The sequence below is a fragment of the Adlercreutzia sp. ZJ473 genome, assembly GCF_013185065.1.
Taxonomy (GTDB): Bacteria; Actinomycetota; Coriobacteriia; order Coriobacteriales; family Eggerthellaceae; genus CAAEEV01.
In genome coordinates, this window is record NZ_JAAVTO010000003.1 from 1 (window position 1) to 56692 (window position 56692).

Genomic DNA, 56692 nt, shown 5'->3' on the forward strand with positions numbered 1-56692 from the left:
CGCTCCACCTGCTCGCGGCGCATCGACCTTCTTTCCTGCGGCGTCATCGTCACTTCCTTCCATCAGGTTGCAACGATTGTGGCATCTATCGGCTAGAAGCTGAAGACGCAGGAATTTAGACGCTTACGATACGAGGCGACCTCGAGGACCTCGAAATCAGAGTGTTTCTGGACAACACGCTCAAGACCACCAAATCCCGAAGAAAGACGAAACGCCTCATGAATGGGCGCATCTTGATGCAAGCTGATACCGTTAAGGACAAGCTTCTTCCTCAACGCACGACGACCCTCCTGGTGGAGGGTCGTCGATTAATTGGTTGGCTTGCTCGCTGGCCGTTAACTGGCAGCTTGCGCTGTCCCCCGCGCCTCTAGGCTGCTTGGGGGATGGTGGCGAGGATGCGGGAGAGCTCCTCGGGGGTGTCGAAGGAGCGCGCCTTGTCGGAGCCGACCACCACTACCTCGCCCGTCCACTTGGAGGGACGAGGGTCGGAGCGCTCGGCGGGCTCGAACTCGTCGGTGCGGATGAAGTAGCGCACCTTGAGGTCCTCGGGCTTCGGGAAGTCCTCGCGGGTGAAGTCGTACTCGAGCTCCTCGAGCACAGCGGCCACGGAGTCCTGCACGGGCGCCGCCGGATCGAGCGGCGTCACGCCGCGCTCGCTGTTGAAGGTGGCGGCGTCACCCACGTACACGGTGCGCACGCGGCGCCGACGCGTCTTCTCAAGGCGCGCGATCACCACGATCGCAGCCGCGACAACAACCCACCAGATGATGGACAGCACCAGGTCGAGCGGGTTGTCCACGCGGTTGAAGCCGAGGAAGTACCACAGCCACAGCAGGAAGGCCGAGATCACCACCAGAACGGCGAAGATGATGACGTTGCTCTTCTTCATGTCTCCAGTCCTTTCCTACTTGCTCAGGCCGCTCATGGCAACTGCCGTCGCGCCAGCGGGCGCGGCCGCCTCAGGCGACCAGCTCACGCCCCGACGGGCGGGCGACCCCGAGGGGGAGTCGCCGCCAGTGAGGTCGTCCTCGTACTCCTTCAGGCGGCGCGAGAACAGCGCGCGGCGGGTGGCGACGCACGCGGCGTAAACCAGCGTTACCACGATGCCAAGGATAATGTAGAAGTGCACCCAGCAGCCCACATGGCGCTCAGCCAGCGGGGTGGCATCGTCGCCGATGTCGGCAAGCGGCGTCTGGCCGTCGCCGATGACAGCCTCGGCCGCGCCCTCAAGCGCGTCCACCAGAGGCGTGATCACGGGGGCCAGCGGGCCAGCGGGCACCGTGCCCGGAACCGGCGCCGGCGTCACAGGCGTCGGAGCGGGAGTCGGACCACCAGGGGTGACAGGACCCGGGGTGGGCGTCGGCGCAGGCGTGGGAACCGGATCAACCGGGATAGGATCAGTCTGCGCGGTGTCCGTAATGTCCTCCGTGCCCGGAGTACCCGGATTATCCGGATTGCTCGGGTCGCCAGGCTCGCCCGGACCACCCGGCTCACCAGGACCACCAGGCTTACCCGGGTTGTCAGCCACGGCCGTCACGCTGTTGTACAGGTTGGTGGCGCCCAGGTCAGCCGCCTGCACGACGTACGCGTACTGAAGCGTAGCCGAAGCGTTCGGCGCAAGGCTGCCGATGGAAGCAACACCGCCGTTGACGAGCATCGCCTGACCAGCCGCGTTCTGCATCTGGTCGTCAAGCACGATGTTCTCGAGCGTCACGTTGCCGTTGTTGGTGACCGTCACGTCGAACGTGATGACCTCGCCCGGCGCATAGCTCGCGCCATTTGCCGGCGTGCTGGTCACGGTCTTGGCCACGAACATGCTCGGCTGCGGCGTGACCACCGGATCCTCCGTTTCGTCCGGAGTCACCTCAGGCTCGCCGCCCTCGGGGGCAGCGCCCGTGGCGGTCGCGCTGTTCACAACCTCGCCAGCAAGGACGTCATCCTCGGTAACCACATACTGAGCCGCAACGACGACCTCAGAACCAGGAGCCAGGCTGGCGATCGTGGCAGTCTGCCCGTTGACCTCATACCCATCACCGGCGACAATCTCGACGCCCTCGAGCTCGTCGGTCATGACGACGTCCGTGAGCGTGACGTTGCCGTTGTTGGCGACTGTGATGCGGTACTCGATGGCCTCGTCCAGGGCATAGGCCGCCCCGTTGGCAGGCGTACTCACGGTAGTCTTGCTCACCGCGATGCTCGGCTGCGGCTCATCCAGATCAACCTCATCGGTGTTCTCGAACGTCTTGTCGCTGTCCGAGAAGCTTGCAGTAATAGTATTAACGAACGTACCAGCCAGAATGTCAGCCTCGGTGATCGTGTAAGTCGCCTTCGTGCTCACCGTCACACCAGGCGCCACGTTCTCAAACTCGCTCTGCTCCAAGGTGACGCCTTCGATCTCAGAAAGCGTGATCTTCTTAAGCTCGTCGTAGATGTTGGTCGCATTGACGGTGAATTCAACCGTATCGCCAAGCCCGTACGCGCCAGCTGCATGTGTCTTGGTCACAACCTTGTTCGGATCGACAGGATCACCCGAGTCACCACCCGAACCACCATCCGTCACGGTCAGCGTGCCGATAACCGCGCTGACGGTGTAGTTGGCCGCCTTGGCAGTGTAGTCGTTGCCGTCGCCGGCCCACGTGATCTCAAAGGTGTTCGGGGCGTTGCCGACAAGGGTCTGGGTGCCAGTGGTGTCGAAGGACGCCGTCTCGCCGTTGACGAAGCCGGAGATCTCGCCGTCAGCCGTCAGCTCGGTGCCGTCGTAGGTCTTGCTGGCGTCGGGCGTGGTCACCGTCAGGGTCGCGGGGGTAATGACGACAGAAACGTCTTCGATTCTATGAACTTCTCGCCCATCACGCGATATAGCAACATCCACCTTTTGATTTACGACATCCGTAAACTCATTTTCGATCGTCTCGGAGCCAACATAGAATTCAACTGTTTCGCTATCCAAAACACCCACAACGGATATAACCCTCGTCGTACCGTCGTATTCCTCATTTACTGGCAAAGCTTGAATAGCGTGATAATCACGCGCGAAGTGGGCGTAGTAGGTGGCGGCCACGTTGAGGCCGCCGGCCTTGGCGGGGACGAAGGTCTGGCTAGTGGAGACCTCGTTGCCATCGGCGTCGGTCCAGTTCACGAAGTGGTAGCCGGCGTTGGCGGCCGCGGTGGAGCCGGACGCGGTGCCGGTGGCGGGCCTCAGCGTCTCGGAGCCCGGGTTGACCGAGCCCATGTCCTTGGAGTCGTCGCCGACCTGGTAATTGATGGTGACGTTGTCGTCCTCCGCGAAGTGGGCGTAGTAGGTGGCGGCCACGTTGAGGCCGCCGGCCTTGGCGGGGACGAAGGTCTGGCTAGTGGAGACCTCGTTGCCATCGGCGTCGGTCCAGTTCACGAAGTGGTAGCCGGCGTTGGCGGCCGCGGTGGAGCCGGACGCGGTGCCGGTGGCGGGCCTCAGCGTCTCGGAGCCCGGGTTGACCGAGCCCATGTCCTTGGAGTCGTCGCCGACCTGGTAATTGATGGTGACGTCGGCAATATCGCAATTAGCCGACACAGGGCTCATTATGTTCGCGGTCGTTCTTACATCACTAGTGCTCGTATTTAAATTATAGCTATATGCTGTTAACGCATCAGCGGTCAGAACGACTGCGCCCTTCTTACAATCCTCGGCTGTCACAGTATATTTCACTGTGCCAATATAGTATCCATTCTCGTCCTTCGTTAGCCCTGATATGCTAGCTTCTTTGCCGTTAATTTTCACATTGCTTAACGTGGGGATTCCTGGATTCAATTGTATGCCGTCGTGCTCTGTTTCAGGCTTAATCTTAACCGTAAACGTCACGTCATTGTCAGCGGAGACATTTTCTTTGTTGCATTTTGCCTCAACTTCCAGTTTGGGCTGATATCCCGTAACCGTCACGGAAGCATTAACATTTTCTTGGTCAGTGCGCGAATAGCCAAAAAGCGCCACATATCCCTTTGCTTTGGCACGCGCCACAGCTTCACTAAGTCCAGGATAACCATTGACCGTTCCATAGCCACCGTCAATCGGATAGAGATACGCATTCCCATAGCCTTTTATTTGCAGCACAGTGAGAAGATGATTATTCGCGGGTTTAACGAATATCAAAATATAGCCCGGATGGATACGGCCAAGAGCGTCTTGATAGGCAAAGTCCTCTATATTCACCGTACCGCTGAACGGTTCGAATCGATTATAACTGGCGTCTTGTTCGTCTCTGAAAAAGAGGTACTCAGCTGTGGCATTCTCGATTTTCGTCTCAAGGTTCAGTTCCGAGTCCCAACCATTCGATGCATATTTTGCGATTGAAGAGTTTGCTGCATAGATCGTGAAGTGGTCTACATCAAAGCTTTGCACGTTGGCATCGGCTTGGCGAGCACTAATTATTTCTACCTTGGATGCGTCATCGGAGACACGGCAGACGTTCACTTCCCCACCTTCAAGATTGGCATCAAAGAAGCAGACGTTCACGGCGCCTTCTGGCTGAATGGCGTTGCCGTCCTTGTCGAGCAGCGTCACGTCGATGGCCACGACGTCCTGGAGCTCCTTGCCCTGCGCCTCAACCTTGGCGCTCACGGCGTCGATCACGTCCTGGCGCTCAACGCGGCTCGCCTGCACAGTGGTGCCCTCGGGGAGGATGCCCTCGCCGGCGGTCACCTTGACGATCACGTCGTCCACATAGGCCCAGTCCTCGAAGACGGGGCTGCTCACGTCAGCATGGACGGTGACGACCTCTTCGTCAGACGCGGCTGTGTCGGCAGTTGCTTCCGCATCAGCGGGTTCAGCTGCTTCGGATTCTTCGCTCTCAGGGGTTTCGGTGCCAGAAGCTTCAGGTGCAGGCTGTTCGGATTTGGAGGTTTCGTCAGACTCAGCAGCTTCATCGGCCACAGCAGCTTCGTTAGCTTCTACAGCCTCATCAGTTGTGGGCTTGACGGTATCTGCAGCCTCGTCAGCGGCGGCACTTTTGTCAGTCGCAGCGGCTTTGCTAACCTCTGTGCCTTCTTCGGTTACAGCGGGCTGGTTGGCCGGATCAGGCTCAGTCGCAGCAGGCTTGGTGGTATCGGGCTCAGTTGCTTCGGCAGTCGCTTCCGCATCGGCGGATTCGGTCGCTTCGGCCTCTTCGGTCGTGAGCTCAGTTGCGTCGGTACCGTCAGCCTGAGCCTTCGTGGAATATTCGGAGTCGCCAAGGGGCTTAGGCGCGAGAGCGGACTCAGCCGGCTCGACAGCCTTGTCGGCTTCGGTCTTCACGGTGATTTCGAGCTTGTTGCTGACGTACTCGGCAGCGATGGTGTACGTGCCGTCCTGGGTGGTGACGGGCACGTTCGCAGCTGCGGAGTTCTTCGCCGTGACGCCGACGACCTTATAGCCCTTCTCGGCGATCGCCTTGAACACAAGGTCGGCGGAATCAGACACCTTGAGCGTGACGGTGTCGGGGCCAGTCAGCTTCTGACCGCGCACTTCGACATAAGCGTTCGGCAAGTTGAAGGTGACCTTCGCTTCACCGATTCTCACGCCGTCGCCATCCACGGCGGACTGTCCCATCTGGGGCACGTCCTTAGCGCCGCCGTTCGTACCAGCCTCGGCGAACGCAAACACGTTCGTCATGCTGAGGACGAGCACAACCGACAGGAACACCGAGAGGACTTTGCCTTCGAAGGTTCCCTTTGCGTCTATGAGTCTCTCTAACATCTCTACCACCCAGCTTCGTCTTCGCGGCCTGCCGCCTGACGTGCGGGTTGCGACCGCGCGCCTTGCGGCTTCCATTACGCGCCTGCGCTCGTGACCAGGGGGACTCAAGCTGCTAGCCCCTGCATGATCTTCACGAACTCTGAGCATGCGCGTATACGGGTGTTTTCACCCACACAACAGATTATTACAGGGGGGTGACAAAATCAAATCGTTCGATACGAGATTTTAGGAGTTAGCACAAAGAGTTGAGGTGCGCGGGACGAGAGGCACAACGGAAGAGTTTTGCGTATGGGCGCAGAAGTTTTCAATAGCTTGATACGATAGCGCAACGAACGCCTTTAACGGCGTCCGCAAAGTGTCGTGGCTCCTAGAGCTCTTCTACGCCAAAATCATAGGGACCCATAAAGCGTTCCCCATCCAGGTGAATGACATGGTCTGGATCGGAGGCACACCATGCCTCAGTCTCCCAAGCTAAATCAGTCAGATACTGGCGCATCACCGAGCGATCGGGGAAGCACGGCACGAATACGATCTTGCTTTTCTGCGGCGCAAACAGCTCTATCAGCTCGCGCTTGCGGATAACGTCTATCGGTCCGTGCGTCGAGCAAGCCTCCATAAGGAAGAGCCACTGCCTGTCCTCCATCCAAACAACGAGATCAGGGGCTTTCCCATGCTCAGGTATCTCTATGCCCGCAGAAGCCATCAAAGCCTCTTGGTCAACCTTATGCGTATGATCGGTGTCGTCTATGTAGAGCACCTGACCGCCTGGGGCATATCTCGGGCAGAACTCCTCCACCATGTCCTTGATAAGCGCGTTCTGCCCACCAGCAGACAGCATCACCCCCGTGCCGTCCGGCAGCTCAACGGGCACCTTGTTCATGGCGCGAATCTTGGCTTGCTGCTGCCGCCATGTCTCAACACCGTCCAAGAACTCTCTCAAGCGCTCCTCGTAGACCTCGGTCCCCACCGCATGGAGAACTGGCAGCAAATTGGGATTCAGGCGGTAGTTCCATTTCGGAGAGTTAATCGGCCTGTCAGGCTGGTCGGCATTCTGCTCGATTAGCGCCCCCGCGCTGAACTGATGCAGCGTGAACCGCCTGATTGCTTCGCGCGTGTTGGCAGCGTAATCTTGCCCCAGATGATCGCGCATCCAATCCATGAGCATGCGTGTCGTGTACATGTCGTTCGTCGCATCAGACCAGCTGCTGTTCGCGTCCAAATGGGCCAATGCGAGAAGCGTCATCGAGCTTCGCTCGTTGAGGCGTTCCTTGTCCATTTCCAAATCGGCAAGAACGTCCCTCGCTTGCTCTATGAGCTCGTTCAGCCTCAAATGAACGTCTTGCATATCTCGTCGATCTCCCCCTGCTCCATGCCGATTCGCCATCTTGGGCCGATCCTCTCCAGGTCATTCAACTGCGGGCACGGCATAGCCTTTATGTCCCTGGCGTTTACCTGCGTTGACCCGCTTACGCCTCTGAACCACCTGTCCAGATAAGTGGAGTTGAGCCATAGGGAAATGCCTTGCGCAAGCTCCACCGATCGCAGAGGCACAACACCTCTGGGCGTTCCCGCGTGGATGAAGTTCAGGTGATTCTCTATCGCAGCTTCCGTGCAAAGTACCAGCGGACGCGCAACGACGCGCCGCTTCTCCTCCTTCGCCGAAAATCGCTTGACCACTACATACGGACCTGGCTTTATCAGCTGCTTGAGCGCTTTGACATTTCCGGCCTCCGCCTTGTACCACTGAGGCTTTCCCATGCGCAGCGGATGCTCGAGCACGCCTTTCGGAAAATTGCCCGCATAGATCATCGGATAGACGTCATTGCCCTCGGGCTTCTCCTCGAATATTCGCTCCCTGTTCCTAAAGTCAACGACCTTGCCGGTGGAGGGACAGAGCCCGAGCGAGCATACCGTCTCCTCAAGCTTGCTTCCGTCTTGCGGCGTAATGCGCACCACGAGGCCGAAGGGGTCTATCAGATCTTGTGAGGAATAGCGCGTCCGCGTAACCCCATCGCTCTTGCCCATGGACTGAGACACCTCTATCTCCTCGACCTGCTTGCGCTTGGAGAATTTCACGAGCATCGTCTCTTGAAGCACCTTCGTGTCCGAAAACACCTCAGTCCTTGAGCCGTATACGTGAATGGCATCCAGCGAGTAGGAGCTGAGTGCATATCTCCTGAACGGCTCGAAGTAGCCCCCGTTGGTCCACGAACGCGGAACTATCGCTACGAGCTCGCCGTTATCGGCAAGCCTCGAAAGCCCCACCGCAATAAATGCCGCATAGAGGTTCGCCGATTTGCACGGCAGCGCGTCTTGGCGCGGATCGTTCGCCGCCATCTTCTTGTAGGGAGGATTGAGGATAACCCTATCGTAGGCCGCATCTGGCGTAGCGATCAGGGCATCTCCCTGCGTCAGCTCATGAGGCACGCCCACCGACGCCATTTCAGCCTCAAATATTGTCGCGAGAACAGGGTCTGCCTCCACGGCATCCAGCTGCTCTATGCGCCCATCATATCGGTCATAGAGGGCTATGGAGAGCATTCCGGTACCGGCACCCAGGTCAAGACAGCGAATAAAAGCCTGGTCAGAGCCGAGCTCTGAGAACATCGAAACGGCGAGCTTCGCCGTCTCGGCGGGAGTCAAGTGCTGCGCAAGGGCATTGCGCTTCTCATCGGAAGTGGCCTGGATGACGTGCGTGCGCGTCTGCGCAGCCTGTTGCAAAACGCTAGCCATTCAGCCTCCTTTTCTGCGCCGAGATCATGCCGAGATGCAGTTTACTTATTTTACAACGGATGGGCTCTGCTCGGCAGGGACCTCTATGGCGCTCCGCGGAAACTCTGTCCTACTTCAGGGCGTACTTCGTTTTCACGCGGTCGAGCTTCTTCTTCCAGGGTGCGTAGATCACCAGCAGAAACGCCACCGTGGACACCGCGTGCACCAGGTCGAACGGCAGCGCGGCGCCGTAGGTGAGCAGCGCCGCCTCCCACGTGAGGGGGTGCACGAACCCCACGAGCGTCCACGTGTTCAGCAGCGCGCCATACAGAAGCGCCGAGAGGAACCCGTACCCGCAGACGGCGGCGCGGCGCGGCTCGCCTTCGCGCGTCTCGAACGCCCCGTGTTCGGCCAGAACGCCCGCGAGGTACCCCACGAGCCCCCACGCGTACATCTGCCAGGGCGTCCACGCGCCCTGGCCGAAGAAGAAGTTAGAGGTGAGCGCCGCGAGCGCGCCCGCCATGAAGCCGCAGCGCCGCCCGAACACCGCGCCCGCCAGGATGCAGATGGCGCTCACGGGCTTCACGTCGGGGACGGGAGCGAACAGGATGCGCCCCGCCGCCGCCAGCGCGCCGAGCACCGCCGCGGGCATGACCTGGCGCAGCGCAGGGCTTGACGCCTCCCAGCCCGCGAAGAACACGGCCAGCGCGCCCACCGCCACCGCGAAGGTGAGCAGCGCCGTCTGGTCGAGCTGGAAGAAGGCGGCGAGCGCCAGCGCCACGGGAACGCAGGCGAGCACGACCGGCTCGAGCGCGACGAGCACGCGCGCCCTCATGCGCGGGGGCCTTTCGCGGCAGCCCCGGACGGGGTCGCCTTGGGCGCGGCGGCCTCGGACGGGGTCGCCTTGGGCGCGGCGGAGTCAGACGCGGCAGCATCCGCCCGGGCCGCCCGGTTCGCATCTTCCGCGTCCCAGAGCTGCGTGAACTGGTCGGGCTGCGGGCGGTAGAACAGGTTTTCGCGGCAGAACGCGCGCGTGGGCTGGCTGCACGCCACCTCGCCGTCGAAGAGCATCGTCATGTCGTCGGCCACGCGCGAGGCGAACGCCAGGTCGTGCGTCACCAGCACCACCTGGCATCCCTCGGCGCGCAGCTCGAGCAGCACGCGCGCCACCTCGCGCTTCGAGGGCGCGTCGAGGCCCTTGGTGGGCTCGTCGAGCAGCAGCAGGCGCGGGCGCGTGAGCATGAGCTTCGCCAGCGCGATCTTCTGCTGCTGCCCGCCGCTCACGTCGAAGGGGTGCCGGTCCGCGAGCTCCCCAATCCCCATGCGCGCCATGACCGCGTCGACCTCCGCACGGCCATAGCCCACGCCGTGCGCCCATTCGCCCAGCTCATCGCGCACTGTGTCGCACACCAGCAGCGCCTGGAGGTCTTGCGGGAGCAACGCCTGCTCGCGGCGCAGGGCGTTGCGCACGCGCCCGCGCTCAGGCGAAAGCACGCCCGCGAGCACGCGCAGCACCGTGGACTTCCCGCAGCCGTTGCCGCCCACGACGGCATGGATGCCCGGGCGCGAGAGGTCGAGGTCCATGTTGCGCAGGACCCACGCGGCGTCGCGCGCATAGCGGAAAAACGCGCCCTCGAGCGCGAGCGGGGCGGCGGGGGCGGGTTCGAAGCCGAACGTGCGGCGGAGCGGGGGCGCGAAAGAGGGGCGCAGGGCGCGGGACGTGCGAGGAGGGCGCGGGGCGCCGGAGCCGCGCTCTGGCACAAGCGCTTCCGCACCCTCCGCCTCCGCGCCCCAAACGAGCGCCTCATCTTCCCGAATCCGCAGGTCATCAAGGGTGCAGGGCAGCACGCGCCCGCCCTCCACGCGCGCGGCGCACGTGGCGTAGTCGACCATCGCCCCGGGGCTGTGCGTGGCCACCACCACCGTGATGCCCAGCTCGCGGTTCACGCGGAAGAGCGCGTGCAGGAAGCTGCGCTGCGCCACGGGGTCGAGCTGCGCGGTGGGCTCGTCGAGCAGCAGCAGGCGCGGGCGCAGCGCGAGCACCGCCGCCAGGTTCAGCAGCTGCTTCTGCCCGCCCGACAGCGTGGACACCTCCCGCCGAAACCACGGCTCCATGCCGAAGAAGTGCGCCACCTCGGCCACGCGGCGGCGCATCGTGTCCTGGTCGAGCCCTTCGTTCTCCAGCCCGAACGCCAGCTCGTGCCACACCGTGTCGCACACGATCTGGTTGTCGGGGCTTTGGAACACGTACCCCACGTGCGGCGCGCGCCCGCCCGCGGCCACCTCCTCGCCGAATGCGCGCACCGCGCCCGCGCGTGCGCCCGCCGGCGCTATCTCGGGCTTCGCGCAGCGCAGAAGCGTGGTCTTGCCCGAACCCGTGTTGCCCACGAGCAGGGCAAACGCGCCCTGGGGCACCGCCCAGTCCGCGTCCTTGAGCGCGGGGGCGGCGGCGCCCGCGTACGTGAAGCCGAAGCGTTCGTAAGTCAGCGCATCCATCGCAGGCGGTCTCCTAGGACGACGAGGCACGGCAGGAAGAAGTACAGCGCGTAGGGCACATATCCCCACCACAGCGTGAGCGTGCTCAGGGAGGGGTAGAAGCGGTACTGCGACGTGGCCGCCCACGCGCAGGCGGCGCACGCCGCGCCGAGGCCGAGGACCACGGCGAGCGCGAGGGCGTCGGCGCGCGCGAAGCGCTGCCGGCGGTAGGTGGTGCGGGTGCGCCCGCTCGCCCAGCCGCGGCTGCGCATGGCGTCGGCCGTCTCGAGGGAGTTCTCCATCCCCCATCCCACGAGGGCGGAGGCGACGCGCGCGCCCTCGCGCAGCCGCGCGGCTTTGCCGAATGAGATTGTTTGGCGCGCCGCCGTGCATGCCCCCTGGACGGCGCTGATCTCGCGGCCCTGCCGCACGAAGCGCGGGATGAGGCGCATGCACATCGACGTCATGAGCGCCACCGTGGGCAGGCGGTTGCCCAGCACGCCCGTCACCTTGTCGGACGTGAGCACGCACGCCGCGTTGGCGAACTCGACCATGACGGCCATGAGCAGCGCGCCCATGCAGAGGCCGTACGCGAAGCTCTCGAAGTACACGGCGCGCACGCCGATGCGGAAGAGCTCCGTGGAGCCCATCGGGGAGAAGAGCGGGTTGGCGAGCGCGACGAGCACCAGCATCGGAACTTGCCACAGCGCGGCGCGCGCCACCTGGCAGCCGCCGCGCAGGCACACGCCCAGGCAGACTGCCGACGCGAGCGCGAGAGCCACGAGCACCGGCTGGAAGGCGGCCATGGTGAGTACGAGCGCGATGGCGGCATAGGCCACCGCCACCACAGGGTGCAGCGCGTCGAAGGCGCTCGCGGCAAAGGAGCGGGGGCCTTCGTCGGGAAGATCCCCCTGCCCTTCGCGACAGGCGCCTTGCGCATCTTGGGTGCCGCCGAAGTCGCCGGAATCGCTGGCGCCTGCGCGGCTATGGGTTTCGCCGTGGGCCATCTCGGCTAGACGACGTAGTACCAGCGGACGGAATCGCCTGATGAGAGCACATATCCGCCCGCGGGGACCATCGGCGTGGAGCCGTTGACTGAGTACATCCAGCCGCTTCCCGCGCTGACCTGCTTCTCGGCGAGTCCGTTGACAGCCGTCACGTAGGAGCTTGAGCCGCTCACGGACACGCCCGACGCGCACAGGGCGTCGTATGCCGTCGCGCCCTCGCGCAGGCTCACCGACGTGGAGGCCATGCAGCTGGGGTAGCCCGCGCTCGCGGCCTTGGAGCTGTCGACGTAGACCGACACCGTGATGGTGGCGGGAGCGGGTGCGGGAGTTGGGGCAGGAGTCGGCTTGGGAGCGGGCTCTGGCTTGGATTCGGGAGCGGGTGCAGCAGGCGTAGCGGCGGGAGCGGAAGCGTTCGGGCTGCCGGAGCTACCTGACGCACCCGGGCTGCCGGGGCCGCCCGAGCCGCTAGAGCCACCTGACGTGCTGGAGCCACCTGACGCCGCAGCGGCGCTCGCGGCAGCGTTTACGGCAGCGTCGCTGCTAGAAGCAGCATCGGCCGAGCCGGCGCCGCCGTCGGCAGAGCCCTCGGAGGAAGCACCTGCGGAGGATTCGCCGTCAGCCGCAGCCTCGGAAGAATCGCCCGACTCCGCCGCGCTGCCTTCGCCACCTTCACCGCCTTCGCCAGCGCCCTCAGCCGTGTCGGCCTGCTGGCTTTGCGATGACCCCTGCGCTGCGGGCCCGCTTTCGACAACCGAGCTCGGAGAGCCGAACGCGAACACGCACGCCACAACGACCAGTGCCAACGCCGCGCAAAGCGCCCCGATGACAACGGGCCGCCTGCTTCGCGTAGAAGCGGGCGCAGCCGCGGCGGTTGCAAGCTCATCGGCCTCTGCCCCCGTAGCGCGCGCAGGAACCACCCGCGCATCAGCGCCCGCCGCAGCGTCAGCTGCAATCACCTCAGCCTCGCGCGCATGGACATCAGCATCTTCCGCTCCCGCTATGACACCACCGTCGGCGCACGGCGCCCCCGACTCGCTCTCGAGGGCGCCGTTCTCTTTCTCCCGGTTAAGGTCAGCCATGCTCTTCGCCTAGCGAGGCACGACGTCTCGCGCCGCGTGCGACGCCCTGCGGCGGGCAGTCACCGCGCAGGCAATCGCGCCGAGCAGGACGGCTGCGGCCACGCCAGCCGAAGTTCCCGCGTCATCCCCCGTCGGAGCCAAAGCGTTCCCCGAGGAAGCCTCGGTGGCCTGGGCGGCGGAAGGCGCCTGGGCGGCCGGATCAGCAGCGGGACCAGCAGCCGACTCCTGAGCGGCCGGATCGGTAGCGGGATTGGCAGCCGACTCCTGGGGCGTCTGGCCGGCAGCGGGATCAGCGGCAGGATCCTGCGGATTCGGCGCGCTCGGAAGCGCCGCCTCGCCCTTGGCAGCCTGGGTGTACACGTTGTAGGCAGCCCCCGTGTTCTTCAGCCCCTGGTAGGCCACGAGCGCCATGAAGCCCTGCTGGTCAGCGAGCTCCTGCGAGTACCCCTGGGGGATCACGAAGCCCGTAAGGTCCTCGTTGGCGCTCGCCAACAGGGCCTTGAGGGGCGTGTTGCCCGTCGCGGTGGCCCACGCTTCGCCAGCGGGGTCAACGCCCGCCGCGCAGAGCGCGATGGCGGCGACGGCCGTCGAGTTCACGTTCCCGAACCCGCCGTCATCCTGCTGCAGGGAGCGCATGGCGCCCAAGGCGCGCGACAGCATGTCGCTTGCAAGGGGATTGCCCTGGTAAGCGGCAAGCGCGGGAACGACCATGGCCGTCGTGTCAACGCCCCAGCTTGAAGCGAAGCCGCCGCCCGCCTCCTGCGACGCGGCCAGCTCGTCGAGCAGGGCCTGCGCGGAGTTGACGGCGGAAGCGGGCACCTCGTACGGGCCCGCCGCGTACGCCATCAGCGTGAAGGCGGCGCTCGTCGGGTACGAGTCAACGGCGGAAGCCGCGTCGGCCAACTTCGCCACCAGGTCGATCGTGCCCTTGGCCGCGGGAACCTTCGTGGCGTCAACGCCCAGCGCCGTCAGCGCGAGGATGCTGCGCTGCAGGTTGTACCCGTCAGGCTTGTCGTAGCTCGCCTGCGCCTCGGCGATGACCGCATCCTTGTTGGCGGTCGAAGCCTGGCCTGCAGCAGCGATCGACAGCGCGTTCCAGTCGCTCACGTTAGACTCGCTCGGGCCGCCGGCGCCGGCGCATCCTGCCGCGAGGTTGGCGAACATCGTGCGGTGGACGCCCTCCAGGTCAGCGTCGAGGGCGCTCGCGTCAACCTTAGCCGTCGAGGGGCTCGGCGTCACAGCCTCTTCGCCCTGGGCCGTCCCCTGGCTGGATTCGGCCTTCGCCGAGAGCGCGCCCCAGTCGGAGGGGGCGGTGTTGGCGAAGGAGTCCACGTAGGCGAACTGGAAGCACGCGCCGGCGGTCAGGGCGTCGCCCTCCTGGCAGGCGGATCCGTCCGCGTACTTCCCGTCCTTGTAGTTCGCCCAGCTGGCCGACCAGTCGGCCTGGTTGGCCGCGACGGTGCCGTCGGCGAGCGTGACGGAGTCGATGTAGGGCCCGTGCCCGCCGTCCTTGAACGCGAAGCCCTTGATGTCGCCCGCGTCCTTCGCAGCCTGGAACAGGTCGCCCAGGGTGGCGCCCTCCTCGAAGCCGTAGGTCTTGTTGACGACGACGTTCGCCTTGCCGTCGAACGTGCTCACGCCCTTGACTACCGTGAGCGTCGCGGTGCCCTTGACCTTATTGCCTGCAACGCTGCCAGCCTTGGTGACAACCTGCTTGCTTTCGTCCGCCTTCGCCGAGAGCGCGCCCCAGTCGGAGGGGGCGGTGTTGGCGAAGGAGTCCACATAGGCGAACTGGAAGCACGCGCCGGCGGTCAGGGCGTCGCCCTCCTGGCAGGCGGAGCCGTCCGCGTACTTCCCGTCCTTGTAGTTCGCCCAGCTGGCCGACCAGTCGGCCTGGTTGGCCGCGACGGTGCCGTCGGCGAGCGTAACGGAGTCGATGTAGGGCCCGTACCCGCCGTCCTTGAACGCGAAGCCCTTGATGTCGCCCGCGTCCTTCGCGGCCTGGAACAGGTCGCCCAGGGTGGCGCCCTCCTCGAAGCCGTAGGTCTTGTTGACGACGACGTTCGCCTTGCCGTCGAACGTGCTCACGCCCTTGACTATCGTGAGCGTCGCGGTGCCCGCCGTTTGCTCGGCTGCTGCGGGGGTTGCGGGGGCCGCGGACGTCACGGGAGCCGCAGACGGTTCCGCTGCCCATGCCGGGACGGCGGGCATGAGGCCCGCGCACAGCACGAGCGCCATGAGCGCCGCCAGCAACCTTGTCGTGAGTTTTGCGCCAGACCCCGCGGGGGGCGCGAGTTTCGTTCCAACCATGTGTCGGAATCTCCTTCCAGGGCTCGATTCGATGGATGGGCATTCCGACTTCGCCTCACTTGGGCAGATCCACATGCCTGCGATCTCACGTCGAGTCGCCGCCCTCGCGCCCGCGCACCCCTGCAAACAGGGATAACGCGCCACGCGCGGCAACGCTCTTGCGAGCCTTCTGCCCATCGGCGTTTACGGTTACTGGTATAGCGAGGGATTCGCACCCTCATTCCCCCAAGCTCACCCGACCTCGAGCAAGCTCGCGCCCCGCCGGCGCAACCATCAGTGCCAATACGCAGGCCATTGTAGCACCCCCGACCGCCAGGCGCGTGGGAGGATGGAGACGTCGAACCGGAACTCGCTAAAGAAGCACGTCGCAGACAACCCCCACGCGAAACCATCTCGAGCCGATCATCAAGAATGCTCGCCAGCGTAAACGCCATAACGTCGTAATCGCAGTGGATCGCCGACGACCCGACGACGTTGCCGACAACGGTGTTTTTCCATCCACCCCTCAAGTGATTCTGGATGAAACAAGGCCGTTATCGGCGATTTCCCGAGAAAAGTGGCTGCGAAAGCGCCGTTGTCGGTGGTTTTCGAGGCTCGAAGCACCGACAACGGGCGCTTTCCATCCAGCTTTTCAGAATGGTGGATGGAAAAAGGGCGTTGTCGGTTGCTCGAGTCCCTGCTCAAGTCCTATGGGCTCGAAAAGGCCGTGTCGCTGCTCGCAGGCAGCGAGGATGTTGAGCCCGAGCGCAGGCGGACCGCTGACACAATAACCGACGATATCGCCCGAGTTGATTGCTGTGATACATTGATCTTGACGCCAGCCCATCAACCTGAGGAGCGCCCATGCAACCCGATTCCGAACCTCTTCGCGACCCCGCGCTTCCTGACTCCGAGCCCTTTCGCGACCTTGCGCAACCCAACTCCAAGCCCCTTCGCGATCCCGCGCTTCCCTTCTTCGCCAACCGGGACTGCCCGTACTTCCCCTGCCACGAGGGCGTCGACCCTGACGACTTCAACTGCCTGTTCTGCTTCTGCCCGCTTTACGCGCTCGGCTCGTCATGCGGCGGGCGCTTCGCCTACGTCGGCGACGGCGTGAAGGACTGCTCCGGCTGCTCGCTCCCCCATGAGGGCTCCAACGGCAACGCCCTCGTGAGCGCCCGCTTCGCCGAGCTCGCAGAGCTCGCCAAACCCTCACGAGGCGATCTGCCCAGCGTTAAATGAGCGCGTTCATCATGATCGCGCTCATTTAACGGAGGCCCTCCGTTCGTCGGCAGGAAAGCGAAGCTCGCGCGCCCGTAGCCCCGCGCGCCCTGCAGCCCCCGCCCGCGCCTTGTAGCCTCGCGCGCCCTGCAGCCCCCGCCCGCGCCCGTAGCCCCGCACGTGCCCTCTCCCCCGTTAACGCAAAGTTGACGGAATAGGGTGCCCTTCGCGCTGACGGGCGCGGCGATGTATGGTAGTGTAGATTCGCTTTACCCTTGCATTTCAAACCACACCTTGGAGAGAGCCATGCCCCAGCCCGACGATCGCAAGACCGCCACAGCCCCTGACGAGAAGCAGGTCAACCTGCTCGACCTCGACGAGCCCGCATCTGCGCCCGCGCCGGGCGGCCGCGCGCCCAAGGCCCCTTCCGAGAAGACGCCGCTGGGCCTGAAGATCTTCGGCGTGCTCAACATCGTCGGCGGCCTGCTCCTCATCCCCGAGATCGTGCTCATGCTGCTCGTGGTGGGCACCGTGTTCAGCGAGGGCGGCTTCAGCGAGGACTCCATGATCACGCAGGTGCTCTACGTGGTGCTGGTGGTCTGCGTGGCCGTCACCGTGGTCGCGTTCGTGATCCTGGGCCTCCGCCTGGTGCTCAACAAGCGCCGCGGCGCGCGGCAGACCGCCGAGTTCATCATCGTGCTGTTGATCACCGACTTCCTGTGCAACCTCATGCTGTTCGGGATCAGCGTCGACCTGCTGGCGTTCGTGGTGGCGGGCGTGGTGCTCGTCGCCATGCTCACCTACATCGACCCCACGCTCTCCGAGGAGCGCGAGCTGCAGCGCAAGCTGCGCGACATGGAGACGCGCGAGGATGCCGAAGAGGGCACCCTCGGCCTCGATGAGACGGGCCGCGGGTTCATCGCGCTCGACTTCTTCAACCTGTTCTGGATCTTCGTGATCGCCTGCGTGCTGGGCGACCTCATCGAGACCGTCTACCACATCGTCATCGTGGACCCCGGCCACTACCAGGTGCGCGCCGGCATGCTGTGGGGGCCGTTCTCGCCCATCTACGGCTTCGGCGCCGTGCTCATGACGATAGCGCTCAACCGCTTCCACAAGGCGAACATCCTCGTGGTCTTCCTGGTCAGCGCCGTGATCGGCGGCGCGTTCGAGTACGCCGTCAGCTGGTTTCTGCAGTTCGCCTTCGGCGTCACCGCATGGGACTACACCGGCACGTTCCTGAGCATCGGCGGGCGCACCAACTTCATGTTCATGTGCATGTGGGGCGTGCTCGGCGTGATGTGGATCAAGCTGCTCCTGCCCGTCATGCTGCGCGTCGTGAACCTCATCCCCTGGCAGTGGCGCTACTCGCTGACCGCCGTGTGCGCCGCGCTCATGATCTTCAACGGCGCCATGACGCTCATCTCGCTCGACTGCTGGTACAGCCGCCTGGCCGGCCTGCCGAACGACAACGCGCTCATGGAGTTCTGCGCCGAGCACTTCGACAACGACTGGATGGCCGAGCGCTTCCAGAGCATGTCCATCGACCCGAGCAACTCCACCCGCGCGAACTAGCGCCCGCGAAGGGGCTTTGCCCCCCTTGCCCTCTTCGCATCCGCAGCGTATACTTGCTTTTATACTTGCCTCGGGGAAAGGACGCGCCATGGCGCAGCTTTCGCTCTACCTTGACGAGCCGACCTTGTCCGTGCTCAAGTCAAACGCAAGCAGGGAAAAGCTCTCCTTGTCGAAGATGGCCCAGAAGTCGATCCGCTCCTATTCGCCGCATCAGTGGCCAGCGGGGTTCTGGAACCTGTACGGCGCCGTCGACGACGAGACGTTTTGCGAGCCGGAAGAGCTCGCCTGGGGGCTTGACGCGCCACGCGCGCAGCTCTGACGGCGGGAGGGCTTGCCATGTATATGCTTGACACCAACATCTGCGTCGACTTTCTGAGGGGCCGACTCCCTTACGCCCTGAAGATGCTTCGCGAAAGCGATCCGCAGCTGTTCAAGATCCCCGCGATGGTGGAGGCAGAGCTGCGCCTCGGCGCATACAAGAGCGCCCAGCCCATGAAGAACCGGCGGGCCGTCGAGCAGTTCCTCGCAGCGTTCGACGTCGTTCCGTTCTGCTCGCTCTGCGCAGGCGCCTATGCCCGCGTCCGCGCCGACCTTGAGAGGAAGGGGCTGGTCATCGACCCGAACGACCTCGTCATCGCCGCAACGGCGCTCGCCCATGACGCCGTCCTGGTGACGAACAACTGCCGAGAGTTCATGCGCGTAGAGGGCCTGCAAATAGAAGCCTGGGAGGAAGTCAGCTTCTGAGCTTCTTCTCGAGCGCGGCGAGGCGCTTCTTCACGAAGGCGTCCACCTCTTCGCGGTCCATCTTGAGCGCCACGGCCAGCTCGTCGTAGAGCAGGCTCTCGGCGAGGTCGTGGAACTTCTTGTCGACCGCGGTGGTGCGCTTGCCGGCGTCCTCGCGCTCGCGCGTGCGCTCGTAGGCCGACTTGATGACGGGGATGAGGTCGCGCGCGTCGTTCGACTTCAGGCGGCGCTCGTACTCCTCCTTCACCTGGCGCTCGACCAGGGAGAGCGTGGTGCCGTGCGCGTGCAGGATGGACTCGTCGATGGTCCCCGCGTCGAGGATGGAGTCGATGAGCTCGTAGGCCGCGTCCTCCTCCATCGGCGCGCGCATAACCGGCGGCACCGCATCGCCGATTGCCACGTACAGCTTGAGCGACTTCTCGAACAGCGTATGCAGCTCGAAGTAATCACGCCCCTCGAAGTACGCCTCGCGCACGCGAGCGATGATGCAGACATGGTGTCGATAGACGACGGTATCGCCAACAGCGAACATGCAAGCCCCCTCAGATGAGATCCACAAAAACCCGCACGCATGGAGCGAAAGCGGGGCTTGACCCCATTGTACCTGATCAAAGCCAAGAAAGCCGCCCACCGTTTCGGCGGGCGGCTTTCGGAGGCACTCTACGACGCGCGAAGGGAATCAGGAGGCCGCACGGCTTGACGCAGATGGCTGACACCGATCCGCAGGCGGCTGCCGCCGATCCGCGGCTCGCGACAGCCGACAGCTCGCCAGAGCTGGCGGGCGGAGCCGTCCGTTCGCCGCAGCCGACGGCGGCTACCGGGGCGTCTCGCAGCCGACGGCGGCTGCCGGGGCATCTCGCAGCCGACGGCGGCTACCGGGGCATCTCGTAGCCGGCGGCGCGGTACGCCTCGGTCGTCCACTCATGCGCATAGCGGCCGACCCAGTGGCCCACGGCGCGGAGCACCACCACGTGGGCGATCATGCTGATGCCGACGCTCACGAGGACCAGCGCCACGAACAGGAGCACGCCCACGATGCCGAGCGCGCCGAACAGCGCCAGAGCGCCGTTCGCCACATCCGCCGACACCGCGAGAGAGGCGGGCAGGGCAACGCCGAGCGCCAGGAACACCGAGCCGATGGAGACCAGCACCGCGACGGCGACGCCAGCCACGAGCGAGGGCCCGATGACCGCGACCGCAAGCCCCGTCCAGTTGCGCTTGAGCACGTTCCACGCCTCGCCGATCCTGAATCCCTCGCCGAGCTGCTGCATGATGGCCATGCGCGTGGCGCACAGGCTCGTGAACATCGCCGCGCCGATCGCTATCGCGAGGGAAGCCAGCCACCCGAGCAGCGGCACGAGGGCCACGATGCCCGCAACGAGGCCGCTCACCAGGTTGAACACAAACATGATGACGAAGCAGTAGAAGCCGATCTCGAAGTTCTTGCCGTTCACCACGCTCTTCGGCATGGCGGTCCTGCCGCCGAAGGGCACCTCGCGCGACCAGTTGAGCGCGTAGCCCTCCACCGTGAAGTTGAGGATGGGCACGCAGCCCACGAGGCCCAGGAACATCATGCGCTTGAACCAGCCGTCCGTCGCGCGGATGTCAGCCATCGCCGCCGACACGCAGCCCACGGGGTACACCGGCTGCGCCTGGGGCTGGGGCTGAGGTTGGGGCTGGGGCGCGGGGGCCGCGTAGGGCTGGGAGGGAGCGCCGTAGGGGTTGGCGCCCGGAGCAGCGTAGGGCTGCTGAGCCTGAGGAGCGCCCGAGGGGTCTGCGGCAGGCTGGGCGCCCGCGGCAGAAGGCTGGGGCTGGGGCGCCTGCCCCGCACCTGCAGCATAGGGATTTTCGGCAGGCTGGGCCGCCGGCGTCCCGGCGCCCGCGGCAGGCTGGGCGCCCGCCTGCGCCACGTCCTCCGGCGGGACGTTCCCCACCGTCACCACCACCGGATCATGCGGGCTGCCCTCACCCGCCAGCGACTGTCCGCAAAGCGGGCAGAACGCCGCATTCTCGGGGACTTCCCCGCCACAAGCTGTGCATTTCATAAGACCGCTCCTTCTGCCCGAAGGCGTAACGTCAAACATTCCCCTTATTCTACACGCCCGCATGCATGCGCAACTAGCGCGAGCGCCTATTCGTTACACGGCGATTCATGACTTCCTCGCGGCGCAGGCGCTCCGCCCGCACCTCGCTCGGCCGCGGCGACCTGCGCGTGCGCCCCGCGCCCGAGCCCGAGCCCGCACCCGCGTTCGCAGCCCCTTCCGCGCCCAAGCCCGCAGCCGCGTCCGAGCCCACACCCGCGCCCGAGCCCGCACCCGCGCCCGCATCCGCAGCCGAGTGCAGCGGGCCGGCCGGCTCGTTCACCACGCGGCGGCCCTGCGCGAGGTCGCGCCGGATGCGGAAGTACTCCCACACCAGAAGCACGAGCAGGATGGACATCACGATCAGGTAGCTCAGGACGGCGCCCGGCAGCCCCGTGAACGACACGAGCAGCAAGGGGATGAGCAGCGAGAAGCCGAACGTCACCACGTAGAGCGTGGTGACGTCGCGCTGGCGGCGCATGACCGTGATGACCTGGTACAGAAAGTCGATGGCCGCCGTCACGCCGCCCGCCACGATCATCACGTAGAGCAGGTTGCGCATCGGCTCGAAGTCGATGCCGTACAGGAAGCTCAGCAGCGGCACGCCCACCCACGCCATGACGACGAGGAACCCCGCCGTCAGCGCCACGACGAACAGCAGGATGCCGACCGAGATCATGTCGAACTGGCGGTGCTTCGAGTTGTCCTGCCACACGCCCGCCATGCGCACGAGCAGCGGCTTGTACACCAGCTGCGCCGTGATGAGGATGCTCTGCGCGGGGAAGTACAGCGCGTTGTAGAACAGCTGGTTGTCGTAGGAGAGCGCGCCCTCCATGACGAACTTCGGCATGGAGTCGATGAGGTTGAACAGAAACAGCCCGACGAACAGGGGCGCCGTGTTCTTGAACAGCACGAATATGCTCGACGCGCTCGCACGGCGCGATCGCGGCGTCTCGAGCAACGTGAGCGGGTAGGTGATGATGACGAACGACACCGCGGCCGCGACGGCCATGGCGATGCTGGCCACCGCGGCGTCGCGCGTGATCAGAAGCGCGACGGCGAAGGCGAGCAGCGCCAGGATCGAGCGGAACGCCTGCGAGATGCCCGCCAGGTAGAGCTTGTCAACCTGCTGGAGGCGCCCCTCGTACACGTCGGCGAGGCCGTCGACCATCTTATAGGCGAAGATGCCCATGCAGATGTTGAACATCTCGGCGCCGTAGCCGCGGAGGTTGCAGTACGCGATGCCCACCGCCACCATGATCGCGCAGGTGATCCAGCGGTTGATCTGGTAGTCGTTGAACGAGTGCGCCTCGTCGATGTCGGAGATCTGGTAGGTGCGCACGCCGAAGTTCGCCAGGAACATGAGCAGCAGGCCCACGGCGAACGCCATGGACACCATGCCGGCCTGCTCGGCGCCCACCAGCTGGGTGGCGATCATGGTGACCGCCGGGAACACCACGCCCCATGCGGTGGCGCCCACGGTGTTCCACACGAAGTCGCGCGTGGTGCGGTGGGCCGCGTACTCCTCGTCCTGGCCCGAGAGGCCGCCTTCCTTCACCGCGCCCATGACGCGGTCGAACCAGCGGTTCGCCACGCGCGCGATGGGTCCCTGGCGGCGCTCCCCCTTCGACAGCTTCTCCAATATATGCGGCTTCTGCGGCGACATGCGGCGGGGTTTTGTCCTCCTTGGGGGATGCGTGTTTCAGCTGAAAGTATAGTTGCCCGCGCGTCAGCCGCCGCCTTCAACACAGACGGCCCACAAAACCACCGCGCGAAAAGGCTTTGCAACGAGGCCCCGTTGAGGCTAGTATTCTCAGTGAGCGCAAAAGCGCGCCCTTGATCTGCGGCAGGACTGCGCGCCCCGCAGACCCGAAAGGACCCAGCATGAGCGGATTCGTTCCCAGCACCGGCAAGCCCCAGCAGCCCTCGAAGGGCGTGCGCATCGCCAAGCGCGCGGCCATCGCGGTGCTCGTCGTCGCGTGCATGGCCGCTCTGGCCTGGGTGGCCGTCAACGTGGCCTTCAAGGCCGTCGACTCGTCGCTGCAGAAGAAGCAGGTCACCTCGCTGTCCGAGCGCACGGCCCTCACCAACCTCTCGGCCTCGCTCACCACCGCGCCCGACCTGACCGGCTTCGCCTACGTCGACACGGCGAACCTGATCGGGCCGCGCATCGAGAACATCGTCGTAGGCGAGGTCGTGGAGGGCAAGCCCGGGACCGACGAAGAGGCCACCCGCACCGTGTCCGCCTCGGCCAACTACCGCAACAGCAGCATCGAGGTGGTGGTTCCCGTCACGCAGCCCTACGCCTTCGACAACGACGAGAGCACCTGGGTCGCCGGGGAGGTCACGCTCGGGCAGCCCGTCGTGTCGCCCCTGCGCGCGCCGAGCACCGCCGCCATCGAAGCCGCGCTGCCCGAGCTTCTGCGCGCGCACGACGCCTCGCTGGCCGACCGGTTCGCCGAATGCAGCGTCTACGTGAGCTCGAACATGGACGAGAAGGGCGGCACCGCCACGGCAACGCTGAGCAAGACCGAGAAGAACAAGCTCGTCACCTGCGACGTCAACCTGAGCGCCACCTGGTCGGCCTCGACAGGCTGGCAGCTGGCCGTCACGTCGGCCGGCAAGGTCACGACGAGCGAGGCAAACGCGAGCAACGACCCCGGCACCGCCACCATGTCGCTGGAGTGCACGTCGGGAGAGCTGGTGGAGCTCACGGGGACCATCGAGTCGATCGACGGCGTCATCGTGCTGCGCACCGACGAGACCATCTACGTGAGCATCGACGGCAAGGGCGTGACCACGAACCGCTTCTGCCTCACCTCGGCCTCCGATGACCGCGAGGTGAGCATCGACGCGCGCGTGACCCTGCAGGGCACCATCTCCGCCGGCGGCTCGATCAGCCAGGCCCCCGTGACGATAGCCGTGACCGACATCAAGTAAAAGTCCGGGGCACGTCCCATTACCTCGGACTCCCTGTCGTCCTGAACGGCGCACCCTCCCCTTATGTCATCCCGAGCGGAGCACCCGAAGGGCGCGCAGTCGAAGGATCTGCCCCCCAAGCACGGCGCGCCAACCTACCGATCTACCGACCTAGCGCCCCTGTCCCCAACACCCCATCTGACGCCTCCTTTCCTCCCTCACCAAGGGATTGTTATGATCATTTAGTAGTATCTGTCTAATATTAAGTATTGAAATTATATAAATTAATCTTATACTTGATTCTGTCTTTTCATCCCATGGAACAGGAGAAGGAACATGGAACTCAATCTTGATCGCCGCCAGTTCATCGTGGGCGGCAGCGTCATCGCAGCTGGTGCTGTCATGGCGGGCATGACGGGCTGCTCCTCAAGCAACGGCGGCAGCAGCTCGGCAGCGAGCAGCGCCGCCACCGAAGAAGTAGCCGCACCCGAGAAGCTCGTCTTCGCCTGGGAGCCAGGTGCCTCCGAAGGCAAGTACGAGAACATGCGCGACCTCATGGCTGAGTCCATCAGCGAGGGTGCGGGCGTGCCATGCGAAACCATGACCACCACCGACTACAATGTGTGCATCGAGTCCGTGAACTCCGGCAAGGCGCACTACGCGTCACTCGGCGCCAAGGAGTACGTGGAGCTGCACAAGAAGAACCCGAAGGTCGAGGTGGCCTGGGTGCTCTCCGACGGCGAAGGCGAGCTGAACCCCGTGTCCTACCACTCCCAGGTGCTCGTGCTCGAGGACAACTCCGAACAGTACAAGCAAGCCGACGGCTCCTACAAGCTCACGAAGGAGCAGCTCGAGGGCCAGAACTACTCGTGGGTCGAGCTGTCCTCCACCTCCGGCTTCGTCATCCCGTCCATCTCCATGGCCAAGGAGTTTGGCATCGAGAACCCCGACGACCTGGGCGAGTCCGGCAAGTTCTTCGACACGGTGTACTTCGGGGGCAGTCACGCCAACGCCATGCTCAACGTGCTCATCGGCGACGCCGGCTTCTGCTCGGTCGACGACACCGGCCTGGCTGCGTACTATAACGTCATCGAGGGCGAGAACGGCGAGCTCGGCGCCTTGTACGAGGTCAAGGCAGGCCTCGAGGCCCCATTCGACGAGTATGAGGGCACCAAGCTGCGCGTCGTGACCACCTATCCCGTGCCGGCCGTCCCGTTCGTCGTGAACACCGAGTTCGTCCCGGCCGACATGAACGAGGCCGTCATCGAGTACATGGGCTCCGAGGCCGTCTACAACAACCCCGAGCTGTTCAAGGACCCCTCCGACAAGGATACCGTCACCAAGTACAAGCAGACCACCGGCAAGGTTCGCTTCATCCCGGCACCTGACAGCTACTACGATGACTTCCGCAAGATGATCGGCGAGGAATAAGCCTTCCCTCCCTTTCCCCTGCCCCCGAACGACCGACCGCTGACCAAAGGAGAACGGCCCCGTGAGCACTGCGGACCTCCTGCGCATCACCAACCTCTCGAAGAGCTACGACGGCTCGACGAAGGCGCTTGACGGGGCCTCCCTCTCCCTGAGGCGCGGGGAGTTCGTCTCCATCATCGGAAGCTCGGGGGCGGGGAAGTCGACGCTTCTGCGCTGCGTCAACCGCCTGATCGACCCTACGGAGGGGTCGATCCTGTTCGACGGCACCGAGGTGTGCGGGCTGCGCGGCCGCAAGCTGCGCGGGTTGCGCCGCCGCATCTCCATGGTGTTCCAGCACTACAACCTGGTGCACCGCTCAACCGCCATCGAGAACGTCCTTCAGGGGCGTCTTGGCTACAAGAACTCCCTGGCAGGCGCTCTCAGCCTGTTCTCCGAGGAAGAGAAGCGCAACGCCTTCGAGGCGCTCGAGCAAGTGGGGCTCGGCTGCTGCGCCTACATGCGCGCCGACCAGCTCTCCGGCGGGCAGAAGCAGCGCGTGGGCATCGCGCGCGCCCTCGTTCAGGACCCGCTGCTCATCTTGGCCGACGAGCCCATCGCCAGCCTCGACCCCATAAGCAGCCGCACCGTCATGGAGCACCTCCGCTGGGCAGCCGACGAGAAGGGCATCGCGTGCCTGGTGAGCCTCCACCAGGTGGAGTACGCGCAGCAGTTCTCCGACCGCGTCATCGGCATCTCGGGCGGCAAGATCGTGTTCGACGGCGTCCCGGCCGAGCTCACGCCGGCCAAGATCGCCGAGATCTACGGCGAAGACAACCCGAACGCCCCTTTCGCGGAGTGCTGCTAGATGGCCCGGCTGAGAGGGACGCGCCGCAACGAGCTCACCGACGCCGCCGAGGACGCGGCGGCTGCCGAGAAAGGCGCCTGCGAGGCTCGCATGAGCGCGAGCTTCTTCCCCAAGAAGTACGCCTCGTGGGTGGGCATCCTCGCCGCCTTCCTCCTCATGGGCTTCTTCGCGAGCGACTACATCGGGTTCAACCCCATCGCCGCCGCGCTCGACTTCCCCGGCGGCTTCATATGGTTCCTGCAGGAGTTCGCGCCCAACGAAAAGTCCCTCGAGCAGCTCCCGCGCATCGCGAATGCGCTGTTCACCACCATCCTCGACGCCATCGCCGCCGGCACGCTGGCAGCCATTCTCGCCTACATCCTGGCGGTCCTGGGCTCGCGCGTGACGGGCTTCGGCGGTCCCGTGCAGATGGTCATCCGCGCATTCGCCACCATCCTGCGCAACATCCCCACCGTGGCCTGGGGGTTCATCCTGCTGTACTCGTTCAAGCAAGCTGAGTTCACAGGGTATCTGGCCCTGTTCTTCAAGAGCCTCGGCTTCCTGACGCGCACCTTCATGGAGACCATCGACGAGGTCGACCAGAAGCCCATCGAGGCCTTGCGCGCCGCAGGCGCCACGCGGTTCCAAATCATCGCGCAGGGCGTCGTCCCGCTCACGCTTCCGCAGATCACGAGCTGGGTGCTCTATATGTGCGAGACGAACTTCCGCGATGCCACGCTGGTGGGCATGCTCACGGGCACGGGCATCGGGTTCGTGTTCAACTGGTACTACCGCACGTTCAAGTACCCCATCGCAGGACTGGTCATCATCTGCATCGCCGTGGCGGTCATCCTGGTCGAGTCGGCCTCGAACTTCGTGCGCCGCCGCGTCGACTTGCAGAGCGACCACGCCGGCGAGATGCGCACGCGCCGCTCGGGACGCATCCAGCTGAAGGTCATGGGCAAGTCAGACTGCATCCTGCTGGCATTCGCCCTATTCCTGGTGATAGTGACGGCCTTCACGTTCTTCCAGATGGACTACGGCAAGGTCGACGTGGCGAAGGCGGCGGAGAACTTCCTCAAGTACTTCGTCATCATGTTCTCAAGCCCGCACCTGGCTCACTTCACCGCCGAGGAGATGATCGGAGCGATGGGCGTGACCATCGGCATCGCCGTGCTCACCACGCTCGGCGGCATGGCCATCGCGCTGGCGCTCTCGCTTCTGGCAGCATGCAACCTGTCGAGCAAACGCGTGAGCAACGTGATCAAGACGCTCATGGCGCTCATTCGCTCCGTCCCCACCATCATCTGGGTGCTCGTGTTCACCGTGGCTATCGGGCTGGGGTCTGAGGCGGCCGTGGTGGGCATGATGTTCCACACCGTGTCGTTCTTGACGAAGGCGTTCTCCGAGGCGTTCGAGGAGACCGACCAGGGCGTGCTCGACGCCCTGCGATCCACAGGCGCCACGTGGGGGCAGGTGGTCACGCGCGGCGTGATGCCCGACAAGCTCAACGAGATCCTGTCGTGGACGTTCATCCGCTTCGAGAACAACTTCGTGGGCGCGGTGACCGTAGGCGCCATCGCCGGTTCGGGCGGCATCGGCTACCAGCTGTACATGGTAGCGAACTACATGTTCGACTGGCACGAGATGGGGCTCATCATCTACATGTGCTTGGCCGTGTCCATCACGCTCGAGGTGATCGCCACCTACCTGCGCAAGCGCTTCATCGTGCATCGGTAGGGAAAAGCTCGCACGGAAGGTTGGCGCGCGCCACGTCGCAGAGAAATGCACGAGAAAGGCTCACAGGGTGCGAGAAGGGAGGAGCACACGAGCACATGGGCGACTTCAAGCTGACATTGGACGAGTACACGGGGAGCGACGAGTGCGTCCGCGTGCCTGACGGCGTGGCCGTCATCGGGAGACGGGCATTCGCCAACAACCGCCACCTGCGCGCAGTGACGCTGCCGGAGGGCGTGCGCGTCATCGAAGAGCAGGCGTTCGCCTCATGCGTGAGTTTGGAGAGGGTGGAGCTGCCCGCGAGCCTCGAGCAGGTAGGGAAAGCGGCGTTTCGCGGGTGCCGGAGCCTGCGCGCGATAAACCTCGCGGACGCCCGCATGCTCACCGAGCTGCCCGAGGCGACGTTCCAACGCTGCCTCGCCCTCGAGGAAGTCAACCTGCCCGAGAGGCTAGAGTCGATGGGGACCTCGTGCTTCAAGAACTGTGCCGCTCTCGCGCACGTCGAGATCCCCGCAGGCGTGGCCTTCATCGAGCGCGAGACGTTCTGCGGATGCGCGCGCCTGCGCGAGGTCGCGCTGCCTGAGGGGCTGGTGGCGCTTGACGCGCGTGCGTTCTGGAACTGCAGCGCGCTCGGGTCGTTTGCACTGCCCGCAAGCGTTGACTTCCTCGCCGACGACGCGTTCGGCGCCGACGCCTAGCAGATGTGCTGCGACGCGAGCGGCGCCTTCGCGGCATCGCTCGCTAACAACAGCAGCAATCCGCTGATGTGTTCGCGGCTCCCTCGCGCACCTCGCGTTCTTTGCGTTCCTTGCCCTCGAAGAACCCGCGCAGGTTCTCGGGCAGCACGTAGGGACCTTCCTCCGGATCGGCCTTCTTCTGCTTGATGACCGTGTCTATGATGTTGGCCACCAGCATGTCGGTCGGCGGCACCTCGTAGTATGTGCCGTTGAAGGGGAAGACGCGGCACTTCACGTCGTAGTCGCTGATGTCGCTGCAACAGTCGCAGTCGTTCTCCTCGATGGAGGGGCACACGTCCACGCCGTTCACGCGAACCGTCGGCGAGCTGTAGAAGCGATAGCGCTCGGCCAGCGCGGCGTTCTCGACGTCGATCTGGTTGAGCACCAGGTTGTAGCCGCACGCCTCGAGCACCGGGCGGCACTTCTCGACGGCGCGCGCCACGCGCTCGTCAGTGCCCTGGCAACGGTCGCACACCGTGAGGTCGAGGAACAGGAAGTCCACGATGACGTTCTTCTTGTAGCCCTTGTACGGATCGTCCTCGCAGCTGTAGGCGCTGTCGGAGCAGCAGCCAGAATCGCCGCAGCAGCAGGACTGCTCGGTTTCCTTGGACTTCTTGCCCTTCTTCTTTTTCTTGCCCTTCTTGGACTTCTTCTCTTTCTTGTTCTTCTTCTTGGTGTCGCCGCAGCAGCAGGACTGCTCGGCCTTGTCCTCGCCCTGCTCCTCGGAGCCGCAGCAGCAGGGCTCCTTGTCCTCAAGCTTCGCCACTCTTCATCCTTTCATCGCAATACTCCATATCCAATAGTTGTGATGAGCCTATAATACTCCTTGTTGAGGGAAAGAAGCGCGAGGCGCGCGGACAAGCCGCCCAAACCGCACGAGGAGCCGTCATATGGGAAAAGACAAGAAAACGAAGAAGGGCCAGAAGGACATGTCGTGCGAAGCGGCGCCGAAGAACTGCGTGCAGTTCATGCTCATGAGGTATCGCGGCGAGGTCGGGCTGAAGCCGAAGCAGGCCATGCGCCTCGGCGAGCCGCTCGGGCACGGCATGGCGCACGGCGGCACCTGTGGTGCGCTGATCGCGGCCCTTATGCTGACGGGGCTCGCAGGTCGGGCAGATGCGACCGAGCCCATGGTGCACGCGTTCCAGCGCGAGCTCGGCTTCCTCACGTGCTCCGACCTGATGCGTCACCACGTGTCGTGCAACGCCTGCATCAAGAAGGGCTGCGCCCTCGTCGACGAAGTGCTGGAGGGATAGCCGTAGTGAAGCTGACGAAGATCCCCTCCACCTGCCAAGGGTGCCTGGCGAACTGCCCCGTGACCGTGCGCGTGGAGGCCGACGGCGACGTGCGCGTGGAGGGTAACCCCGCTTGTGCGGCAACGCACGGCGCAACGTGCCCTAACGTGCGCATCGCCGAAGAGCAGCGACGAGACCCCGACCGCCTGCTCTACCCCCTGCGCCGCACCAATCCGCGCAAGGACCGCCATGAGCAGCCGCGCTTCGAACGCATCACCTGGGACGAGGCGCTCGATGAGATAGCCGACCGTCTGATGGCGCTACGCACGCGCGGCGAGGGACATCGCGTCGCCTTCGCCAAGGGACGTTCCACGGGCATCGCGAACCTGCTCATGAAGGCGCTGCCCGACATCTACGGCACGCCCAACCGCCTCGACCACGACAGCATCTGCGCCGAGGCTGAGAAGCTCGCAACCGGATGCCTCGACGGAACGTGGGACTACCACGACTACGACTTCGAGCGAGTCGAGCACGTGATCATGTGGGGGACTGACCCGCTCGTCGGCAACCGCATGAAGGCGCGCTTCCTGCGATGCGCTCCCGACCTGCGAAGGCGGGCTCACGTCACCGTCGTGAGTCCGCATCGCTCCCTCACTGCCGAGTACCTGCTGCGCAGGAGCGAGGACGCGATGGGCGGAGAGGACGAAGCGGGCGCCAAGGCCGACGCGGCCGACGTGGCCAGCGCAACCAGCGTGGCCGTCGCGGCTGATGCGGACGGCGACACACTGCATCGCTGGTTGCCCGTCATCCCTGGCACCGACGGCGCGCTCGCCTGCGCGATGGCGCACGTCATCTTGACGGAGGGCCTGTGGAACCGCGCGTACGTGGGCGACTTCGCACCGGACGCGCCCACGCAGCGCTTCGAAGCAGGCATGCGCATCGACGAGGACGCCTTCGCCGAAGTCAGCACGCACGGCCTTGTCACCTGGTGGAACGAGGCCCTCAAGGACGCAACGCCGGCTTGGGCGGAGACGCGCTGCGGCATCGGCGCCAATGTCATCCACGAGACGGCGCGCGCCTTCGCCGCCGCCGGACCCCGCGCCATCTCGTGGATCTCCCCCGGCGTCACCATGTGCGCCCGCGGACTCTACGCCGGCATGGCCTGCTATGCGCTCAACGGGCTTGTGGGGTCGATCGGCACCGAGGGAGGCGTGCTGCGGTTCCCGAGCATCCCCACCTCGGCGCTCCCCTCCACCGAGCCGTTTCAAGACGAGGCGGCACGCGAGGCAAACGCCCTACCTCCCGTCGATCACCGTCACGACCAGGGGCTCGCGGCAGCCAAGGCCGGCAAGCTCGGCAGCTACCCCGTGATCAACGCCGTGGCTGACGGCATCCTGGACGGCGAGCCCTACGAGCTCGACACGCTCATCGCCTACTGGGTGAACTGGGCGTACTCATGCACCGGCGCGCAGCGCTGGGAGGAGGCGCTCGCGCGGGTGCCCTTCTTCGTCCATGTGACCACGAACCTCTCGGAGACCTCGATGTTCGCCGACATCGTGCTCCCTGCACGCCACCACCTATTCGAAGACTGGGGGTTCGCACGTTCGCGCATGGGTGGCATCTCGTGCGCGACGCTCGAGCAGCCCAGCGTGGAGGCCCCGGGGGAATGCCGCGGCGACGAGACCGAGTTTCCGTTCGACCTGGCCGTCAAGCTGGCAGAACGCGAGTTCGACGCGCCTCTGCGCTACTATCGCTCCGTGTGCGACCCCTGCACGGGCGCCGCGCCGCAAAACGGCCGCGAGCTGGGAGAGTTCGCCGCCAAGCGCATGCTGCGCCCCCTTTGGGACAAAGACGGGAGCGGCGCACGCGAAGCATGGGAGGCGTTCCGCGCATGCGGCGTGTGGAACAGCGAGCACGTCGTCGGCCGCAGCGACAGCGAGCCCGTCGAGCCGCTTCCCACGCCTTCGGGCCGCTTCGAGTTCGTCAGCGAGAAGCTCCGCTCGTTGCTCGAGGAATACGCGCGAAAGCACGACCTCGACTTCGACGAGGCCCTCTCCACGCTCGGATACGAAGCGCGCGGCACGCTGGCGCTCGTCCCGCACGCCGAGCCGCCCGTGCGCCTCGGCGACGAGAACGCGTTCCCCCTCGTTCTCACGCAGCACCGCTCACGGCTCTCGCTTGAGGGCCGCGCGGCCAACACGGAGCGCTTCCAGCGCCTGAAGGGCACCGACCCGGGTGACGAGGCCTGGGACGACGTGCTGAAGCTGCACCCCGATGACCTGGCGAAACTGGGTCTGACCTCGGGCGACGCCGTCCGCGTGACCTCAGTGCAGGGATCCATCACATGCCGTGCGAAGGCGTGGGACGGCACGCGCCCCGGCGTGGCGGCGAAGTGCTACGGGCAGGGCCACTGGGCCTACGGGCGCGTCGCCGCAGCTGACTTCGAACACGGCATCCCGCGCGGAGGCAACAACAATGAGCTCATCCCCGCCACGTACGAGCGCGTGAGCTCCGCCACCGCGCGCCACGGGGGCCTCGCCCGCATCCGCGTGGAGAGGGCCTGAGGGACGCGCTACTTCACGGGCTTGCGCGCCACCTCGACGTAGGCGCTTGGGCGCACGTTGCGCTTGATCAGGCGGAAGCAGCAGAGGGCCGTCACGGGGATGGCGATGGCGAGCAGGGCGCCGAAGTCGAAGCTTGCGATGGTGCCGAACCGGTCGATGATCATGCCGCCGATGGAGGGCCCGAACGCCATGCCGCACGTGCTGCCGGCGCTCATCCAGGTGATGGCCTCGGTGAGGCGGTCGCCCGGCACCGCGCGCTCGCACGTGGCGTTCGCCACGATGAGGAAGGGCGCGTAGAACAGCGCGGCGAGCGTCGACACCGCGAAGAGCGTCTCGGCCGAGTTGATGAGGCACATCGTGCCGTACGCGCACCCGATGAGCACCGCGCACCCCACCAGCTGCACATGCTGCGGAACGCGCAGGCTCACCATGCCGAACACGAACCCCATGGCCATGGACACGCACGACGCGACGACGAGGATCACGCTCGCGATGTTGGGGTTGCCCAGGTCCTCCGCGAGCGACACGGTGGCGGTGTCGAACACGCCGTAGAACGCGCCCACGAACATCATGAGCACGAACAGCACGCGCACCACCGGCGACGTGCGGATCACGCTCCCGTGGCGCGCGTCGGACGCGAGCGCCGCGGACGCCGCGGCGCCCTCCCCTTCGCCACCTTCCGCAGGCATCCTGGCAGCCGAGGCCGCAGCGCCCTTCCCCTCCGAGCCCTTCGCCGTCCAGCCGGGCTCGGGCTCGGTCGACTTCGACAGCGTGAGCACCGCGGTGCCCGCCACGAACGCGATGCCGCCGGCGAGCAGGCCCGCCACCGGCGCGATGGCCGTGGCCAGCGCGATGGAGATCGACGGGCTGAACATGAAGCCGATGTCGTCGAGCACGCCCTCGTAGGAGAACATGGTGCGCAGGTCGGGCGCGGCGTCGCCGAGGCGCCCCGTGCGGATGAGGTACGTCCAGCGGGCGCGCGGCAGCGCCTGGGGGCTCGGCACGAACCCCATGAGGACGGCCGCCGCGAACAGCACCCACTCCGGCCCGCGCAGGCTCACGTCCACCAGCATGATCGCGAGCCCCGCCATGGTGACGGCTGCGGCGACGGGCACCACGCGCGACTGACCGCGCTCGTCAATCAGCTTCGACACGCGGGGCGAGATGAAGAACGTGGCCAGCGCGATGGCCGACGTCGCGAGCCCCGCCGTGAAGAACGAGTAGCCCGCCAGCGTGAGCATGGTGACGGTGCCGATGTTCATCATGTACACGTAGAAGCGCATGAGGAACGCGCCCGCGTCGAACGGGTACGCCGCGCGCACGCGCAGTATGGCCTTGTAGACGCCCGGGTTCACCGTCGACATGGAAATCCCCTACAGCTCGAGCTCGTACAGCACGAAGTCGGTGACGCGCGGGTCGGCGTAGGCCAGGCGCGCATGGCCGCGGTTGTCGAACCCGTAGCGCTCGTAGAGGCGCTGCGCGCCCTCGTTGGTGCCGAGCGTGTCGAGGCGGATGACGCGCTTTCCCTGCTCGCGCGCGATCTCGCGCACGCGGTCGATCATGGCGTGCGCGATGCGGCGCCCCTGCAGGCTCGGGTGGACGGCGAACAGGTGCACCACGGCCACCTCGTGCGGCTGCGCCGCAACGCGCCAGGGCACCTTGTCGTAGCCTTCCGCCACCTCCTCGTTCACGATGATCGCCGAGGCGAGCACGCGGCCGCCTTCGGGAAGGCTGAGCCAGCCTATGAGCAGGCCGCCCTCGCGGACGGCGCAGGCGAGCTCGTCCTCGGAGGGATGGATGCCGCGCTCCCACAGAGGGTCGTTTTCGGTTCCCGAAACCGCGGCGATCACGTCGTCGTAGAAGCCCATGACCTGGGGGATGTCGGCGAGCGCAGCGCGCGTCACCACGAGGTCGCGCGGATCTACGGGAGCGAGCCGAGCCGCGGGGGCGGGAGTTGGGGCAGAGGCCGGGGTGGTCGGGGTGGCGGGTGCGAATGTGGATGCGGAGGCCGGGGTGGGCTTCGGCGTGGATGCGGGCATGGCGGCTCCTTGGGGATGTGCGCGCCGCGCGATGGCGGCGCGGCGGCGCCTCTCCGTCGTCTGAGGCTGATCGGTGTCGTTCGCTGCAAGCCTACCACATCGCGCGCCCGCGCGTGCGGCGCGTCACGCGCATGCAAATGGCGGCGTAACGACGGCGTAACTTTGATGAGCGAGGTCCCAGCTCGTCGCGTAGTAGGCCCTCGCCACGTCGAGGGGGCCCGAGCCCAGGGCTCCTTGCGAGAGGATCACCGCGGAGAGCGGCGTCCCGCCGAGGAGGGCTTCGAGCAGGGGTCCGGCGAAGGGCGAGACCACGAGGGAGGCGGCCAGGGAAGCCGCGACCCAGAATACGAGGTTTCTTCTCATGGCATGCCCCCTAGATCGAGTCGCGGGATTCCGCGATGAAGGCGCACACGCTGCTGGCGGCCTCGCTGACCGCCGCGATGGCGGCGCTGATCTCCGGGGCGAGCTCTTCCGCTTGATGCCGAGTGTTTACCTCCCTCTGAAGCTGGTTGAGGTTGCCCCCCGCCTTGCGGACTTGGGCGAGGAGCGCCTTGAGCTCGCTTGCGTCCACCACGATCCTGGGGCGCTTGTCATCGCGCAGCAGGCGACGGCGGGCGTATTCCGAGACGTTGAGCCCGCTCCTTGCGGCAGCGCTCTCAACGCGCGCATGCTGGCTGCTGCTCAGCCTGAGGCTGAGCCACCTGCTCTTGTTGGCAGGATGGGCCTGTTTGGTCTTGCCGGTCATGTCCGCCCTCTATTCCAGGACGGCGAGCTGGGACCCTCGTCGCACGGTGAGTTGCACCAGATTTGCGACAGATTTTGCACCAGTTTCGCCGTCCGTCGTTTCTCAAGAGGACTTTCCTGACTTAGCGAATGTACCTGCGAACTCGGTAAAGTCCGTGCGATGCCTTGGCGTCTCGTCCGTTTTCCACACTCGTAATGCGTAGGTCAGCGGTTCGAATCCGCTCGTTGGCTCCAGTAAAACCGCAGGTCAGTCGTTCATCGGCTGACCTGCTTTGCTTTTCTGAGCAGGGAAACGAGGGCGGTACCGAGGGTTAATGCGGGTTAATGCTCGGGTCAATGCTCAAAAGAGGGTTGCCGACAACGGCGCTTTCCCATCCACTCCTCAGGCGATCCTGGATGAAAAGGGGTCGTTATCGGCGATTTCTCGGGAAAAGTGGATGCGAAAGCGCCGTTGTCGGTGGTTTTCGGGGCTCGAATCGCCGACAACGCGCCTTTTCCATCCAGCTTTTCAGAATGGTGGATGGAAAAGGCGCGTTGTCGGTGCCCAGAACGGAAAGAAGGCGTTGTCGGTCCTTCGAGTCCCATCCCAAGGAAAGGGGCAGGGGGACGGGACGTTGGAGCAGAAACCCTTGGGAAGCCCCTTCGCTGGCAAGCTGGGATGAAGCAGGGCGAAAAAGTAATCAATTAAGCGCTTGCCGCCAAGAGTCCGTTTTCCAACAACTCCCGAGCTGCCGCGCTCGTTGACACACCCCTGCTCTCGGCGCGCGCCTCGATGGCTCTCTTCATCCCAACTGGCACCTTCACGGAAAGGACCACGCTTTCGCCTAAGTCGACGGGCGGCTTGCCATGAACCACGTCGCCGACGTTCACCCAACCGTTGGGCCACTCGTCGCAGTCAAGAGACTCGCACCAAGTGTCGACCATTTCATCAGTGACGAGCTGTCCGCTTGCTGTCCTTATCGTTGCCATCATGCCCTCCTAGCGCGTGAATCCGAGTTCCTTCTTGAACTTCTTCGTAGGCGGAACCATGGCGTGGAACACGCACCAGACGCCGTCCTCGCCCAAGAACCCCACCAGCTCTGCCATCCTGCCGTCGGCGAGCACGCCGACGGCTATCCAAAGCGGCGGGTCATCGACTCCGTTTCTCTGCCTGCACCTCAGGGGGTTCTCCCATGCATAGGCCACCTCGTCGGCCGTAAGCCCGTGCTTGAGCGCGTGACCGTGAACCCTGACCATAACCCACCTCTGCTTCTTGAGCGGTGTACCAGATGGTATATTAAGTAGCATACCATCTGGTACGAAAAAGCGGGGCAGAACGAAGTACAAGCAGCTGATTCGTCAACCCTGGAGTAGAGACTACGCCTACCAAAGAGCAAACAAAATCCTTGCAATATCGGCCTTAGCTTGTCGTTTCGCCGAATCAGCATCAACTGAAGCAACCCGAGCACGAACAAAAGCAAAGTCAAGGGTGAGGCTCCGACCTGAGCCTCCGCACCAGCGCCTTATACCTTGGTCTGTCGAAGTCCTTGCCACTCGCTTTGTCGGCGTATATGCGCCTCCCCTCCACAGGGAACGCAAGCAGCGCGTCGACTTGGCGGTCAAGGTTCTGGTCCTTTGAAGATACGCGCGCGTATCCGTAAATGATGGAGCCCATGGCACCTCTTTTCCCTCTCAATGCCTCCCTTGCTCTGGGCCCCAAGCCATCAAGGCACTGAGGCCCCTACCATGGTCTGGGATGAGTCGAGGCTGTTCCATGGGAATCTGCGAGAGAGCCAAATTGGGCTTGGATGTGCGCGTACAACGGATCTGGGATGAAACGGGGGCGAAAGAACTTTCGGGTATCCTATCGCACGCTTTGCGCTTGCTGCAATTTGTATTACAATCAGTATTACGATAGGCGTTACAACCAGGAGAAACATGACGAAGGTTGACCCGAACGCCCTCAAGCATGACCTCTCAGAGCAAGGCCCGAAGGAGGTCTCAACGATGACAGAGTACGGGCTCGCGGACGGGACCGTCCTGACCGCCGCCGACATAGAGCGCGAATGCATAGAGTACGAGAGCGGAACATGGGAGGGGCGCCTCGAGCGTATCCACGTCGGGCCTGTCGCAGTCGCCGACGAGCCGCTTGTGTCCATAACTGTGAAGTTCCCTGCGTCAATGGTAGCCGCCATAGACGGAAAGAGCGGAAACCGCTCTGACTACATACGCAGGGCGGTCGCAGCAACGTTATAGGCAACCTTGACAGCCCCAGCTGGCACCTGACGAGGAACGGAGACGATGACCGTGGCGTTCGACTACAAGAAGGAGCACAAGGAGCTCTACGTCCCGGCGCGCAAGCCGAGCATCGTGGAGGTTCCCGCGATGAACTACCTGGCGGTGCGCGGCAAGGGGGACCCGAACGCCGAGGCGGGCGCATACAAGGAGTCCATCAGCTTGCTCTACGCCGTTGCGTTCACCATCAAGATGTCGAAGAAGGGCGACCACCGCATCGACGGCTACTTCGACTTCGTCGTGCCGCCGCTCGAGGGGTTCTGGCGGCAGGGCGAGGCGAACGGGCCGATAGACTACGCGCGCAAGGAGGACTTCAGCTTCATATCCTGCATCCGCCTTCCCGACTTCGTGTCTCCGGAAGACTTCGCCTGGGCTCGGGAGGAGGCCGCCCGCAAGAAGCAGATCGACCTTTCGAAAGTGGAGCTCCTTGCCGTTGAGGAGGGATTATGCGTCCAGTGCATGCACATCGGCCCCTACGATGACGAGCCCGCCACCATAGAGCGCATGAACGCGTTCGCGGCGGCAGGCGGATATGCGCCCGACTTCAGCGAGCGGCGTCAACACCACGAGATCTACCTCTCCGACCCGCGTCGCTGCGCACCCGAGCGCCTCAAGACCGTCATCCGCCATCCTGTCCGCGCCGTCTGAGGCGGGAGGCGCAAACTCCAAGCTCCTTCGAGCAGGGCTGGCGCGCATCAGACGCGTCAACCGCTGGCGCCTTCGGGGCAAGGGCGAACGCGCCTCGAGCGTGTCGACAATAGGCGCATCCCGAACGCACCAGCCGCAAGCACGCCACCTCCGCCCGCCAAGCGCGAGCCCAGCCGCAGGCGCCTCGCGAAAACGTGAATTTTTCGGCAGCGTGCGCCTCGCAGCTCCCGCAATCCCGCATAATAAACGCTGTACGAACTGCGAAAGGGTATTTCATGGGCAGATCAGGTGGCGGCGGGTTCGGTGGCGGATTCGGCGGAGGCGGGTTCTCGGGAGGGTTCTCGGGCGGCGGCCGGTCGTCGGGAGGGTTCAGCGGCGGCTCGCACGATGGCTCGGGCGGACGGTCGGGCGGACCGCACGGCGGCTCGCATGGCGGGTTCGGCGGCTTCGGCGGGTTCTTCGGCCACGGCCCCATCATCATCAACGCCCCGCGCACCAGCTACCACGGCGGCTCGGGCGGCAGCGGCGGCGCGGGCGGTCCCGGCAGCCCCGACCAGCCTCCCTACTCCAACAAGCCCGACGGCAACGGGCCGCAGAAGCCCCCGCGCAAGAGCGGCGGGCTCGGCACCGCGTTCGCCATCATAGCCGTCGTCGCGTTCGTCCTGTTCGCCTACGGCCTGCTCGGCGGCTCGGCGGGCTGCTCGTCGAGCGACGTCGCGGCCTCCACGGTCGAGCGCGAGGCGCTGCCCGCGGGCTCCGTCGTCGAGACGCCCTACTACACCGACCAGGACGGAGACTGGATAAGCAACTCGAGCACGCTCGAGCGCGGCATGCGCCAGTTCTACATGGACACCGGCGTGCAGCCCTACCTCTACATACTGCCGAACGGCACCACCACCTCGACCTCCGAGCTCAGCGACGCGGCCGAGAGGCTCTACGGCGAGCTGTTCGAAGACGAGGCGCACTTCCTGCTCGTGTTCTGCGACAACGGCAACGGCGGCTACAACTGCGGCTACACCATCGGCTCGCAGGCCAAGACCATCATGGACGCCGAGGCGCTCGACATCTTCGCCGACTACCTCGACCGCTACTACAACGACTACTCGCTGAGCGAGGACGAGATCTTCGCAAAGACCTACGAGGACACCGCCGCGCGCATCATGAGCGTGACGCCCTCGCCCGTGGTGCCCGTCGCCGTGTGCGTCACCGTGCTGGCGGTGGCCGTCATCATAGCCATGGTGCTGAAGCGCCGCCGCGAGGCGAAGGAGCGCGAGCGCATCCGCCAGCAGGAGATCCTCAGCACGCCGCTCGAGATGTTCGGCGACACCGAGGTGGAGGAGCTCGCGAAGAAGTACGAGAGCGACCAGAAGGACTCAAAGGACTAGGAAAAGGGAAGAGAAGCGGGGACCAATCTTCGCGACCTGCGAAGATGCAGATACAGAGGGCCTGCGGGCCAGACAGGAGAGCAACACCATGGGCAACATCCTCGATCGCTTCGCCAGCATCATCAAGGCGAACATCAACGACCTGCTGGACAGGGCCGAAGATCCCGAGAAGATGGTCGAGCAGTACATGCGCGACCTGACCGAGAGCCTTGCTGAGGTCAAGGAGGCCACCGCCGGCGTCATGGCCGAGGAGGCGCGCTGCAAGCGGCTCGTCGACGACAACCAGGCCGACATCGACCGCTACGAGAGCCTCGCCCGCAAGGCGCTCGTAGCCGGCGAGGAAGGCGACGCGCGCACGTTCCTCGCGAAGAAGCAGGAGCTCGCGGGCCGCGCCGAGGGACTGAAGGCGGCCTTTGACGCCGCGCATGAGAACGCCGCGAAGATGCGCCAGATGCACGACAAGCTGGTGAGCGACATCGAGACGCTCAAGGCGCGCAAGGAGACCATCAAGGCGAAGGCCGCCGTCGCCAAGACGCAGCAGAAGGTGAACGAGATGACCGGCGCGAGCGACCGCGCCGAGGGCGCCATCAGCGCGTTCAACCGCATGGAGGCCAAGGCCGACGAGATGCTCGACCGCGCCAACGCCATGGAGGAGCTCAACGCCGCGCCCGTCGACGAGGCCGCCGAGCTCGAGAAGAAGTACGCGGCAGCCGGGGCCAGCGCCGCCGTCGACGAGGACCTCGCCCGCCTGAAGCGGGAGATGGGCCTGTAGAACGCGAGGCGCTCGGCGCCAATCGCCAGACGCGAAGGCGCCGGGCGCGAACGCGGACCGCAGAACGCGGGGCGCCGGGCGCGAACGCGAACCATCGAGCGCGAACGCAGAACGCGCCGAAGAACGAGGAAGGGGCCGCGCGAGCAGCCCCTTCCCCACATTCAGCCCGTCGCCTCGCGCTTACTTCACGATGAGCACGGGCTTGTTCGTCTTGTGCAGCACCGAGTAGCACACGCTGCCGAGCATGCCGCGCACGGCGCCGAGGCCGCGATGCCCCATGACGATGCAGTCGTAGTCGCCCTCGTCCGCATACGCCGTGATGCTGTCGTGGGCCGAGCCGTTCACGATGGCGATGTCGATGCCCGCGAAGTCGCCCACGACGTCGGCGATGTCCTCGGAGACGCGCGCGGTGGCCTCGCGAGCCGCCTCCTCGCCCACGTCGGCGATGGCGTTCATGTCGAGCGAGTCGCCCAAGACGCCCGACATGCGGCTGGCGATCTTGAACGTCTCGGCGTTGTAGTCATGCCAGTCGACCACGTTGAGAACCGTGACCTGCGCTCCCGCGATGTCCTTGACCATCTCGATCGCCTCGGCCAGGGCATGGCGCGCCGGATCGGACTTGTCGTAGGGAACCAGAACTTTCTTGTACATAAGACCCTCCTCACGCATGTGGCCTTTGCGCCGCGCCGCGGGCAGCATCCCCCCGTGCGAGCCGCGGGCCGCGCTCCTTACCTTTCCTATCTTAGCGCATTATTCCGCAGGCAGGTAGCGATTCACGTGCGCAACCTCCTCGCACGCGCGGATCAGACAGACGTCGGGGCTCTCGTGAGCAGGCTGGCCATGGCACGTCGCCGCGGCTACTCCTCCAGAAGGCTGATCTCGTCTCCTTCGGAGATGACACCGCCGGATATCACGCGGCAGAACACGCCCTCGCGCGGCATGATGCAGTCGCCCATCTTGTGGTAGATGGCGCAGTGCGCATGGCACTCCTTGCCGATCTGGGTGAGCTCGAGCACCACGTCGCCCGAGACGAAGCGCGTGCCGATGGGCAGCGCCTTCAGGTCGAAGCCCTCCACGATGATGTTCTCGCCGAACGAGCCGTTCACCACGTCGGCGCCGCGCGCCTTGAACTCCTCGATCTTCTCGTACGACAGCAGGCTCACCTGGCGGTGCCACGCGCCCGCATGCGCGTCGCCGTCAATGCCCCATTCGGGCTTGAGCTCGACGGAAGGCTTCTCGGTTTTCTGGATTCCCTTGATGTCGCTCATGCAGACTGCTTTGACCACGCCCATGGCATGCACCCTTCTCGTAGGCGATACGCCGCGCGCCACCCCGACGTACCCGGTGCAAGCCATATGTCCCCAGCTGCAAGCCGCAGCTGCAATCCCGCGCTTCGCTGCACGACGAGCGCGCGGGCCCCTCTCGGCGCGGGAACATTATAGCAAAGCGTGAATGATTCGCAACAGGAATAACCGAAATCCCGAGCACCTGGGTAATCCCAGCGCAAGCGCCCGGCGTGGACGCGCCCGGCCCCTCCCGACTGCCCCGGCCCGAGCACCTCCGAACTGGGATTATTTTCCCGCTGGGTATGGCGATTGCGTAAAGTATCGCGCCAAGGTGAAGCCTTCGGGGTGCGTTTATGGCATCATGGTACAGATTATTGCGTGTTTCGCAGCCTTCCGGGGCCGCGTTGACCATGAGAAGGGCCGCGCAAGGCGGCAAGCAGTCAAGGAGATGTCATGGGCTTCCTTTCGAAGTTTGAGGGAAAGATGGAGGACACGGTGGAGGGTGCTGCCGAGAAGATGGGCGCGTCCCCCATCTCGCCGGTCCAGATCGCCAAGAAGGCCGAGAAGCAGATGCGCCGCAACAAGATGGTGGGCGCCGGCAAGCAGTACGCCCCCACGCTCTACACCATCCTCGTGAGCCAAGACGACGACGCGCGCCTGTTCGGCTACTACCCCACCCTCGCAGGCGAGACGGAGACCTACCTGGCCGCGAAGGCCGCCGAGCACGGCCTGGTCATGGACGGCCAGCCGCTCGTGCGCTTCATCGCCGACGCCGACCTCAAGCACGGCAAGTTCGAGGTGATCGCCGAGATGGTGGCGGCGCCCCTGGTGGCTCAGCTGCGCCAGGAGGAGATGGAGCGCTACGGCATCGCCCCCGCTCCGCGCGCCGCCGGGCGCCCCGGGCAGCGTCCGATGCGGCGCGGCGCCCGCCCGATGCCCCAGCCCACCGCCCAACCCGACCCCTACGCGCCCCAGCCTGCGGCCGCGCCCGCCGAGTACGCCGGCGAGCCGCAGACCATGGTGTTCGGCCAGGAGGCTCCCGTCGAGGAAGCCGAGATGCCGCCCGCGCAGGACCTGCAGGCCTACCTCTACGACATCACCAACGACCGCGCCTTCACGCTCACGGGGCACCCCATGAGCATCGGCCGCGAGTCGCGCAACGACGTCGTCATCCCCGACATCAACGCCTCGCGCCGCCACGCCGAGATCCACATGGAGCCCACCGGCACCTGGGTCCTCGCCGACCTGGGGTCCACCAACGGCACCTTCGTCAACGGCCGTCAGATCAAGTCGGTTCCCCTGCGTGACGCCGACCACCTCATCATCGGAACCACCGAACTCGAGTTCCAGCTGCTGCTCTAGCCGCGCCGCAAGCCAAGCCGAGCTCACGCCGAGAAAGGCCGGAACCCACCGTGATCGATGTCGTCCTGCTCATAGCGCGCCTCCTGTTCGTCGCGCTGCTGTACCTGTTCCTGTTCGCCATCATGCGCACGGGAATCGGGCAGGTGCGCGGAACCCGCAAGAAGGAGCGCACCTGGAACCTGTCCGTCGAGCGCGGCCCCAAGGAGCTGCGCGGCGTGTCCATCGCCGTGCACGGTCCCGTCATCGTGGGACGCTCGCCGGGAGCTGACATCGTGGTCGGCGCCGGGTACGTGTCCGGGCGCCACGCGCGCTTCCAGCTCATGGGCCAGAACCTCTTCGTGGAGGACCTCGGCTCGACCAACGGGACGTCCGTGAACGGCCAGTTCATCACCGCGCCCTGCGCCTTGCGTGACAAGGACGTGGTCAACGTGGGCGACGTCGCCATCCGCGTGAGGTACGCCTGATGTCGCGCAGGGCGCGCAAGGGAAGCGCCGCCTTCGGCAGCCGCACCGACGTGGGCTGCGTGCGCGAGCACAACGAGGACAGCCTGGTCGTCGCCCCGCCGCTGTACGTGGTGTGCGACGGCATGGGCGGACACGCCGCCGGCGAGGTGGCCTCCGAGATCGCCGTCGACGTGATCGCGAAGCGCGCGCCGGCCTACCCCGACGCCACCGCGCTCGGCCAGGCCGTCGAGGAGGCGAACCTCGCCGTCATCCGCGGCGCGCAGGAGGGCGTCGGGCGCGCCGGCATGGGATGCACCTGCACGGCGGCCATGCTCGAGAACGAGCGCCTCGTCATCGCGCAGGTGGGCGACTCGCGCGCCTACCTTCTGCACCAGGGCCGCCTGCAGCAGCTCACGCGCGACCACAGCTTCGTGGCCGACCTCGTGGAGTCGGGGCAGATCACCCCGGCCGAGGCGCGCGTCCACCCGCAGCGCTCGGTCATCACGCGCGCGCTCGGCAGCGACCCGCGCACCCAGCCCGACCTCTTCGAGATCAACGTGGAGACGGGCGACCGCCTGCTCCTGTGCTCGGACGGCCTGAGCTCCATGATCGAGGACGACGAGATCGAAGACGTCCTCAACCGCACCGCCGACCCGCAGCTCGCCGCATCGCAGCTGGTCAACGCCGCGATCGCCGCGGGCGGCTGCGACAACGTCACCGTGATCGTGGTCAACGTCACGGGGTTCGCCGAGGTGCGCCGCAAGAAGGTGGCGCGCAAGACGAAGGTCACCGCCGCGCTCCTCGTGGTGCTTCTGGCCGCCATCCTCGGCGGCGCGGCCTACGCGTTCAACTTCTGGACCTCCAACGCGGCCTACCTCGCCGAGCAAGACGGGAAGGTGGCCATCTACCAGGGCGTTCCCGGAACCATCTTGGGGATGAGCTTCTCGGAGCTCGTCGAGGTGACCGACGTGCCCGTCGACGAGCTGCAGCCGGGCGCGGCCAACCGCATCAAGGACGAGGGCCTGCGCACCGACTCGCTCGAGGACGCCCAAGAGCTCGTCGAGAGCTACCGCGCCGACATCAAGGCGCGCGAGGACCAGGAGAAGGAGGCGGCGGCTGCCGCCAGCAGCGCGCGGGCAGCTGCGAGCTCGAGCAGCAGCACGGCCGCGAGCGCGAACGGCGGCGCGGGCGCGCAGGGCGCCGCCAACCCGGCGGGCGCGAGCGCGCAGGGCGCGCCAAGCCCCGCGAGCTCCGCCTCAGCAGCCGCCAACCCCGTCCCCGCCGCGAGCGGTGATGCCGCGTGACGCGCCGCAACATCGAGCTTCTGCTCCTCGTCATAGCCGCGCCCCTCGTCATCGTGCTGTTCGCCATGATGGTGGTCACCGGCGGCCAGGAGCTGTCCTTCAACACACTCGGCGTGCCCATCGGCATCTTCGCCGCGTTCGTGACAGCCCACCTCGCCGTGCGCAAGCTCGCGCCCGAGGCGGACCCGGCGCTTCTGCCCATCACCTTCGCGCTGTCGGGCATCGGCATCGCGTTCGTCACGCGCCTGGCGCCCGATTTGGCATCGCGCCAGCTCATGTGGCTGTTCGCAGGCGTCGCCTGCATGGTCGTGGTGCTCGCCGTCGTGCGCAACCTCGACAAGCTCGCGCACTACAAGTACACGCTCATGATCGCGGGCGTGCTGCTCCTGCTCGCGCCCATGCTCCCCGTCGTCGGCACCGAGATCAACGGCAGCCGCCTGTGGCTGCAGGTGGGGTCGTTCTCGTTCCAACCCGGCGAGATCGCCAAGATCTGCATCGTGCTGTTCCTCGCGGCCTACCTCGCGCAGAACCGCGAGATGCTCTCCGTGTTCACCTGGGACGTGGGCCCCTTCCGCCTGCCCTCGCTCCCCACGCTCATGCCCCTGCTCGTCATGTGGGCGCTCGCGTTCGTCATCGTCGTGCTCGAGAAGGACCTCGGCTCGGCGCTCGTGCTGTTCACCGTGTTCCTCGTGATGCTCTACGTGGCCACGGGCAAGAAGCTCTACGTGGTCGTGGGCGCCCTGCTCGCGGGCGCGGCCGCCGTGGTGCTGTGGATGGGCTTCTCCCACGTGCAGCAGCGCGTCGACATCTGGCTCGACCCCTTCGCCGACGCCTCGGGCGCCGGCTACCAGGTGGTGCAGGGCATCTACTCCATGGCCGACGGCGGGCTGTTCGGCGTCGGCATCGGCCGCGGCATGGCCGACCTCATCCCCTACGTGGAGAACGACTTCATCTTCGCCGCCATCGCCGAGGAGACGGGGCTGCTCGGCGCGGCGGGCGTGCTGCTGCTGTTCCTCTGCTTCGCCATCCGCGGCATCCTCACCGCGGCGCGCGCGAAGTCCGACGTCAGCTCGTTCACCGCAGCGGGCCTCACCTCCATCATCGTGCTGCAGGCGTTCATCATCGTCGGCGGCGTCACGCGCCTCATCCCGCTCACGGGCATCACGCTGCCCTTCGTGAGCCAGGGCGGCTCGTCGCTTCTGGCGGGCTTCATCATCCTGGGCCTGCTTCTGCGCTGCGGCGACGAGGGCACCGGCCTCGGCAAGGAGATGGCGAGCGCCACCTCCACGTTCTCGGCGAACAGCGTGCTCGGGCGCGTGTCGCTCGGCAAGAACCTCACGGGCGCGATCATCGTGTTCTCGGTGATGTTCGCGCTCCTGGTGGCGAACATCACGATGATCATGGTGGTCCAGGCCAAGGACTACCAGAGCATGCCGGGCAACGGGCACACGCTCGCGCGCGAGTCTCAGACCGAGCGCGGGACCATCTCGACCTACGACGGCGTGGTGCTCGCCCAGTCCGTGAAGGGCGACGACGGCTCCTACACGCGCCTCTACCCCGCCGGCGAGCTGGCCTCGCACGTGGTGGGCTACGCCTCCGAGCGCTTCGGCACCAGCGGCATCGAGGCCGCCTACAACGACACGCTCAAAGGCCAGGAGAACTACGCCACCTGGACTGACGCCATCAACTCGCTCGCAGGCGTGAGCACGCCGGGCAACGACGTCGCCCTCACGCTGAACTCGAAGATCCAGCAGGCCGCCCAGGACGCGCTGGCCGGCTACACCGGCGCCTGCGTGGTCATGGACCCCGAGACGGGCGCGGTGCTCGCGCTGGCCTCCTCGCCCACCTACGACGCCGCCGCCATCGAGGACCTCCTGGCCGCGGCCGCGAGCTCCGGCGACTCCGGCTCGAGCGCGCTGTTCAACCGCGCCACGCAAGCCGTCTACGCGCCGGGCTCCACCTTCAAGATGGTCACGCTGGCCACCGCGCTGGAAGACGGGGTGGCGAAGGAGGACACCACGTTCGACTCGCCTGGCAGCATGGAGATCGGCAACGCCCCGGTGACTAACTTCGACGAGTACGCCTACGGCACCATCACGCTGGCGCGTGCCACCGAGCTCTCCTCGAACACCGTGTTCGGCCAGCTCGGCGAGCTCATGGGGCCCGAGCGCCTCGTGGCCGGCGCCGAGGACTTCGGCTTCAACCAGGACATCGACTTCGACCTGCCGCTGTCCACCTCGCTCATGCCCGACCCCGAGGACATGACCACGTGGGAGACGGCGTGGGCCGCCGCGGGCGAGCCCGTCGGCGAGAGCAGGACGGCCAACCACCCGAGCCCGGCCGGCCCGCAGGCCACCGTGCTGGAGATGGCCCTCGTGGGATGCGCCATCGCCAACGACGGCGCCGTCATGCAGCCCTACCTGGTGGACGGCATCTACAACGCCAACGGCGAGCGCAGCTTCACGGCCAAGCCCGCCAAGCTCATGCAGGCCGTCACCGCAAGCACCGCGCAGCGCACGCTCGAGGTGCTCAAGGGCGTCGTGTCGCGCGGCACCGGCACCGAGGCCGCCATCCCCGGCGTCACCGTGGCGGGCAAGACGGGCACTGCCGAGGCCGCGGGCAAGCAGGACAGCAGCTGGTTCGTGGGCATCGCGCCCGCCGAGAGCCCGCGCGTGGTGGTGGCGATCACGCTCGAGGAAGTGGGCAGCACCGCTTCCGCAGACGCCAAGGCGCGTTCAGTGCTGCAAACCGCGCTTTCGGTGCAAGGAGTTTTATAGATAACCGCGAAATGGTGCGATAACGCGCGATGCCCCGCTACAATGGGGTATGCTGGCAAGAATCGCATTACAACGCAGCTGAGACGTACGAAGAATGTGACCAAAAGGAGCGACCAAGGTGGCAACGCAAGGACCAATGACCGGCAGGGTCTTCAGTGGCCGTTATCAGATCAACGACCGCATTGGCATCGGCGGCATGGCAGAGGTCTACCGCGCGCAGGACAACGTGCTCGGTCGATCGGTCGCCGTCAAGGTGATGCTGCCCCAGTACGCCGCCGATCCCGACTTCACGCGCCGCTTCCGCCAGGAGGCCGCGGCGGCGGCCAACCTGCAGAGCCCCTACATCGTCAACGTGTACGACTGGGGCCAGGACGACGACACGTACTACATCGTGATGGAGTTCGTGCGCGGCTCCGACCTCAAGACCGCCATCCAGCAGCGCGGCGCCATCAACCAGCGCAAGGCGGCGGAGATCGGCGCGCAGGTGTGCCAGGCGCTCACCGTGGCGCACAACCAGGACATCATCCACCGCGACATCAAGCCGCAGAACATCATGGTGCAGCCCGACGGCAACGCCAAGGTGATGGACTTCGGCATCGCGCGCGCGAAGAACTCCGTGAACGACCAGACCTCCTCGGTCCTGGGCACGGCGCACTACATCTCGCCCGAGCAGGCGCAGGGCAAGGAGCTCACCGCCGCGAGCGACATCTACTCGCTCGGCATCGTGCTGTACGAGGCGACCACCGGCAAGCTCCCCTTCGACGGGCCCGACGCCGTGGGCGTGGCCCTCAAGCAGGTGAAGGAGTACCCGCCCGCGCCGAGCGAGATCAACCCCGACATCGACCCGGCGCTCGAGGACATCATCCTCACGGCGCTCGAGAAGAACCCGGCCGACCGCTTCGCCACCGCGAACGACATGCGCTTGGCGCTCAACGACTTTCTGGCCGGGCGCGCCGTCAGCATCGCCGGCGGGCGCAACAACTTCACCGAGGCGCAGACGCGCGTGATCGGCCCCGTGGCCGCGGGCGGCACCGTGCCCGTCGACGCCACGCAGACCATGCCCGTCGTGGGCGGCGCGGGCGGACATGCCGGCGGCGCCGGCTACGGCGGCTCCACGAGCTACCGCGCCGAGCCCCCCAAGAAGTCGAAGCGCGGCGCTATCATCGCGCTGGTGGCGGTGCTCGCCATCGCGCTGGTGGCGGGCATAGCGTACGCCTTCATGAGCAGCGAGGGAGACAAGGGCACGCCGGTGCCCAACGTGGTGGGCTCAACCTACGAGCAGGCCGTCGCAGCGCTCGAGGGCGCTGGCTTCGAGGTAGGCGCGCCCAACTACACCTACGATGCAACCGTCGAGGAGGGCCTGGTCATCAGCCAGAGCCCGAAGGCCGAGGAGAGCAAGCCCGCAGGCACCAAGATAACGCTGACCATCTCGCAGGGCACCGAGCAGATCACCGTGCCCGACCTGCGCGGATGCACGCTCGAGCAGGCGAAGAGCAAGGTGGGCAGCAACTTCACCATCAACTACACGGGCAGCCAGAACTCCTCGGAGTACGAGAAGGACCGCATCATGATCCAGAGCCCCGCAGCCGGCGACAAGGCCGAGAAGGGCTCGACCATCGACTACGTGATATCGCTCGGCCCCGAGGACATCACGGTGCCCAACGTGATCGGCTACGGCGAGACGGGAGCCCTCAGCGCGCTGCAGGACGCGGGCCTCAAGGTGACCACCCAGTACGCGTACTCGGACGACGCGCCGGCGGGCCTCGTGATCGACCAGAGCCTGAGCGCAGGCTCGAAGGTGGAGCACGGCGCCTCGATCACCATCACGGTGTCGAAGGGCGAGGATCCCTCGAAGAAGCCGCCCGCGTCCTCCTCGAGCAGCGCCTCCAGCAGCGCGAGCAGCAGCGCCTCCAGCAGCGCTGCGAGTAGCGCTGCGAGCAGCGCTGCGGCAGCAGCCAACAACGCCCGCTCAGCTGGCGGAGCAAGCGGAGCCGACAAGGCGGCTGACAAGAAGTAGCATTGATGAGCGCGCCGGGCAGGGAGCGCGCAGAGACGCTGAGCTGCGAAACGCAAGCATCGAAACGAAGGGGAGCCGCACATCGTGCGACTCCCCTTTTCGCTCCTATAAGGCCCTGCCCCCACCAGAAGGATGAACCCACCTCAAAAGGTGGGTGCTCGCAGCTGGCCTCCTGGCTTTCGCGTCAACGGACGCGAATCTCCATTCCACCCGCTATCTTGAGCTCCCTCAATCATATTCATCGGTCCATCGCAAAATATGGCGGAAGCAGAACCTGACTTCAGTATAGGCAAACAACCTCACATGAAAAGTCTTGACAAAGTAACAACTACTCGGCAGGGAACCGCAGAATGAACGTCGTCCCGTGCCCCAGCTCGCTCTCCACCACGATGGTGCCGCCGTGGTAGAGCACGGCGTGCTTCACGATGGCGAGGCCGAGGCCCGTGCCGCCCGTCTCCTTCGAGCGGCTCTTCTCCATGCGGTAGAAGCGCTCGAAGATCTTCTCGTGCTTGTCGGCGGGGATGCCCGGGCCCGTGTCGGTCACGCGCACGACCACCTGGCGCTGCGCATGCGCCGCACTCGCTGCCGTCGCGCCCGCATGCGCCGCAGCAGCGCCCCCCCGCGCCGGTGAGGCCGCATCCGCACGCGCTGCGCCCTCCCCTTCGCCAGCCGTCGCGCCCGCGAGCGGCGCGCCTTCCTCCTCGCAGACGACCACCTTGACCGAGCCGCCCGCATGGTTGTAGCGGATCCCGTTCTCGATCAGGTTGTACGCCATCTCCTCCACGAGCGTCTCGTTGCCGCGCATGACCGCGCCGGTCCCGCTCACCTCCACGCTCACGTCGTGCTCGTTGGCCAGCATCGTCAGGCGGCCCGCTGCGCGCCTCGCCACGCCGAGCACGTCCACGAGCACCATCGCCTCGTGCTCGAGCGGCGTCTGCACCTCGTCGAGGCGCGAGAGCGTGAGCACGTCGTTGATCAGCGAGCGCATGGCCTGCGACTCGGAGTAGATGAGGCCCGCGAACCGCGCCGTGTCCTCGGGCGGCACCAGGCCGCTCTCCATCAGCTCAGCGTAGCCGGAGATCACCTGCAGCGGCGTCTTCATCTCGTGCGACACGTTCGCGGAGAAGTCGCGGCGCAGGCTCTCGGCGCGGGCGAGCTCCTCGTTCTGCGCCTTCAGCTGGCGCTGCTGCTCGTCGATGCGCACCAGAAGCGGGCTCATCTCCTCGTAGATCTCGTTCTCGAGCGGGTCGGAGAAGTCAAGCGCGTCAATGGGCTTCATGATGCGCCGCGTGAGCAGGCGCGACAGCATGAGCACGAGCAGCGCCGCCACCGCGAACGCCGTGACGACGGGAACGACCAGGCCGCCTGCGAAGGCCAGCAGCGACTCGCGCGACTCCGACAGGCGCACGACCGACCCGTCGTCGAGGAGCACCGCCGCATACACGGTGTCGGTGCCGAGAGTCTCGGAGAAGCGCGTGACGGCGCCCTCGCCCGAGGCCTCCGCGGCCTGCACCTCGGGACGGCTGGCGTGGTTGGGAAGCGTGGACGCGTCGGGCGTCGAGCTGTCGAAGAGCACCACGCCGTCGGGGTCGATGAGCGTGAAGCGCACGAGCCCCGCGAACTGCTCCTCCAAGGTGGAGAGGTTGCTCCCGCTCGACGTCTCGTTCAGGTACACCGCCGCGTTGCGCGCCTGCGACATCAGGCGCATCTCGCCGTCGCGCTCGAACGACACGTAGTAGATGCTCGTGAGCACGACCGACATCACCGCGATCACGCACAGCGTGAACACCAGAACCGTTGAGAAGATCTTGCCCGAGAGGCTCCGCGTGCCGCGGCGCGACGTGGTCATGAGACCCTACTCGATGACCCTCAGGCAGTAGCCCACGCCGCGCACCGTGCCGATGAGCAGGTCAGCGCCTTCCTTCGCGCGCGCGAGCTTCTGGCGCAGCGTCTGGATGTGCACGTCAACCGTGCGCGTCTCGCCCACGTACGTGACGCCCCACACGTCCTCGAGCAGCTGGGCGCGCGTGAGGACGTGCCCGCGGTTGCGCATGAGGGCATGCAGGAGGTCGAACTCCTTGAGCGTGAGGGACACGGGGGTGCCGCCCACCACCACGGTGCGCGCGGCGGGCGAGAGCACGATGGGACCGACCGAGAGCTCGCCCTCGGGCTCGCCCGCCGTGGCCTGCGCCTGCTGCTGCGCGCGGCGCAGAAGCGCGTTCACGCGCGAGACGAGCTCCATCATGCCGAAGGGCTTGGCGAGGTAGTCGTCGGCGCCCGCGTCGAGGCCGCACACGGTGTCGTACTCGGTGCCCTTCGCGGTGAGCATCATCACCGGCAGCGTGGAGGTGGACTCGTCGGCGCGCACGCGGCGCAGGATCTCGAGCCCGTCGACGTCGGGCAGCATGATGTCGAGCAGGATGAGCTCGGGGACTTCCTCGCGGCATGCGGCGAAGAACTCGTCGGCATGGGCGAACCCTCGCGCCTCGAACCCCGCCTGCTTGAGCGCGTAGACGGTGAGGTCGCGGATGTTGGTGTCATCTTCAACGTAGTAGATCATTTCGCCATTGTAACGCGCCCCCGCGAGGAAACCCCGCCCATCCGCATCAAATTTGGGTAAAAGTTTGCAAGCCGAGAACGAAGCGAGGGTCTTCTACACGCCCGCTTCCGCGCACCAGCCGAGGAAGTCCTCAGGGCCGATTACGGTGACGCCCAGGAAGGGGAAGTCCTTGAGGTTGTTGGTCAGCAGCACGCCGCTCACGTACACCACTGCCTCGAGAAACGGACGATCCTTCTCGTCGGGGAAGACGATGGCGGGAATGTACTTGGGAACGACCTCCTCCCCGACGTCGAGCACAAGGCGAAGGAGCGCGTCGGCTTGGGGGACGAGGCCGCGTGACGAGACGAGAGGCCGATGCAGTACGTCGGCGTACTCGTCGACCATCTGAGAGCTATAGCACAGCCTGAGGGGCGTGGCAGGATCGAGGATCTTCCTCAAAGCCTGGCGGTTGGGGCCGTTGCGCTTGATGAGCGATGCCACGAGCACGTTCGTGTCGATGACCACGTTCACCATGGCCTATGCCACCAAGTCCCGAGACCTGACCTCTCGAACCTTCTCGACATAGGCCACGATGTCCTCGATGGTTGGCTCGGGCGCCTCGTAGGCGTCAAGCTTCTCGTCGGCAGCGGCCATGATGGCATCGAACCGATCGAGAGGGCTTTCAGCCGACTCCAGCTCGGTATCAAAGAAGTCGCGCGCCGCCTGGGACAGGTTCGTCCCGCGAGACCGGTAGAGCTCGGCAAGCGCCGTCTTTTTCTCAGGCTCGATGCGAATCCTGATGACGTCAGTCATTGCGTCAGCAGCCGACATGATTGCCTCCCTCATATAGCTACGTTTGTAGCTACATTGTAGCAGCATGTCAGGAAAAGCGCGACCGCTTCTTCCAGGTCGCCGATCTCGTGCAGAACGAGCAGAGATGAGTCAGAAAACGGAGCCCCTAGAGAACAGCCTCGCCGCATCTAGACGACAGCGATGGTCCGCCTGCTGGATACGCTGATATGCCGGTATGCGTCCTTTCCCATGATTACCTCCTATCTCGCATGGCGAGAAGGCGCATGGGGACATGCTACGACATCGGATGTGCCCGCATTTTGCGACACTGACAGACCTAATGCCTGGTGTTTGGCACTAAAGATGGCAATCAACTCTTGATATTGATGTAACGAATTTTTGCAGTATCAGATGCGCTAGAACTTGCGTATTCTTGCAGTAAGGAGCTATTGTGGACTAGCGTATTCTTGCATCTCTCATCAGGAGGTCCCTAGGATGTTCAAGCGGAAGTGCTACGACAAACTGCTGGAGTGGAAGAACGTGTCCGCAGGCAAGAGCGCCGTCCTCGTCGAGGGGGCGCGCCGCGTGGGCAAGACGACGCTCGTGCAACAGTTCGCCTCGGCCGAGTACGCCGACTCCATCTACATCGACTTCTCCAAAGCGCCCAAAGCCGTTGCGAACCTCTTCCTCAACGAGAGGGAAGACGTCGATGCGTTCCTGCGCATGCTCCAGCTCCACTACGCGAAGAAGCTCCCCGAGCGCAAGTCCGTCATCATATTCGACGAGGTGCAGCGGCTCCCCATAGCACGCGAGTACATCAAGCACCTCGTTGCTGACGGGCGCTTCGACTACATCGAGACGGGCTCCCTCATCTCCATCCGCAAGAACGTGAAGGACATCGTCATCCCGTCCGAGGAAGAGCGCCTGCCCCTGCACCCGCTCGACTTCGACGAGTACCTGTGGGCCTTGGGCCTTGACGCGTACGTCGACGCCATACGCGACGCGTTCGAGCGCAGAGCGCCGCTGCCCGACTCGGTGCACGCGAAGATCATGCGCGCGTTCAACGAGTACATGCTCGTAGGCGGCATGCCCCAGTCCGTGCAGGCGTTCGCCGAGTCCAAGGACTTCGGCCCCTGCGACCGCGTCAAGCGGAACATCCTCAACCTGTACCTCGAGGACATCGGAAAGTTCGGCGGCACCGAGGCGCGTCGCGCACGCGCGCTCTTCCAAGAGCTTCCCGGTCAGCTTTCCGCCGCGTCTAAGCGCTTCAAGTTCGCAAGCGCGGGAGAGGGGGCCGGGAAAGGCGGGACGGGGCGGTTCGAGGAGTACGAACCCGCCATCGACTGGCTGGAGGACGCGCACCTCGTGAACCCGTGCCGCTTGTGCACGGACCCCTCCGTCGGACTCCGCCTCTCCGAAAAGGCCAGCTCCCTCAAGCTCTACATGGCCGATACGGGCCTTCTCGTCACGCTCGCCTTCGCCGACGGGCCCAGGTCCATGGAGGTGCACCGGGACATCCAGTTCGGGCGCGTGAGCGTCAACCGCGGCATGCTCGCGGAGAACGTCGTGGCCCAGCAGCTGCGCGCCCGCGGCCATGCGCTCTTCTACCACACCTGGGAGGAGCCCGGACGGAGAGAAGGGGCGCGACCCCGCCCGCGCGAGATCGACTTCCTCGTCACAGGGCCCTACGGGAGCGCGGGCGGGAAGCTTCGCGTCAGCCCCATCGAGGTCAAGTCATCCAAAAGCTACTCCACGGTCTCGCTCGATGACTTCAAGAGGAAGTACGCCAAGCGCGCGGGCGTCGAGATAGTGCTCCACCCCAAGCAGCTTCGGGCGGAGGGCGACCGCACGTATCTGCCCCTGTACATGGCCGGGCTTCTGTAAGGCTGCGCGACGCGTAGGCGGCTGGCCTGGAAGGCTTCGACGACAAGGCAAGCGCGGCCCGGCGCCTGCCGTGCGTGAGGGCGTGGAAATAGGCTACGTGGTGCGAAGCGTCGAGGACAGCGCCCGCGACGTCACCCACATTGCTCCCGTACGCGACCAGAAGCAGCCCAAGCGCCGTAGCGCCCCGAACTCTTGAGCGAGTCCTTCCTGAAGAGCATGGATCGCACTTGACTGCGCGTCTCCGCCGATGGCCTACCGATCTCCGTAATGAGACTTGCAGGACGCGATCTCAAGGCTTCCCTCTCGGATCCTCATCCCACGCCTCGGGCGCCCAGATCTTATTCATCGACAAGCTCCCGAGCTACTCCAGCACCAGCATCAAGAGCAGCCGCCGAGCGGCGAAGATGGGCGAGGTTCTCTTCGCTGTAAAACGGATCCACGGAGACCTCAAACGGAATGCGGCGCTCACGACCCATCTTCTTGGCGAAGATGTTGAAAGCGGTCGACATGCTCATGCCGAGCTCCTTACACGCCGACTCCATGTTCTTCTTGGTTTCCTCATCCATGCGCACGTTAACCATCGCAGTAGCCACGACAGGCCTCCTTTCATCTTGCCGCGACAATATCATATCGCCTATCTATTGTAAAGCAGAACGATATACAATCAATAGCATTATGGAACGGCTAGTTGTAAATGCTCACCCAAGTGTTGCGGTTGCTTTGAAAAGCTACCTATTTCCGCGAGCGACCTTTCGAGGCTTTCGTTTCGAACAAGATATGCCATGAAGCATGCGCGCAGGCAACTCGGGCGGCTATGTTCGGAAGTGGTTTTTCGAGATGCGTGTGGTGAACTGAGCGTCTGAGCCGAATCTCTCCAGCGCCTCATCTTCACTTCCTTGGGGCGCATTCCCCAAGATCAATCAGCTTCACGTGCACGGCGTAGAGATACGAGGGGCTCTGCAGGTACAGGCCGGTCTCGGGGTCGACAAGACCCTCGAACGTCTTCGAAGCATAGAACTCCCGCATGGCATCCACCGCCGAGCAGCCACGCTCGTGCATGATTATCTTCACGACATCTTGGGTGTTGTATTCAATCAGCTGCGCAACATCAGAGGACATGCCAAGCACCGACTTTCGACAGAAGAGCCACCGCGCGAGGCGTGTGGAAGGAGAACTGATCCGACGCCCTCTTGTACGCCAAACCCTCCTTCAGCCTTCTCTCGTCAATATAGCCCCTGGCGAACTGGCGTAGGAGAAGCGTGACGTCATCATTGCCCACCGGACCGTAGACGACGTCGTATTTGCAGTCGGCATTGCACTCCTCGGAAGCGATGTCTGCGAAACGACGATCCCGGTTGTTGATGACGAACACCGCCCACTCCTCGGAAACGCCTTCAAACACGCGAACCCTCAGCGAGCTATTCTCAAGGATGTCGTCCGGCACCTCGAAAGCAGTCACGACAGGCGTGCCGCCATAGAACCTCGACGTGCGCGCGGCCATCTTCTCTGCCTGGATGCGAAGGCTCGTGAGGTAGAAGCCCCTGCCGAAGTCCTTGTAAGGGTTAGAGCGCGAGAGGTCTACCTCATCGATTTCGACGTTGGAGCCATGATACAGAATCATGCCAGCCCCGCCCGGCTTCTAGCGTAGAGTGCGTTCAGCGCGTCGAGCGTCGATGAGACGGGGAGGGTGTGCTCTATCTCGTAGCTCTCTTCGAGTGCGTCGATGCCGCCGCAGGAAAGCAGCCGCGAGAACGCCTCCTTCTGGGAAATGCCCGAAAAGTCGGCGTACTCGTTCACGATCATGACCATGTAGTCGACCATCTTCTCGCTGTCCTTCGCCACAGCCCGGCCCTCCTACGGTTCTGCCCGGATCGGCTCCTTGCCACCCGATTATATCCCATGCGGTTAAGCTGCGTTGGAATCGTCATCATGTCCCCCAGTTCGACCATCCGCGCAATCTTTGCTAACGCGCCTCAAAACCAGGTCAGAACTCGAAAAACTCTCCCGAACGATAGATGAAGCACTGAGATCCATCCCTAAGCTATAGCCTCGATGGACACAAGGAACAAAGGTCAGAGCAATCGCAAGCG

At 65.2% G+C, this 56692-nt stretch carries 51 protein-coding genes; 21 read left to right on the forward strand and 30 right to left on the reverse strand.

The genetic code is table 11. The features are described 5' to 3' along the window. Nucleotides 1-367: 367 nt before the first annotated feature. The 9 genes from HRL41_RS01025 to HRL41_RS01065 form a co-directional block, all read right to left on the reverse strand. Nucleotides 368-889: a hypothetical protein gene (locus HRL41_RS01025; protein WP_172135120.1), complete on the reverse strand. Its 522-nt coding sequence runs from the start codon at nucleotides 887-889 to the stop codon at nucleotides 368-370. A gap of 15 nt (nucleotides 890-904) precedes the next feature. Then, nucleotides 905-5707 (reverse strand): MBG domain-containing protein, encoded by a 4803-nt coding sequence (locus tag HRL41_RS01030; protein WP_172135121.1) that lies wholly within the window; start codon nucleotides 5705-5707, stop codon nucleotides 905-907. 367 nt (nucleotides 5708-6074) lie between these two features. After that, entirely contained in the window at nucleotides 6075-7052 is a 978-nt protein-coding gene (locus HRL41_RS01035) for a BsuBI/PstI family type II restriction endonuclease (RefSeq protein WP_216662445.1), read from the reverse strand. After that, complete coding sequence (locus HRL41_RS01040; RefSeq protein WP_172135122.1) at nucleotides 7034-8440, reverse strand: Eco57I restriction-modification methylase domain-containing protein; 1407 nt, start codon at nucleotides 8438-8440, stop codon at nucleotides 7034-7036. Before HRL41_RS01040 ends, HRL41_RS01035 begins: the two co-directional genes overlap by 19 nt. A 109-nt stretch (nucleotides 8441-8549) precedes the next feature. After that, complete coding sequence (locus tag HRL41_RS01045; protein WP_172135123.1) at nucleotides 8550-9254, reverse strand: ECF transporter S component; 705 nt, start codon at nucleotides 9252-9254, stop codon at nucleotides 8550-8552. Further along, nucleotides 9251-10915 (reverse strand): ABC transporter ATP-binding protein, encoded by a 1665-nt coding sequence (locus HRL41_RS01050; RefSeq protein ID WP_172135124.1) that lies wholly within the window; start codon nucleotides 10913-10915, stop codon nucleotides 9251-9253. The genes HRL41_RS01045 and HRL41_RS01050 overlap by 4 nt, the downstream gene beginning before the upstream one ends. Then, nucleotides 10903-11901: an energy-coupling factor transporter transmembrane component T gene (locus HRL41_RS01055; protein ID WP_253904626.1), complete on the reverse strand. Its 999-nt coding sequence runs from the start codon at nucleotides 11899-11901 to the stop codon at nucleotides 10903-10905. The genes HRL41_RS01050 and HRL41_RS01055 overlap by 13 nt, the downstream gene beginning before the upstream one ends. A 5-nt stretch (nucleotides 11902-11906) precedes the next feature. Then, nucleotides 11907-12980, reverse strand: a complete 1074-nt coding sequence (locus tag HRL41_RS01060) for a DUF4430 domain-containing protein (protein WP_172135125.1) — start codon at nucleotides 12978-12980, stop codon at nucleotides 11907-11909. 9 nt (nucleotides 12981-12989) lie between these two features. Next, complete coding sequence (locus HRL41_RS01065; RefSeq protein WP_172135126.1) at nucleotides 12990-15290, reverse strand: hypothetical protein; 2301 nt, start codon at nucleotides 15288-15290, stop codon at nucleotides 12990-12992. Between the two features lie 843 nt (nucleotides 15291-16133). Between HRL41_RS01065 and HRL41_RS01070 the strand changes: the two genes are divergently transcribed. The 4 genes from HRL41_RS01070 (at nucleotide 16134) to HRL41_RS01085 (ending at nucleotide 18809) form a co-directional block, all read left to right on the forward strand. Then, nucleotides 16134-16511: a cysteine-rich small domain-containing protein gene (locus HRL41_RS01070; RefSeq protein ID WP_172135127.1), complete on the forward strand. Its 378-nt coding sequence runs from the start codon at nucleotides 16134-16136 to the stop codon at nucleotides 16509-16511. Between the two features lie 285 nt (nucleotides 16512-16796). Beyond that, nucleotides 16797-18065: a putative ABC transporter permease gene (locus HRL41_RS01075; RefSeq protein WP_172135128.1), complete on the forward strand. Its 1269-nt coding sequence runs from the start codon at nucleotides 16797-16799 to the stop codon at nucleotides 18063-18065. Nucleotides 18066-18153: 88 nt separating this feature from the next. After that, entirely contained in the window at nucleotides 18154-18384 is a 231-nt protein-coding gene (locus tag HRL41_RS01080; RefSeq protein WP_172135129.1) for an antitoxin, read from the forward strand. A 17-nt stretch (nucleotides 18385-18401) separates the two neighbouring features. After that, nucleotides 18402-18809, forward strand: coding sequence for a type II toxin-antitoxin system VapC family toxin (locus HRL41_RS01085; RefSeq protein WP_172135130.1), 408 nt, complete (start codon nucleotides 18402-18404; stop codon nucleotides 18807-18809). On the opposite strand, the gene HRL41_RS01090 is transcribed toward HRL41_RS01085, so the two are convergent. The 3 genes from HRL41_RS01090 to HRL41_RS01100 all read right to left on the reverse strand — a co-directional run bounded on the left by HRL41_RS01090 (nucleotide 18799) and on the right by HRL41_RS01100 (nucleotide 22556). After that, entirely contained in the window at nucleotides 18799-19341 is a 543-nt protein-coding gene (locus tag HRL41_RS01090; RefSeq protein ID WP_172135131.1) for a CarD family transcriptional regulator, read from the reverse strand. The two genes, HRL41_RS01085 and HRL41_RS01090, sit on opposite strands and share 11 nt — an antisense overlap. A 340-nt stretch (nucleotides 19342-19681) precedes the next feature. Continuing rightward, on the reverse strand, nucleotides 19682-20854 hold the full coding sequence (locus HRL41_RS01095; protein ID WP_172135132.1) for a DUF4013 domain-containing protein: 1173 nt from the start codon (nucleotides 20852-20854) through the stop codon (nucleotides 19682-19684). A 73-nt stretch (nucleotides 20855-20927) separates the two neighbouring features. Next, a complete protein-coding gene (locus tag HRL41_RS01100) occupies nucleotides 20928-22556 on the reverse strand; it encodes a lipopolysaccharide biosynthesis protein (RefSeq protein WP_172135133.1) in 1629 nt (542 codons plus the stop codon). 218 nt (nucleotides 22557-22774) lie between these two features. Between HRL41_RS01100 and HRL41_RS01105 the strand changes: the two genes are divergently transcribed. The 5 genes from HRL41_RS01105 to HRL41_RS01125 all read left to right on the forward strand — a co-directional run bounded on the left by HRL41_RS01105 (nucleotide 22775) and on the right by HRL41_RS01125 (nucleotide 28498). Continuing rightward, nucleotides 22775-23830: a hypothetical protein gene (locus HRL41_RS01105; RefSeq protein ID WP_172135134.1), complete on the forward strand. Its 1056-nt coding sequence runs from the start codon at nucleotides 22775-22777 to the stop codon at nucleotides 23828-23830. Nucleotides 23831-24145: 315 nt separating this feature from the next. Further along, nucleotides 24146-25240, forward strand: coding sequence for a PhnD/SsuA/transferrin family substrate-binding protein (locus HRL41_RS01110; protein WP_172135135.1), 1095 nt, complete (start codon nucleotides 24146-24148; stop codon nucleotides 25238-25240). A 61-nt stretch (nucleotides 25241-25301) separates the two neighbouring features. Next, complete coding sequence (gene phnC, locus HRL41_RS01115) at nucleotides 25302-26084, forward strand: phosphonate ABC transporter ATP-binding protein (protein ID WP_165172389.1); 783 nt, start codon at nucleotides 25302-25304, stop codon at nucleotides 26082-26084. Next, nucleotides 26085-27803 carry an ABC transporter permease gene (locus HRL41_RS01120; RefSeq protein WP_172135136.1) on the forward strand — a complete coding sequence of 573 codons (1719 nt, stop codon included), beginning with the start codon at nucleotides 26085-26087 and terminating at the stop codon, nucleotides 27801-27803. A 95-nt stretch (nucleotides 27804-27898) separates the two neighbouring features. After that, on the forward strand, nucleotides 27899-28498 hold the full coding sequence (locus HRL41_RS01125; RefSeq protein WP_172135137.1) for a leucine-rich repeat domain-containing protein: 600 nt from the start codon (nucleotides 27899-27901) through the stop codon (nucleotides 28496-28498). 43 nt (nucleotides 28499-28541) lie between these two features. On the opposite strand, the gene HRL41_RS12375 is transcribed toward HRL41_RS01125, so the two are convergent. Further along, entirely contained in the window at nucleotides 28542-29303 is a 762-nt protein-coding gene (locus HRL41_RS12375) for a DUF2703 domain-containing protein (protein WP_172135138.1), read from the reverse strand. A 124-nt stretch (nucleotides 29304-29427) separates the two neighbouring features. Between HRL41_RS12375 and HRL41_RS01135 the strand changes: the two genes are divergently transcribed. Further along, on the forward strand, nucleotides 29428-29793 hold the full coding sequence (locus HRL41_RS01135) for a C-GCAxxG-C-C family protein (protein WP_172135139.1): 366 nt from the start codon (nucleotides 29428-29430) through the stop codon (nucleotides 29791-29793). 5 nt (nucleotides 29794-29798) lie between these two features. Beyond that, on the forward strand, nucleotides 29799-32336 hold the full coding sequence (locus tag HRL41_RS01140) for a molybdopterin-dependent oxidoreductase (RefSeq protein ID WP_172135140.1): 2538 nt from the start codon (nucleotides 29799-29801) through the stop codon (nucleotides 32334-32336). Nucleotides 32337-32344: 8 nt separating this feature from the next. On the opposite strand, the gene HRL41_RS01145 is transcribed toward HRL41_RS01140, so the two are convergent. From HRL41_RS01145 to HRL41_RS01175, 7 genes are all read right to left on the reverse strand, one after another. Beyond that, on the reverse strand, nucleotides 32345-33700 hold the full coding sequence (locus tag HRL41_RS01145; RefSeq protein WP_172135141.1) for an MFS transporter: 1356 nt from the start codon (nucleotides 33698-33700) through the stop codon (nucleotides 32345-32347). A gap of 9 nt (nucleotides 33701-33709) precedes the next feature. Next, on the reverse strand, nucleotides 33710-34375 hold the full coding sequence (locus HRL41_RS01150) for a GNAT family N-acetyltransferase (protein WP_172135142.1): 666 nt from the start codon (nucleotides 34373-34375) through the stop codon (nucleotides 33710-33712). A 123-nt stretch (nucleotides 34376-34498) separates the two neighbouring features. Beyond that, nucleotides 34499-34738, reverse strand: a complete 240-nt coding sequence (locus tag HRL41_RS01155; RefSeq protein ID WP_172135143.1) for a hypothetical protein — start codon at nucleotides 34736-34738, stop codon at nucleotides 34499-34501. A 10-nt stretch (nucleotides 34739-34748) separates the two neighbouring features. Further along, nucleotides 34749-35120 (reverse strand): plasmid mobilization relaxosome protein MobC, encoded by a 372-nt coding sequence (locus tag HRL41_RS01160; protein ID WP_172135144.1) that lies wholly within the window; start codon nucleotides 35118-35120, stop codon nucleotides 34749-34751. A gap of 683 nt (nucleotides 35121-35803) precedes the next feature. Then, nucleotides 35804-36088 carry a ribbon-helix-helix protein, CopG family gene (locus tag HRL41_RS01165; protein ID WP_172135145.1) on the reverse strand — a complete coding sequence of 95 codons (285 nt, stop codon included), beginning with the start codon at nucleotides 36086-36088 and terminating at the stop codon, nucleotides 35804-35806. 9 nt (nucleotides 36089-36097) lie between these two features. Next, nucleotides 36098-36355: a hypothetical protein gene (locus HRL41_RS01170; protein WP_172135146.1), complete on the reverse strand. Its 258-nt coding sequence runs from the start codon at nucleotides 36353-36355 to the stop codon at nucleotides 36098-36100. A 226-nt stretch (nucleotides 36356-36581) separates the two neighbouring features. Next, the gene (locus tag HRL41_RS01175) at nucleotides 36582-36773 is read right to left on the reverse strand and encodes a recombinase family protein (protein ID WP_172135147.1); all 192 of its coding nucleotides are present in this window, start codon (nucleotides 36771-36773) and stop codon (nucleotides 36582-36584) included. A gap of 263 nt (nucleotides 36774-37036) precedes the next feature. Here HRL41_RS01175 and HRL41_RS01180 point away from each other — a divergent pair, with 263 nt between their 5' ends. From HRL41_RS01180 to HRL41_RS01195, 4 genes are all read left to right on the forward strand, one after another. Then, nucleotides 37037-37354, forward strand: coding sequence for a ribbon-helix-helix domain-containing protein (locus HRL41_RS01180; RefSeq protein WP_216662446.1), 318 nt, complete (start codon nucleotides 37037-37039; stop codon nucleotides 37352-37354). A 51-nt stretch (nucleotides 37355-37405) separates the two neighbouring features. Beyond that, on the forward strand, nucleotides 37406-38041 hold the full coding sequence (locus HRL41_RS01185; RefSeq protein WP_172135202.1) for a GyrI-like domain-containing protein: 636 nt from the start codon (nucleotides 37406-37408) through the stop codon (nucleotides 38039-38041). Between the two features lie 275 nt (nucleotides 38042-38316). Further along, nucleotides 38317-39426 (forward strand): hypothetical protein, encoded by a 1110-nt coding sequence (locus HRL41_RS01190; protein WP_172135148.1) that lies wholly within the window; start codon nucleotides 38317-38319, stop codon nucleotides 39424-39426. An 88-nt stretch (nucleotides 39427-39514) separates the two neighbouring features. Next, a complete protein-coding gene (locus HRL41_RS01195; RefSeq protein WP_172135149.1) occupies nucleotides 39515-40198 on the forward strand; it encodes a PspA/IM30 family protein in 684 nt (227 codons plus the stop codon). Nucleotides 40199-40378: 180 nt separating this feature from the next. On the opposite strand, the gene HRL41_RS01200 is transcribed toward HRL41_RS01195, so the two are convergent. Both HRL41_RS01200 and HRL41_RS01205 read right to left on the reverse strand, forming a co-directional pair. After that, entirely contained in the window at nucleotides 40379-40849 is a 471-nt protein-coding gene (locus tag HRL41_RS01200; RefSeq protein ID WP_165171331.1) for a universal stress protein, read from the reverse strand. Nucleotides 40850-41055: 206 nt separating this feature from the next. Continuing rightward, a complete protein-coding gene (locus HRL41_RS01205; protein WP_216662448.1) occupies nucleotides 41056-41466 on the reverse strand; it encodes an MOSC domain-containing protein in 411 nt (136 codons plus the stop codon). Between the two features lie 471 nt (nucleotides 41467-41937). On the opposite strand from HRL41_RS01205, the gene HRL41_RS01210 reads away from it, so the two are divergent. The 5 genes from HRL41_RS01210 to pknB all read left to right on the forward strand — a co-directional run bounded on the left by HRL41_RS01210 (nucleotide 41938) and on the right by pknB (nucleotide 49387). Continuing rightward, nucleotides 41938-42846, forward strand: coding sequence for a DUF3662 and FHA domain-containing protein (locus tag HRL41_RS01210; RefSeq protein ID WP_172135151.1), 909 nt, complete (start codon nucleotides 41938-41940; stop codon nucleotides 42844-42846). A gap of 50 nt (nucleotides 42847-42896) precedes the next feature. Then, a complete protein-coding gene (locus HRL41_RS01215) occupies nucleotides 42897-43310 on the forward strand; it encodes an FHA domain-containing protein (RefSeq protein WP_165055170.1) in 414 nt (137 codons plus the stop codon). Further along, entirely contained in the window at nucleotides 43310-44593 is a 1284-nt protein-coding gene (locus HRL41_RS01220) for a Stp1/IreP family PP2C-type Ser/Thr phosphatase (protein ID WP_172135152.1), read from the forward strand. Before HRL41_RS01215 ends, HRL41_RS01220 begins: the two co-directional genes overlap by 1 nt. Continuing rightward, nucleotides 44590-47370, forward strand: a complete 2781-nt coding sequence (locus tag HRL41_RS01225; RefSeq protein ID WP_172135153.1) for an FtsW/RodA/SpoVE family cell cycle protein — start codon at nucleotides 44590-44592, stop codon at nucleotides 47368-47370. The genes HRL41_RS01220 and HRL41_RS01225 overlap by 4 nt, the downstream gene beginning before the upstream one ends. Before the next feature lie 118 nt (nucleotides 47371-47488). Next, nucleotides 47489-49387, forward strand: a complete 1899-nt coding sequence (gene pknB / locus HRL41_RS01230) for a Stk1 family PASTA domain-containing Ser/Thr kinase (protein ID WP_371808774.1) — start codon at nucleotides 47489-47491, stop codon at nucleotides 49385-49387. A gap of 328 nt (nucleotides 49388-49715) precedes the next feature. Here the strand turns inward: pknB and HRL41_RS01235 are convergent, their stop codons facing one another. The 4 genes from HRL41_RS01235 to HRL41_RS01250 form a co-directional block, all read right to left on the reverse strand. Further along, complete coding sequence (locus HRL41_RS01235; protein WP_172135154.1) at nucleotides 49716-51236, reverse strand: ATP-binding protein; 1521 nt, start codon at nucleotides 51234-51236, stop codon at nucleotides 49716-49718. Between the two features lie 6 nt (nucleotides 51237-51242). Continuing rightward, on the reverse strand, nucleotides 51243-51947 hold the full coding sequence (locus HRL41_RS01240) for a response regulator transcription factor (RefSeq protein ID WP_172135155.1): 705 nt from the start codon (nucleotides 51945-51947) through the stop codon (nucleotides 51243-51245). Between the two features lie 93 nt (nucleotides 51948-52040). Further along, entirely contained in the window at nucleotides 52041-52460 is a 420-nt protein-coding gene (locus HRL41_RS01245) for a putative toxin-antitoxin system toxin component, PIN family (protein ID WP_172135156.1), read from the reverse strand. A 3-nt stretch (nucleotides 52461-52463) separates the two neighbouring features. Beyond that, nucleotides 52464-52757, reverse strand: coding sequence for a hypothetical protein (locus HRL41_RS01250; protein ID WP_172135157.1), 294 nt, complete (start codon nucleotides 52755-52757; stop codon nucleotides 52464-52466). Between the two features lie 456 nt (nucleotides 52758-53213). Between HRL41_RS01250 and HRL41_RS01255 the strand changes: the two genes are divergently transcribed. After that, nucleotides 53214-54602 (forward strand): ATP-binding protein, encoded by a 1389-nt coding sequence (locus HRL41_RS01255; protein ID WP_172135158.1) that lies wholly within the window; start codon nucleotides 53214-53216, stop codon nucleotides 54600-54602. Nucleotides 54603-54940: 338 nt separating this feature from the next. Here the strand turns inward: HRL41_RS01255 and HRL41_RS01260 are convergent, their stop codons facing one another. The 4 genes from HRL41_RS01260 to HRL41_RS01275 form a co-directional block, all read right to left on the reverse strand. After that, nucleotides 54941-55195, reverse strand: a complete 255-nt coding sequence (locus tag HRL41_RS01260) for a type II toxin-antitoxin system RelB/DinJ family antitoxin (RefSeq protein WP_172135159.1) — start codon at nucleotides 55193-55195, stop codon at nucleotides 54941-54943. 295 nt (nucleotides 55196-55490) lie between these two features. After that, nucleotides 55491-55721, reverse strand: a complete 231-nt coding sequence (locus HRL41_RS01265; protein WP_172135160.1) for a hypothetical protein — start codon at nucleotides 55719-55721, stop codon at nucleotides 55491-55493. Beyond that, nucleotides 55711-56223: a DUF3990 domain-containing protein gene (locus tag HRL41_RS01270; protein WP_172135161.1), complete on the reverse strand. Its 513-nt coding sequence runs from the start codon at nucleotides 56221-56223 to the stop codon at nucleotides 55711-55713. The genes HRL41_RS01265 and HRL41_RS01270 overlap by 11 nt, the downstream gene beginning before the upstream one ends. Continuing rightward, the gene (locus HRL41_RS01275; RefSeq protein ID WP_172135162.1) at nucleotides 56220-56444 is read right to left on the reverse strand and encodes a DUF3791 domain-containing protein; all 225 of its coding nucleotides are present in this window, start codon (nucleotides 56442-56444) and stop codon (nucleotides 56220-56222) included. Before HRL41_RS01275 ends, HRL41_RS01270 begins: the two co-directional genes overlap by 4 nt. Nucleotides 56445-56692 lie beyond the last annotated feature (248 nt).

Excerpts from the sequence above, each read along its gene's own strand:
- HRL41_RS01025 (WP_172135120.1), bottom strand. The coding sequence starts at position 889 with ATGAAGAAGAGCAACGTCATCATCTTCGCCGTTCTGGTGGTGATCTCG.
- HRL41_RS01030 (WP_172135121.1), bottom strand. The coding sequence starts at position 5,707 with ATGTTAGAGAGACTCATAGACGCAAAGGGAACCTTCGAAGGCAAAGTC.
- HRL41_RS01035 (WP_216662445.1), bottom strand. The coding sequence starts at position 7,052 with ATGCAAGACGTTCATTTGAGGCTGAACGAGCTCATAGAGCAAGCGAGG.
- HRL41_RS01040 (WP_172135122.1), bottom strand. The coding sequence starts at position 8,440 with ATGGCTAGCGTTTTGCAACAGGCTGCGCAGACGCGCACGCACGTCATC.
- HRL41_RS01045 (WP_172135123.1), bottom strand. The coding sequence starts at position 9,254 with ATGAGGGCGCGCGTGCTCGTCGCGCTCGAGCCGGTCGTGCTCGCCTGC.
- HRL41_RS01050 (WP_172135124.1), bottom strand. The coding sequence starts at position 10,915 with ATGGATGCGCTGACTTACGAACGCTTCGGCTTCACGTACGCGGGCGCC.
- HRL41_RS01055 (WP_253904626.1), bottom strand. The coding sequence starts at position 11,901 with ATGGCCCACGGCGAAACCCATAGCCGCGCAGGCGCCAGCGATTCCGGC.
- HRL41_RS01060 (WP_172135125.1), bottom strand. The coding sequence starts at position 12,980 with ATGGCTGACCTTAACCGGGAGAAAGAGAACGGCGCCCTCGAGAGCGAG.
- HRL41_RS01065 (WP_172135126.1), bottom strand. The coding sequence starts at position 15,290 with ATGGTTGGAACGAAACTCGCGCCCCCCGCGGGGTCTGGCGCAAAACTC.
- HRL41_RS01070 (WP_172135127.1), top strand. The coding sequence starts at position 16,134 with ATGCAACCCGATTCCGAACCTCTTCGCGACCCCGCGCTTCCTGACTCC.
- HRL41_RS01075 (WP_172135128.1), top strand. The coding sequence starts at position 16,797 with ATGCCCCAGCCCGACGATCGCAAGACCGCCACAGCCCCTGACGAGAAG.
- HRL41_RS01080 (WP_172135129.1), top strand. The coding sequence starts at position 18,154 with ATGGCGCAGCTTTCGCTCTACCTTGACGAGCCGACCTTGTCCGTGCTC.
- HRL41_RS01085 (WP_172135130.1), top strand. The coding sequence starts at position 18,402 with ATGTATATGCTTGACACCAACATCTGCGTCGACTTTCTGAGGGGCCGA.
- HRL41_RS01090 (WP_172135131.1), bottom strand. The coding sequence starts at position 19,341 with ATGTTCGCTGTTGGCGATACCGTCGTCTATCGACACCATGTCTGCATC.
- HRL41_RS01095 (WP_172135132.1), bottom strand. The coding sequence starts at position 20,854 with ATGAAATGCACAGCTTGTGGCGGGGAAGTCCCCGAGAATGCGGCGTTC.
- HRL41_RS01100 (WP_172135133.1), bottom strand. The coding sequence starts at position 22,556 with ATGTCGCCGCAGAAGCCGCATATATTGGAGAAGCTGTCGAAGGGGGAG.
- HRL41_RS01105 (WP_172135134.1), top strand. The coding sequence starts at position 22,775 with ATGAGCGGATTCGTTCCCAGCACCGGCAAGCCCCAGCAGCCCTCGAAG.
- HRL41_RS01110 (WP_172135135.1), top strand. The coding sequence starts at position 24,146 with ATGGAACTCAATCTTGATCGCCGCCAGTTCATCGTGGGCGGCAGCGTC.
- HRL41_RS01120 (WP_172135136.1), top strand. The coding sequence starts at position 26,085 with ATGGCCCGGCTGAGAGGGACGCGCCGCAACGAGCTCACCGACGCCGCC.
- HRL41_RS01125 (WP_172135137.1), top strand. The coding sequence starts at position 27,899 with ATGGGCGACTTCAAGCTGACATTGGACGAGTACACGGGGAGCGACGAG.
- HRL41_RS01135 (WP_172135139.1), top strand. The coding sequence starts at position 29,428 with ATGGGAAAAGACAAGAAAACGAAGAAGGGCCAGAAGGACATGTCGTGC.
- HRL41_RS01145 (WP_172135141.1), bottom strand. The coding sequence starts at position 33,700 with ATGTCGACGGTGAACCCGGGCGTCTACAAGGCCATACTGCGCGTGCGC.
- HRL41_RS01150 (WP_172135142.1), bottom strand. The coding sequence starts at position 34,375 with ATGCCCGCATCCACGCCGAAGCCCACCCCGGCCTCCGCATCCACATTC.
- HRL41_RS01155 (WP_172135143.1), bottom strand. The coding sequence starts at position 34,738 with ATGAGAAGAAACCTCGTATTCTGGGTCGCGGCTTCCCTGGCCGCCTCC.
- HRL41_RS01160 (WP_172135144.1), bottom strand. The coding sequence starts at position 35,120 with ATGACCGGCAAGACCAAACAGGCCCATCCTGCCAACAAGAGCAGGTGG.
- HRL41_RS01165 (WP_172135145.1), bottom strand. The coding sequence starts at position 36,088 with ATGGCAACGATAAGGACAGCAAGCGGACAGCTCGTCACTGATGAAATG.
- HRL41_RS01170 (WP_172135146.1), bottom strand. The coding sequence starts at position 36,355 with ATGGTCAGGGTTCACGGTCACGCGCTCAAGCACGGGCTTACGGCCGAC.
- HRL41_RS01175 (WP_172135147.1), bottom strand. The coding sequence starts at position 36,773 with ATGGGCTCCATCATTTACGGATACGCGCGCGTATCTTCAAAGGACCAG.
- HRL41_RS01180 (WP_216662446.1), top strand. The coding sequence starts at position 37,037 with ATGACGAAGGTTGACCCGAACGCCCTCAAGCATGACCTCTCAGAGCAA.
- HRL41_RS01190 (WP_172135148.1), top strand. The coding sequence starts at position 38,317 with ATGGGCAGATCAGGTGGCGGCGGGTTCGGTGGCGGATTCGGCGGAGGC.
- HRL41_RS01195 (WP_172135149.1), top strand. The coding sequence starts at position 39,515 with ATGGGCAACATCCTCGATCGCTTCGCCAGCATCATCAAGGCGAACATC.
- HRL41_RS01200 (WP_165171331.1), bottom strand. The coding sequence starts at position 40,849 with ATGTACAAGAAAGTTCTGGTTCCCTACGACAAGTCCGATCCGGCGCGC.
- HRL41_RS01205 (WP_216662448.1), bottom strand. The coding sequence starts at position 41,466 with ATGAGCGACATCAAGGGAATCCAGAAAACCGAGAAGCCTTCCGTCGAG.
- HRL41_RS01210 (WP_172135151.1), top strand. The coding sequence starts at position 41,938 with ATGGGCTTCCTTTCGAAGTTTGAGGGAAAGATGGAGGACACGGTGGAG.
- HRL41_RS01220 (WP_172135152.1), top strand. The coding sequence starts at position 43,310 with ATGTCGCGCAGGGCGCGCAAGGGAAGCGCCGCCTTCGGCAGCCGCACC.
- HRL41_RS01235 (WP_172135154.1), bottom strand. The coding sequence starts at position 51,236 with ATGACCACGTCGCGCCGCGGCACGCGGAGCCTCTCGGGCAAGATCTTC.
- HRL41_RS01240 (WP_172135155.1), bottom strand. The coding sequence starts at position 51,947 with ATGATCTACTACGTTGAAGATGACACCAACATCCGCGACCTCACCGTC.
- HRL41_RS01245 (WP_172135156.1), bottom strand. The coding sequence starts at position 52,460 with ATGGTGAACGTGGTCATCGACACGAACGTGCTCGTGGCATCGCTCATC.
- HRL41_RS01250 (WP_172135157.1), bottom strand. The coding sequence starts at position 52,757 with ATGTCGGCTGCTGACGCAATGACTGACGTCATCAGGATTCGCATCGAG.
- HRL41_RS01255 (WP_172135158.1), top strand. The coding sequence starts at position 53,214 with ATGTTCAAGCGGAAGTGCTACGACAAACTGCTGGAGTGGAAGAACGTG.
- HRL41_RS01265 (WP_172135160.1), bottom strand. The coding sequence starts at position 55,721 with ATGTCCTCTGATGTTGCGCAGCTGATTGAATACAACACCCAAGATGTC.
- HRL41_RS01270 (WP_172135161.1), bottom strand. The coding sequence starts at position 56,223 with ATGATTCTGTATCATGGCTCCAACGTCGAAATCGATGAGGTAGACCTC.